The 55,568-nt window shown below is 68.3% G+C and carries 55 protein-coding genes and 1 tRNA gene (1 of these 56 only partly in view); 26 read left to right on the top strand and 30 right to left on the bottom strand.

Annotated features, from left to right (window positions below):
• A protein-coding gene (locus FFF93_RS08375) for a site-2 protease family protein (protein WP_222424672.1) crosses the window boundary here: on the bottom strand, positions 1-214 show its start. Its footprint begins 923 nt before the window's first position; only the first 214 of its 1,137 coding nucleotides appear in the window; its start codon is at positions 212-214; its stop codon lies beyond the left edge, outside the window.
• A gap of 79 nt (positions 215-293) precedes the next feature.
• On the bottom strand, positions 294-1,043 hold the full coding sequence (locus FFF93_RS08370) for an HAD family phosphatase (protein WP_138769323.1): 750 nt from the start codon (positions 1,041-1,043) through the stop codon (positions 294-296).
• Between the two features lie 120 nt (positions 1,044-1,163).
• On the opposite strand from FFF93_RS08370, the gene FFF93_RS08365 reads away from it, so the two are divergent.
• The gene (locus FFF93_RS08365) at positions 1,164-2,069 is read left to right on the top strand and encodes a PAC2 family protein (protein ID WP_138769324.1); all 906 of its coding nucleotides are present in this window, start codon (positions 1,164-1,166) and stop codon (positions 2,067-2,069) included.
• A gap of 11 nt (positions 2,070-2,080) precedes the next feature.
• Here FFF93_RS08365 and mshC read toward each other — a convergent pair whose 3' ends face one another.
• Positions 2,081-3,388: a cysteine--1-D-myo-inosityl 2-amino-2-deoxy-alpha-D-glucopyranoside ligase gene (gene mshC / locus FFF93_RS08360; RefSeq protein WP_138769325.1), complete on the bottom strand. Its 1,308-nt coding sequence runs from the start codon at positions 3,386-3,388 to the stop codon at positions 2,081-2,083.
• A gap of 15 nt (positions 3,389-3,403) precedes the next feature.
• Positions 3,404-4,237, bottom strand: coding sequence for an undecaprenyl-diphosphate phosphatase (locus FFF93_RS08355; protein WP_138769326.1), 834 nt, complete (start codon positions 4,235-4,237; stop codon positions 3,404-3,406).
• A 51-nt stretch (positions 4,238-4,288) separates the two neighbouring features.
• Between FFF93_RS08355 and FFF93_RS08350 the strand changes: the two genes are divergently transcribed.
• Positions 4,289-5,224 carry an aldo/keto reductase gene (locus tag FFF93_RS08350; RefSeq protein ID WP_138769327.1) on the top strand — a complete coding sequence of 312 codons (936 nt, stop codon included), beginning with the start codon at positions 4,289-4,291 and terminating at the stop codon, positions 5,222-5,224.
• Positions 5,225-5,298: 74 nt separating this feature from the next.
• Positions 5,299-5,826 (top strand): DUF427 domain-containing protein, encoded by a 528-nt coding sequence (locus tag FFF93_RS08345; protein WP_138769328.1) that lies wholly within the window; start codon positions 5,299-5,301, stop codon positions 5,824-5,826.
• A gap of 31 nt (positions 5,827-5,857) precedes the next feature.
• Here FFF93_RS08345 and FFF93_RS08340 read toward each other — a convergent pair whose 3' ends face one another.
• A complete protein-coding gene (locus tag FFF93_RS08340) occupies positions 5,858-7,432 on the bottom strand; it encodes an HNH endonuclease signature motif containing protein (RefSeq protein ID WP_138769329.1) in 1,575 nt (524 codons plus the stop codon).
• Positions 7,433-7,590: 158 nt separating this feature from the next.
• Here FFF93_RS08340 and FFF93_RS08335 point away from each other — a divergent pair, with 158 nt between their 5' ends.
• Entirely contained in the window at positions 7,591-8,490 is a 900-nt protein-coding gene (locus FFF93_RS08335) for an NAD(P)-dependent oxidoreductase (protein ID WP_261375383.1), read from the top strand.
• On the opposite strand, the gene FFF93_RS08330 is transcribed toward FFF93_RS08335, so the two are convergent.
• Positions 8,477-8,743, bottom strand: a complete 267-nt coding sequence (locus FFF93_RS08330; protein WP_138769331.1) for a hypothetical protein — start codon at positions 8,741-8,743, stop codon at positions 8,477-8,479. The two genes, FFF93_RS08335 and FFF93_RS08330, sit on opposite strands and share 14 nt — an antisense overlap.
• 39 nt (positions 8,744-8,782) lie before the next feature.
• Between FFF93_RS08330 and FFF93_RS08325 the strand changes: the two genes are divergently transcribed.
• The gene (locus FFF93_RS08325; protein WP_138769332.1) at positions 8,783-9,016 is read left to right on the top strand and encodes a DUF5703 family protein; all 234 of its coding nucleotides are present in this window, start codon (positions 8,783-8,785) and stop codon (positions 9,014-9,016) included.
• Between the two features lie 46 nt (positions 9,017-9,062).
• Here FFF93_RS08325 and FFF93_RS08320 read toward each other — a convergent pair whose 3' ends face one another.
• Positions 9,063-10,238 carry an acyl-CoA dehydrogenase family protein gene (locus tag FFF93_RS08320; RefSeq protein WP_138769333.1) on the bottom strand — a complete coding sequence of 392 codons (1,176 nt, stop codon included), beginning with the start codon at positions 10,236-10,238 and terminating at the stop codon, positions 9,063-9,065.
• A 16-nt stretch (positions 10,239-10,254) separates the two neighbouring features.
• Entirely contained in the window at positions 10,255-11,559 is a 1,305-nt protein-coding gene (locus tag FFF93_RS08315; protein ID WP_138769334.1) for a M20/M25/M40 family metallo-hydrolase, read from the bottom strand.
• 161 nt (positions 11,560-11,720) lie between these two features.
• Between FFF93_RS08315 and FFF93_RS08310 the strand changes: the two genes are divergently transcribed.
• Positions 11,721-11,803, top strand: a tRNA-Leu gene (locus FFF93_RS08310).
• Between the two features lie 111 nt (positions 11,804-11,914).
• Here FFF93_RS08310 and FFF93_RS08305 read toward each other — a convergent pair.
• The 5 genes from FFF93_RS08305 to FFF93_RS08285 form a co-directional block, all read right to left on the bottom strand.
• On the bottom strand, positions 11,915-12,775 hold the full coding sequence (locus FFF93_RS08305; RefSeq protein WP_138769335.1) for an aminoglycoside phosphotransferase family protein: 861 nt from the start codon (positions 12,773-12,775) through the stop codon (positions 11,915-11,917).
• A gap of 29 nt (positions 12,776-12,804) precedes the next feature.
• Positions 12,805-13,437, bottom strand: a complete 633-nt coding sequence (locus FFF93_RS08300; RefSeq protein WP_186372259.1) for a GNAT family N-acetyltransferase — start codon at positions 13,435-13,437, stop codon at positions 12,805-12,807.
• Between the two features lie 180 nt (positions 13,438-13,617).
• Positions 13,618-14,604: a hypothetical protein gene (locus FFF93_RS08295; RefSeq protein ID WP_222424658.1), complete on the bottom strand. Its 987-nt coding sequence runs from the start codon at positions 14,602-14,604 to the stop codon at positions 13,618-13,620.
• A 140-nt stretch (positions 14,605-14,744) separates the two neighbouring features.
• The gene (malQ, locus tag FFF93_RS08290) at positions 14,745-16,958 is read right to left on the bottom strand and encodes a 4-alpha-glucanotransferase (RefSeq protein WP_138769337.1); all 2,214 of its coding nucleotides are present in this window, start codon (positions 16,956-16,958) and stop codon (positions 14,745-14,747) included.
• Positions 16,959-16,965: 7 nt separating this feature from the next.
• Positions 16,966-17,508 carry a hemerythrin domain-containing protein gene (locus tag FFF93_RS08285; protein ID WP_138769338.1) on the bottom strand — a complete coding sequence of 181 codons (543 nt, stop codon included), beginning with the start codon at positions 17,506-17,508 and terminating at the stop codon, positions 16,966-16,968.
• Between the two features lie 169 nt (positions 17,509-17,677).
• Here FFF93_RS08285 and FFF93_RS08280 point away from each other — a divergent pair, with 169 nt between their 5' ends.
• From FFF93_RS08280 to FFF93_RS08260, 5 genes are all read left to right on the top strand, one after another.
• The gene (locus FFF93_RS08280; RefSeq protein WP_138769339.1) at positions 17,678-18,031 is read left to right on the top strand and encodes a TraR/DksA C4-type zinc finger protein; all 354 of its coding nucleotides are present in this window, start codon (positions 17,678-17,680) and stop codon (positions 18,029-18,031) included.
• Positions 18,032-18,054: 23 nt separating this feature from the next.
• Positions 18,055-18,849, top strand: coding sequence for a M50 family metallopeptidase (locus FFF93_RS08275; protein ID WP_261375381.1), 795 nt, complete (start codon positions 18,055-18,057; stop codon positions 18,847-18,849).
• 9 nt (positions 18,850-18,858) lie between these two features.
• Positions 18,859-19,923 carry a glutathione S-transferase family protein gene (locus FFF93_RS08270; protein ID WP_138769340.1) on the top strand — a complete coding sequence of 355 codons (1,065 nt, stop codon included), beginning with the start codon at positions 18,859-18,861 and terminating at the stop codon, positions 19,921-19,923.
• A gap of 76 nt (positions 19,924-19,999) precedes the next feature.
• The gene (locus FFF93_RS08265; protein ID WP_138769341.1) at positions 20,000-21,157 is read left to right on the top strand and encodes a serine hydrolase domain-containing protein; all 1,158 of its coding nucleotides are present in this window, start codon (positions 20,000-20,002) and stop codon (positions 21,155-21,157) included.
• A 72-nt stretch (positions 21,158-21,229) separates the two neighbouring features.
• Positions 21,230-22,390 (top strand): aromatic acid exporter family protein, encoded by a 1,161-nt coding sequence (locus FFF93_RS08260; RefSeq protein ID WP_138769342.1) that lies wholly within the window; start codon positions 21,230-21,232, stop codon positions 22,388-22,390.
• A gap of 99 nt (positions 22,391-22,489) precedes the next feature.
• On the opposite strand, the gene FFF93_RS08255 is transcribed toward FFF93_RS08260, so the two are convergent.
• Genes FFF93_RS08255 through FFF93_RS08245 form a run of 3 tightly spaced genes read right to left on the bottom strand, consistent with a single transcriptional unit; the run spans position 22,490 to position 26,096 of the window.
• Complete coding sequence (locus FFF93_RS08255) at positions 22,490-23,404, bottom strand: MaoC/PaaZ C-terminal domain-containing protein (RefSeq protein WP_138769343.1); 915 nt, start codon at positions 23,402-23,404, stop codon at positions 22,490-22,492.
• A complete protein-coding gene (locus tag FFF93_RS08250; protein ID WP_138769344.1) occupies positions 23,401-24,741 on the bottom strand; it encodes a 3-oxoacyl-ACP reductase in 1,341 nt (446 codons plus the stop codon). Before FFF93_RS08250 ends, FFF93_RS08255 begins: the two co-directional genes overlap by 4 nt.
• Positions 24,742-24,749: 8 nt before the next feature.
• Positions 24,750-26,096 (bottom strand): acetyl-CoA C-acetyltransferase, encoded by a 1,347-nt coding sequence (locus FFF93_RS08245; protein ID WP_138769345.1) that lies wholly within the window; start codon positions 26,094-26,096, stop codon positions 24,750-24,752.
• Between the two features lie 61 nt (positions 26,097-26,157).
• On the opposite strand from FFF93_RS08245, the gene FFF93_RS08240 reads away from it, so the two are divergent.
• Complete coding sequence (locus tag FFF93_RS08240) at positions 26,158-26,862, top strand: TetR/AcrR family transcriptional regulator (RefSeq protein WP_261375380.1); 705 nt, start codon at positions 26,158-26,160, stop codon at positions 26,860-26,862.
• A gap of 88 nt (positions 26,863-26,950) precedes the next feature.
• The gene (locus FFF93_RS08235) at positions 26,951-29,116 is read left to right on the top strand and encodes an acyl-CoA dehydrogenase (RefSeq protein WP_138769347.1); all 2,166 of its coding nucleotides are present in this window, start codon (positions 26,951-26,953) and stop codon (positions 29,114-29,116) included.
• 96 nt (positions 29,117-29,212) lie between these two features.
• On the opposite strand, the gene glgA is transcribed toward FFF93_RS08235, so the two are convergent.
• On the bottom strand, positions 29,213-30,412 hold the full coding sequence (gene glgA, locus FFF93_RS08230) for a glycogen synthase (protein WP_138769348.1): 1,200 nt from the start codon (positions 30,410-30,412) through the stop codon (positions 29,213-29,215).
• Positions 30,413-30,515: 103 nt separating this feature from the next.
• Here glgA and glgC point away from each other — a divergent pair, with 103 nt between their 5' ends.
• From glgC to FFF93_RS08215, 3 genes are all read left to right on the top strand, one after another.
• Positions 30,516-31,934 (top strand): glucose-1-phosphate adenylyltransferase, encoded by a 1,419-nt coding sequence (gene glgC / locus FFF93_RS08225; RefSeq protein WP_138769349.1) that lies wholly within the window; start codon positions 30,516-30,518, stop codon positions 31,932-31,934.
• Positions 31,935-32,023: 89 nt separating this feature from the next.
• Positions 32,024-33,475 (top strand): SDR family NAD(P)-dependent oxidoreductase, encoded by a 1,452-nt coding sequence (locus FFF93_RS08220; RefSeq protein ID WP_138770470.1) that lies wholly within the window; start codon positions 32,024-32,026, stop codon positions 33,473-33,475.
• Between the two features lie 98 nt (positions 33,476-33,573).
• Positions 33,574-34,041, top strand: coding sequence for a pyridoxamine 5'-phosphate oxidase family protein (locus tag FFF93_RS08215; protein ID WP_138769350.1), 468 nt, complete (start codon positions 33,574-33,576; stop codon positions 34,039-34,041).
• Between the two features lie 24 nt (positions 34,042-34,065).
• Here FFF93_RS08215 and FFF93_RS08210 read toward each other — a convergent pair whose 3' ends face one another.
• The gene (locus FFF93_RS08210) at positions 34,066-34,509 is read right to left on the bottom strand and encodes a universal stress protein (protein ID WP_138769351.1); all 444 of its coding nucleotides are present in this window, start codon (positions 34,507-34,509) and stop codon (positions 34,066-34,068) included.
• Positions 34,510-34,868: 359 nt separating this feature from the next.
• On the opposite strand from FFF93_RS08210, the gene FFF93_RS08205 reads away from it, so the two are divergent.
• Complete coding sequence (locus FFF93_RS08205) at positions 34,869-35,603, top strand: response regulator transcription factor (protein ID WP_138769352.1); 735 nt, start codon at positions 34,869-34,871, stop codon at positions 35,601-35,603.
• A 35-nt stretch (positions 35,604-35,638) separates the two neighbouring features.
• Here the strand turns inward: FFF93_RS08205 and FFF93_RS08200 are convergent, their stop codons facing one another.
• Positions 35,639-37,339, bottom strand: coding sequence for a GAF domain-containing sensor histidine kinase (locus FFF93_RS08200; RefSeq protein WP_138770471.1), 1,701 nt, complete (start codon positions 37,337-37,339; stop codon positions 35,639-35,641).
• 160 nt (positions 37,340-37,499) lie between these two features.
• On the opposite strand from FFF93_RS08200, the gene FFF93_RS08195 reads away from it, so the two are divergent.
• Positions 37,500-37,985 (top strand): pyridoxamine 5'-phosphate oxidase family protein, encoded by a 486-nt coding sequence (locus FFF93_RS08195; protein WP_138769353.1) that lies wholly within the window; start codon positions 37,500-37,502, stop codon positions 37,983-37,985.
• Between the two features lie 20 nt (positions 37,986-38,005).
• On the opposite strand, the gene FFF93_RS08190 is transcribed toward FFF93_RS08195, so the two are convergent.
• From FFF93_RS08190 to FFF93_RS08180, 3 genes are read right to left on the bottom strand one after another with little or no spacing between them, the layout of a single operon-like run.
• A complete protein-coding gene (locus FFF93_RS08190; protein ID WP_138769354.1) occupies positions 38,006-38,857 on the bottom strand; it encodes a transglutaminase family protein in 852 nt (283 codons plus the stop codon).
• A complete protein-coding gene (locus FFF93_RS08185) occupies positions 38,854-39,780 on the bottom strand; it encodes an alpha-E domain-containing protein (RefSeq protein WP_138769355.1) in 927 nt (308 codons plus the stop codon). Before FFF93_RS08185 ends, FFF93_RS08190 begins: the two co-directional genes overlap by 4 nt.
• The gene (locus FFF93_RS08180; protein ID WP_138769356.1) at positions 39,773-41,377 is read right to left on the bottom strand and encodes a circularly permuted type 2 ATP-grasp protein; all 1,605 of its coding nucleotides are present in this window, start codon (positions 41,375-41,377) and stop codon (positions 39,773-39,775) included. The genes FFF93_RS08185 and FFF93_RS08180 overlap by 8 nt, the downstream gene beginning before the upstream one ends.
• A 110-nt stretch (positions 41,378-41,487) precedes the next feature.
• Here FFF93_RS08180 and FFF93_RS08175 point away from each other — a divergent pair, with 110 nt between their 5' ends.
• Both FFF93_RS08175 and pepN read left to right on the top strand, forming a co-directional pair.
• Positions 41,488-42,534: a YeiH family protein gene (locus FFF93_RS08175; protein WP_395858430.1), complete on the top strand. Its 1,047-nt coding sequence runs from the start codon at positions 41,488-41,490 to the stop codon at positions 42,532-42,534.
• A gap of 31 nt (positions 42,535-42,565) precedes the next feature.
• The gene (gene pepN / locus FFF93_RS08170) at positions 42,566-45,178 is read left to right on the top strand and encodes an aminopeptidase N (protein ID WP_138769357.1); all 2,613 of its coding nucleotides are present in this window, start codon (positions 42,566-42,568) and stop codon (positions 45,176-45,178) included.
• Positions 45,179-45,271: 93 nt separating this feature from the next.
• Here the strand turns inward: pepN and FFF93_RS08165 are convergent, their stop codons facing one another.
• From FFF93_RS08165 to FFF93_RS08145, 5 genes are all read right to left on the bottom strand, one after another.
• Positions 45,272-46,378, bottom strand: a complete 1,107-nt coding sequence (locus tag FFF93_RS08165) for a biotin/lipoate A/B protein ligase family protein (protein ID WP_138769358.1) — start codon at positions 46,376-46,378, stop codon at positions 45,272-45,274.
• 111 nt (positions 46,379-46,489) lie between these two features.
• Entirely contained in the window at positions 46,490-46,747 is a 258-nt protein-coding gene (locus tag FFF93_RS08160) for a type B 50S ribosomal protein L31 (protein WP_056739465.1), read from the bottom strand.
• 163 nt (positions 46,748-46,910) lie between these two features.
• Entirely contained in the window at positions 46,911-47,720 is an 810-nt protein-coding gene (locus FFF93_RS08155) for an RNA methyltransferase (RefSeq protein WP_138769359.1), read from the bottom strand.
• 7 nt (positions 47,721-47,727) lie between these two features.
• Positions 47,728-48,513: a sulfite exporter TauE/SafE family protein gene (locus FFF93_RS08150; protein ID WP_138769360.1), complete on the bottom strand. Its 786-nt coding sequence runs from the start codon at positions 48,511-48,513 to the stop codon at positions 47,728-47,730.
• A gap of 18 nt (positions 48,514-48,531) precedes the next feature.
• Positions 48,532-49,317: an ABC transporter ATP-binding protein gene (locus tag FFF93_RS08145; RefSeq protein WP_138769361.1), complete on the bottom strand. Its 786-nt coding sequence runs from the start codon at positions 49,315-49,317 to the stop codon at positions 48,532-48,534.
• A 132-nt stretch (positions 49,318-49,449) separates the two neighbouring features.
• On the opposite strand from FFF93_RS08145, the gene serB reads away from it, so the two are divergent.
• Entirely contained in the window at positions 49,450-50,340 is an 891-nt protein-coding gene (gene serB / locus FFF93_RS08140; RefSeq protein WP_138769362.1) for a phosphoserine phosphatase SerB, read from the top strand.
• A 100-nt stretch (positions 50,341-50,440) separates the two neighbouring features.
• Here the strand turns inward: serB and FFF93_RS08135 are convergent, their stop codons facing one another.
• Positions 50,441-51,205, bottom strand: coding sequence for an SDR family oxidoreductase (locus tag FFF93_RS08135; protein ID WP_138769363.1), 765 nt, complete (start codon positions 51,203-51,205; stop codon positions 50,441-50,443).
• A 588-nt stretch (positions 51,206-51,793) separates the two neighbouring features.
• Here FFF93_RS08135 and FFF93_RS08130 point away from each other — a divergent pair.
• Complete coding sequence (locus FFF93_RS08130; protein WP_222424657.1) at positions 51,794-52,051, top strand: DUF5655 domain-containing protein; 258 nt, start codon at positions 51,794-51,796, stop codon at positions 52,049-52,051.
• 17 nt (positions 52,052-52,068) lie between these two features.
• On the opposite strand, the gene FFF93_RS08125 is transcribed toward FFF93_RS08130, so the two are convergent.
• Positions 52,069-52,488: an Hsp20/alpha crystallin family protein gene (locus FFF93_RS08125; RefSeq protein ID WP_138769364.1), complete on the bottom strand. Its 420-nt coding sequence runs from the start codon at positions 52,486-52,488 to the stop codon at positions 52,069-52,071.
• A 110-nt stretch (positions 52,489-52,598) separates the two neighbouring features.
• Entirely contained in the window at positions 52,599-53,324 is a 726-nt protein-coding gene (fabG, locus tag FFF93_RS08120; protein ID WP_138769365.1) for a 3-oxoacyl-ACP reductase FabG, read from the bottom strand.
• 154 nt (positions 53,325-53,478) lie between these two features.
• On the opposite strand from fabG, the gene FFF93_RS08115 reads away from it, so the two are divergent.
• Genes FFF93_RS08115 through FFF93_RS08100 form a run of 4 tightly spaced genes read left to right on the top strand, consistent with a single transcriptional unit; the run spans position 53,479 to position 55,543 of the window.
• The gene (locus tag FFF93_RS08115; RefSeq protein ID WP_138769366.1) at positions 53,479-53,934 is read left to right on the top strand and encodes a DUF3099 domain-containing protein; all 456 of its coding nucleotides are present in this window, start codon (positions 53,479-53,481) and stop codon (positions 53,932-53,934) included.
• Positions 53,931-54,182 carry a hypothetical protein gene (locus tag FFF93_RS08110; protein WP_138769367.1) on the top strand — a complete coding sequence of 84 codons (252 nt, stop codon included), beginning with the start codon at positions 53,931-53,933 and terminating at the stop codon, positions 54,180-54,182. The genes FFF93_RS08115 and FFF93_RS08110 overlap by 4 nt, the downstream gene beginning before the upstream one ends.
• Complete coding sequence (locus FFF93_RS08105; RefSeq protein ID WP_138769368.1) at positions 54,183-55,064, top strand: SURF1 family protein; 882 nt, start codon at positions 54,183-54,185, stop codon at positions 55,062-55,064.
• A gap of 11 nt (positions 55,065-55,075) precedes the next feature.
• The gene (locus FFF93_RS08100; RefSeq protein ID WP_138769369.1) at positions 55,076-55,543 is read left to right on the top strand and encodes a YbaK/EbsC family protein; all 468 of its coding nucleotides are present in this window, start codon (positions 55,076-55,078) and stop codon (positions 55,541-55,543) included.
• Positions 55,544-55,568 lie beyond the last annotated feature (25 nt).

Below are 55,568 nucleotides of genomic sequence, written 5' to 3'. Positions count from 1 at the left end.
TCCGCGTGGGCCAGCGGTACAGCCGGGCGGTAAGGGCGTGGGCCAGTTCGTGGACCAGGACCGAGATCAACAGCAGCACCGAGTATGCGAAGGCCACCAGGTACGCGGTGGCACCGAGCCGCGGGTCGTTGTGCGCGAGCACCGGCCCATAGGCGATCACGGTGAAGGCCGCGATAGCGAACCACGAATACGCCAGCACCACGGGAATTCCCATGATCCGGCCCAGCGGGATCCCCCCGCGCAAGGAGTACGGCCGCTCCTCGGCGTCCCCCTGCGGTTTCTGCGGCGACGGCTCAGTCAAGCCGGCCTCCGCTGCCCGAGCGTTCCAGTTCGAGGTTCCAAGACCCGGCGTCTGCGTGCCGCAGCGTGACGAGCTCCTCGAGGTCGGCGACGGTGCGCCCGGCGAGGGTGTCCCAGGTTGCGCGCCGCGGATCGTCAGGCAGCGGGACGATGTGCGGAATAGCCACCGTGACCACCCCGGAAGCCACGGCCGCGGCAACTCCGGGCGCCGAGTCTTCGAGCGCGACGCAGTGCCGGTGGTCCAGTTCGGGGTCGTGCTGCTGCAGGAGTTGAACGGCCTTCAGGTAGGCCTCGGGGTGCGGCTTGCCCTGCGTGACGGTGTCTCCGGTGACGAGGAATTCAAAATACGGTTTGGGTAGGCTGGCTACGATCTCGCGGGCCAGGGGCGCCTCGGACATGGTCACGAGGGCGCAGCGGACGCCGGCCGTGTGCAGTTCGTCGAGCAGCTCTCGCGCCCCGGGCCGCCACGGGACCGATTCCCGGACCAGGCTGACGACGTGCCCGGTGAGGGTGTCGATGATTTCGCGCACTTCCAGCTCCACGCCGGCTTCCTGCAGGATGCCGGCCGAGAACACCAGCGACTGTCCGACGAGCTGCATTGCCTTCTCGTGCGACCACTCTCCGCCGTGGGCGGCGACCAGGGCGTGTTCAGCCTCGATCCAGTACCGTTCGGTGTCCACGATCGTGCCGTCCATGTCCCATAACGCGGCTTTGAGCAGGGGCTGGGAAGCTGGGGATCGCATGCCCTCCAGTCTACGGTGCGGCCCCGGTGCGCCGCCCGGGCTACGCCGTCGGCGAATTTCAGGGGACTTGCAGTGCCCGCCTGCCTGCGCTCCCCCGCAAGTTGGACGTAGGGTGAACACATGAATAGCTTCGAGCCAGACACCACCGAAACGGGCGTCACGCCCGAGCCGGAGCGGCTGCTGCAGCCCGTACCCGAGGGCCAGCGCATCACGGTGATGCTCGCGGCGTTTGAGGGATGGAACGACGCCGGCGAAGCCGCGAGCGATGCCCTTCGCTACCTGAACAAGCTCTGGGGCGGCAAGAAAGTCGGCTCGATTGACGCCGACGAATACTACGATTTCCAGTTCACCCGGCCGACGATCCGGCGCACCGCTTCCGGCGAACGAAAGATCAAGTGGCCGTCCACCCGGATCTTCAAGGCCAGCGTCCCGAGCTCCAACGTGGACGTTATTTTCGTCCAGGGCACCGAGCCGTCGTACAAGTGGCGCGCCTACACGGCCGAGCTGCTGGTGCACGCCGAGGCGCTGAAGGTGGACTACGTCATCCTGGTCGGCGCCCTGCTGGCCGATGTGCCGCACAGCCGGCCCATCCCGGTCAGCGCCTCCACGGACGATGCCGCGCTGCGTGAGCGGATGGACCTGGAAGCTTCCCAGTACGAGGGACCAGTAGGGATCGTGGGGGTGCTCGCCGAGGTGGCCCTGCTGGCTGGGCTGCCCACGGTGTCCCTCTGGGCCGCCGTGCCGCACTACGTGGCCCAGGCGCCCTCGCCGAAGGCGCAGCTGGCCCTGCTGCACCGGATCGAGGAACTGCTGCAGGTCCCGCTGGACACGCAGGAGCTGGTCGAGGACGCCGACGCCTGGGAGCGCGGCGTCGACGAACTCGCCACCGAGGACCCGGAGATCGCGGCCTATGTTCGCCAGCTGGAAGAGGCCAAGGACACGGCGGACCTGCCCGAGGCCAGCGGCGAGTCGATCGCGCGGGAGTTTGAGCGCTACCTCAAGCGGCGTGGCAAGGACAAACCCTAGGGTCGGACGCTTTAGAGTTCGACGCCGAGCAGGGCGTTGACGGCGTCGGACACCAGCGCCGCGTCAGCGGCAGAACCGGCGTCCGATCCGGCGTCGGCCTCGGTAGCCGGACGGGTTGCCAGGGCCGTTGCGGCCCAGGCATCCACTGCGGCGACGGCGCGAGGGGCGTCCAGGTCGTCCGAGAGCGCGGCCCGCAGTTCTTCGATGAGCGGCCCGGCGGAACCTGCCGGAGCAAGGGCAACGGCGGCGCGCCAGTTGCGCAGCCGGTCCTTGGCCTCGGCGAAGCCGTTCTCGGTCCAGGACCAGTCGCTGCGGTAGTGGTGCGCCAGGATAGCGAGCCGGATGGCGCCCGGATCCTCGCCGGCGGCCCGCAGCTTGGACACGAGCACAAGGTTGCCCTTGGACTTGCTCATCTTCTCGCCATCCAGCCCCACCATGCCGGCGTGCGCAAAGTGCTTGGCCAGCGGGACCCCGCTCAGGGAGTAGGCGTGGCCCGCCCCCATTTCGTGGTGCGGGAAGATCAGGTCGGATCCGCCGCCCTGCACCGTGAAGGGCGCGGGCAGGTACTTCTGGGCGATGACGGTGCACTCAATGTGCCAGCCGGGGCGCCCCTCCCCCAGTTCGCCGCCGGGCCAGCTGGGTTCTCCCTCCCGGGCGACCCGCCACAGCAGCGGGTCCAGGGCCTGGCGTTTCCCGGCGCGGCCCGGATCGCCGCCGCGTTCGGCGAAGAGTTCCAGCATTTCGGCGTCTGCCAGGCCCGAGATGGAGCCCAGGGTCCAGGCGTCGCGGGCCTCGGCGGAGTGCTTCCCGGCCGCTTCGACGTCGTAGTAGACGTCGCCGTCGGGCTCGCCCGCGGCGCCGGCGACCCGGTAGGCCAGTCCGCGGCGGACGAGGGATTCGATGGCCGGAACGATCAGCGGAATGGCCTCGACGGCGCCCACATAGTTGTCCGGGGCCAGCACATTCAGGGCTTCCATGTCGGTCTGGAAGAGTTCGATCTGGCTGGCGGCGAGTTCACGCCAGTCCACGCCGGTCGCCGTCGCACGCTCCAACAGCGGATCGTCGACGTCGGTGACGTTCTGGACGTAGGCGACCTGCTGGCGGCCGTCCCTCCAGGCGCGGTTGAGCAGGTCGAAGGCGACGTAGCTGGCGGCGTGGCCCATGTGGGTGGCGTCGTACGGCGTGATGCCGCACACGTACATAGACTGCTCCCCCGTTGCTTCAAGGGTGACGAGGCCGCCCTTGGCGGTGTCGAAGAGTCGCAGCGCGGGCATGCTGCCCGGGAGCTGGGGAACGGGGCGGGAGGTCCAGGATTTCACAGACCAAGCCTAGTGCTAGGCGCTGATGACATTGAAACCGAGCAGCACGTACAGCGCGAGCCCGAGGCCGATCCGGTACCAGACGAAGAGACGGTAACTGCGGGTGGAAACGTATTTGAGGAACCACCCGATGATGACGTAGCCCACCACGAAGGCGATCACGGTGGCGAGGCCGGTTTCGGGCAGGCCGTACGGTCCGGTGATGCCTTCCTTCGTGACCACCTTGTACAGCTGGTAGAGGCCGCTGCCAAAGACCGCCGGGATGGCCAACAGGAAGGAGTAGCGGGCCGCAGCTTCGCGGGTGTAGCCCATCAGCAGTCCGGCGGTGATGGTTCCGCCGGAGCGCGAGACCCCGGGAATCAGGGCCATCGCCTGGGCGAGGCCGTAGTAGATGCCGTGCTTGTAGGTGAGTTTGGTCAGGTCACGTTCCTGGCGGCCGACGGCGTCCGCGACGGCCAGGATCATGCCGAAGACGATCAGCGTCGTGGCGACGATCCACAGGCTGCGGAGGACGGATTCGATCTGATCCTGGAAGAGCAGGCCCAGGACGATGATCGGGAGGCTGCCCAGGATCACGAGCCAGCCCATTCGTGCGTCCGGGTTCTGCCGGGACACCCTGCCGGTGAGCGAGCCGAACCAGGCCTTCACGATCCGCACGATGTCGCGCCAGAAATAGACGATCACCGCGGTCTCGGTGCCCAGCTGGGTGATGGCGGTGAAGGCCGCCCCGGGGTCGGCCGCGTCCGGCAGGAACGCCCCCACGATCCGTAGGTGCGCGCTCGAGGAAATCGGGAGGAATTCTGTCAGTCCCTGCACAAGGCCCAGAAAGGCTGCTTCTAACCAGTTCACGTTTATAGACCCTACGTTATGAACGTTCCGGAGCATCGTAAGCTTGCAGGCATGCAGCAGCGTTATGTCGGCAACAGTGGGTTGCGTGTCTCGTCCCTTTCCCTTGGCACCATGTCGTGGGCCGGTGAGACCGATGAGCAGGATGCCGCCGGCCTGCTCCGCACCTTCGTCGACGGGGGCGGAACGCTGATTGACACCGCCGCGTCCTACGCCGGCGGCCGCGCCGAGGCACTCCTCGGCAGCATGCTGGGCGACGTCGTCGCCCGCTCCGAAGTGGTGATCTCCACCAAAGCAGGGCTGACGACGTCGGGCGGCCGGCACAGCGTCGACACCTCCCGCAACGGAATGCTGTCCGGCCTTGACGCGAGCCTGGCGCGGCTCGGCACCGATTATGTGGACCTCTGGCTGGCCCAGGCCTGGGATCCTAACGTGCCGCTGGAGGAAACCCTCTCCGCCCTGGAATTCGCCGTCCGCTCCGGCCGGGCACGCTACGCGGGTGTCTCCAATTTCAACGGCTGGCAGACCGCGAAAGCCGCCGCCGTCGCGGGCTTCCCCCTGGTCGCCTGCCAGTCCGAGTACTCGCTCCTGCAGCGCAAGCCCGAAGGCGAGTTGATTCCCGCCATCGAGGACGCCGGGCTCGGCCTGATGGCCTGGGGCCCGCTGGGGCGCGGCGTGCTGACCGGCAAGTACCGCGGCCACATTCCGGCCGACTCCCGCGCCGCGCACCAGAAGCTGGCAGGCTACGTGGAGCCGTACCTTGAAGGGAGCGCCTCCAGCGTTGTCGAGGCGGTCGCGATGGCCGCCAAGGGGCTGGGCCGGACCGCCTTGGACGTGTCCCTCAGCTGGTTGCTGTCACAGCATGGGGTGGCGACAGCGGTGGTGGGACCCCGGACGGCTGTCCAGCTCAAGGAGATCCTGGACGCCTCGCTGGCGCCGTTGCCGCCGGAGATTGCCGTGGCCCTAGAGGACGTCTCCAGCGGAGCCTAGGCCGCGGGCGGGAGGCGGGCTGGCTCCGCCGGCATTCAGGGTCGTATCCCAGCCGAGCATGTCACCATGGGGACATGACTCCAGCGCACGGTATTTCGGGATTCTTCCGGCGTCCCCAGCCCATCAAACCCAAGGCGGGGCAAGAATCGGTGTGGGACTACCCGCGCCCGCCACGGGTTGAGCCGCGATCGGAACGCGTGGTCGTGCGGCTCGGCGGACAGGTAATTGTGGACACGACGGATGCCGTTCGCGTCCTGGAGACGAGTCATCCCCCTGTCTACTACCTGCCAATGGACGCATTCGCTGCCGGTGTACTCGTCCCGGTCGAAGGCACCAGCTTCTGCGAGTTCAAGGGAGAGGCGCACTACTTCGACGTCGTTGGCGGGGGCGTCGTCGTTCCCCGTGCCGGGTGGACCTACCCGGAACCCACCCGGGGCTTCGAGGCGCTCAGTAGCCGGGTGGCCCTCTACCCGGCTCAGATGGATTCCTGCACGGTCGACGGCGAGCAGGTGACCTCGCAGGAGGGTGACTTCTACGGAGGGTGGATAACCTCGCGGATCGTTGGCCCGTTCAAGGGCGGCCCCGGCACGACCGGGTGGTGACGGACTCCCAGCTGGCGACCAGACCGAGTGTTCAGCAGCGGAAGTAGTGGTTTCGTCTCGGTGTCTGGTGTGGGTCGAGGTGGGGTGGCGGGATGAACCAGGGGATGCCGTTGCGGGGCTGGATGGTCCATTGTTCTTTGTGGATCAGGTGGTGATGGTGGGAACACAGGAGTGTTCCGTTGTCTGTGCTGGTGGGCCCGCCGTGGGACCAGTAGGTGAGGTGGTGGGCTTCGCACCAGGGGGCGGGGATGGTGCAGTCGGGGAAAGCGCAGCCTTGGTCGCGGGCGGTGAGGGCTTTGCGGATGTGCGGCGGGAAGATGCGGGTGGTGCGGCCGATGTCCAGGACCCGGCCCCGGGATCCGAGGAGGACGGGGATGATGTCGGCGTGGCAGGCGATTTTGCGGATGGTCGCGGCGGTGACGGGCCCGGTGAACGCCATTGTCCCGGTGCCGGCGAACCCGAACGGGCCGGTTGCGTCGGCGCCAGGTCCGCGGGCGTCCCCGGCCCAGCCGAACTTGGCTGCGTCCACGGTCCCTTCCAACTTCCCAGCTTCCCCGGCGTCGGTCAGCTGGTGGAGCCGGTCGAGGAGGTCGCGGTAGTCGATGGTGACCATGACCTGGGGCCGGAGTCCGCCCGCGGCGGGCAGCCCGCCGGAGGCGAGGGCGGCTTTGCAGCCGCCGACGAGGCCGTCGAGGAGTTTCTGCGGCCGGGACCGCCGGTCCAGCAGGTTCGGCACGAACCCGTCCGCAGCACTCGCCGAATCCGCGTCGGCGGCGGTGTCACTGCCGCCCGATTCGCCCTCGGCTCCGCCGGCTCCGGCCGCCGCGGTGCGGGGGTTGGTGGCGGTGTTCATCACGGTGAGGAGGTGTTCGAACTGTTCGGTGGTGGCGAAGATTTCCAGGTGCTGCAGGCCGTGGCGGGGTTTGCGGATGAAGGCTCCCTGGAGCTGGCGGAGGAGCTCTTCGGAGGGTTCGGCGCCGTCCTGGTCGATCGCGTCCATCCAGCGCCTCGCGATCCGGGCCAGGAAGTCCGGGTCGTGCTCGGCCGCGGTGCGGGTCAGGGCGTGCTCCATCCGGGCGCCGGTCTCCGCGTCGCAGACGCCCCGGACCCGGCCCAGCGCCTGGGCGATGATCGTCGCGGAGCGGGACGGCACGGCCCCGGCGGCCACGGCCGCGGCGAGTTCCTCGCGCACGGGCGGGACGGGCTGGCCGGTGATCCCGGTGCGGGGCAGCACGTCCCCGGCCAGGGACAGGCGCCGGTGCGCCTCCGCGGCACTGATCTGCAACCGGTCCCGGAGGAACTCGGAGCTCTTGCGGTAGCCGTCATCGAGCACCCGGGCACTGCCGGCAGCGGCGGCTTCCTTGCGGGTGCGGTCCACGGCCCCGGCAGCCACCAGTTGCAGGTACTCCACGGCCCGGGAGATTTCCTCGACTTGGCCCGCGGACCCGGACGCCTCGCCAAAGTCCATCAGTGATGAGTCCGCGACCGCAGTCGCGCACAGGTCCTGAAGTCGGCCAAGGACCCCGGCAAGATTATGGCCTACGCCGTGCACATCACCGCCGGGCCTTCCGGCCGGACGAGCGATGAGAGCTGCACCGATTCCCATGAACCAATTCAACCGCGGGGGTCAGACATTATGAGTGGCAACCGGTGCGGACCGCATCGTCGCCCTCCGCGAACGTTAGAGTGCGGTGAGGATAGTCGCGACATAGGGGGAAGACGATGCGGGCGGTTCTTCTAGGAGGAACGGGAGCTATTGGCGGTATGACCGCAGTGCGGCTCGCCAAAGCAGGATGGACCGTGGACGTGACCGGCCGGAGCAGTGCCCGGATGCCTGCCGAGCTGGTTCAGGCAGGGGTGCGCTTCCACCAGATCGAGCGGAGCGACATTAGCCGAGTTCAGGAGCTAGTGGGCCCCGGCGCCGACCTCCTGGTCGACCTCGTTGCCTATTCGGCCGCGGAGGTCAGGGCCGTGCTTCCGCTGATGGCCTCGGTCGCCTGCCCGGTCCTGGTGTCAAGCCGTGCGGTCTACACCGACGCCGTGGGCAGGCACGTCAACGGCGACGAGCCGCCGGAATTCGACGCGCCGATTAGGGAAGACACTCGCACGCTTCCGCCGGCCGGTGACGACGTGAACCCTTTCAGCCGGGACGGGTACGGGCCCTGCAAGGTCGCCGCCGAACTAGCGGCACTCGACTCGGGCCTGCCGGTAACCGTGATCCGCCCGTCGAAAGTGCACGGCCCGTGGGCCCGGAACGCCCGCACAAAAGGCATCGTTGAGCGCATGCTGCGCGGGGAGCCCACCATCGAAGTGGCCGATCCAAACACCGTCGATCACCTCAGCGCAGCCGCCAATGCCGCCGCCCTCATCGAGATTCTGGTAGCGCAGCCGGCGCCCCGAGTCCTCAACGCCGCCGATCCAGACACCCCCTCGGCTCTCCGGATTGTGCAGGCCATTGCCACGCAACTGGGCTGGAATGGAGAGATAGAGCGGGTGCCAGCCACGGCCGACCGAGGGGACCATCCGTGGCGGACGCCCATGACCCTGGATACCAGCGCGGCCCACGAACTGGGCTACACCCCCGTCGGAAAGGGTCTCGACTTACTGGCCGACGAAGTGGCGTGGGTTCAGTCCCAAACCACCGGCGGCACTAATCCTGGATGAGTTCGAGGTCTTCCTCGTCGTCGACGTCTTCGTTTTCCTCGTCGTCATCTTCCTCGTCAATGACCTCAAGGGGTGTCACTTCGCCATACGCTTCGTAGAGGGAGTCGTCGTAGACTTCAAAGGCATCGGCAACGGCGAAGAAGGCCGCCTCGACCGCGGGGTCCCCGTCTCCCCGCCGCGCCGCCGCAGCGGCCAAGTGCTCCTCAAGGGCGGAGGTAAGGGCCTGAAGCGCGACACGCGGATCGATGCTCATGACTTCACGTTAGCCCGAAAAAGACGAAAATGGAGAGCAATGAAGGAACATTTTCTGAGCAGCTCGGTCCGTCGGGAGCGGGACTATGCGCGTCAGTACGAGTACCTCGTGCTGACGGTCAGCCCTGAGGATTCCCTGCCGGAGGCGCGACGCCTCCTTGCGGCCCACTCCGAATACGGTAAGTGGGAACTCGAGCGCAGCGTCCTGTACGTCGGCGGCGGGCGCCGCTTCTGGTTACGGCGCAAGGTCATCCAGGTCCAGCGGACCGTATAAAAAGTCCAACAGACCGTCCTGGACCCCGGCGCCAAAGCCCCGGCGGCTAACCCTCCAGTGGGCCCAGCCAGGCGTTGGCTACCGTGTTGTGTGCCGATTCGTCGTCGGACGGGTGGAACATTCCCGCCAGGACGTCCCGGTAGAGTCGCTCCAGCTCGGAACCGCGGAAGTAGCTCGAGCCGCCGGAAACCCTGATCGCAAGGTCGACGACGGTGCGTGCCGTTTCGGTGGCGCGCACTTTCACCCCAACGAGCTTCGGGAACCACTGCCCGCCGTGATCGGTGAGGGCATCGACGTCGGCCGCCCCGGTCGCAAGCTGCGGGTAGAGCGCATCCATCGCCATGGCCGCCTCCGCGACCTTCCAACGGATGTCCGGGTCTTGGGCGTAGCTGCGGCCGCCGTTTTTGAACGAGGTGCGGCGCTTGACGGCTTCGACGCCCAACTGCAGTGCGCGCTCCCCGATCCCCGTGTACACCGCGGCCAGTAGCGTCTCGAAGCAGGCGAAGATGGCGAAGATCAGCGGGTCCGCGTTGGGTCCAACGGGGAGCTTCCGGAAGATCCGCTCGGGCGGAACCACGGCGCCTTCCAGGACTGTGGTGTTGGACTGGCTGGCCCGCATGCCCAGCGTGTCCCAGTCGGACAGGATCTGGTAGCCGGGGGTCTCCCGGTCAATGAAGCCATGCACCAGTTCGCCCTCGCCGTCCCTCCCCGCGGCGTCCTTGCCGAAGATGCCCAGCCTGGTCCACGCCGGTGAAAGGCTCGTGAAGATCTTCCGCCCGGTGAATCCGTAGCTTCCGTCCGGCAGCGGGGTGGCCTCGGTCCGGGAGTCGAAAAGTACGGAGTCGTTCCCCGCCTCGGAGTTGCCGAAGGCAAAGATCTCGCCCTCCGCGGCCTCCTTCAGGACGAAGTCAAGCGAGGAATCACCCCGGGCCGCCAGGACATGGGCGACGCCGGTCCACACCAGGTGCATGTTGATCGCCAGCGCTGTGGCCGGCGCCGCGGTGGCCAGCCGCCGCTGCAGCTGCGCCGCCCCGGCGAGCCCCAGGCCCAGGCCGCCTTGGGACGCCGGGACGAAGATCTTCAGGTAGCCGGCGTCCGCAAGCTCGCGGAGGTCCTCCGTGAAGAAAGCATTGTCCCGGTCGTACCCGGCCGCGCGGGCACGGATCCGTTCCAGGAGAGCCTCTGGCAGGATGTCTTCGGGCGTCGTGCCTGTGGGTGCCATTTTCGGTGCGATCCGCTCAGTAGTTGCTCAGCAGGGTATTCAGCACCCGGGCGCCGAACTTGAGCGAGTCGGCCGGAACCCGTTCGTCGACGCCGTGGAACATGCCGGTGAAGTCGAGGTCGTCCGGGAGCATGAGCGGCGCAAATCCGTAGCCGGTGATGCCGAGCCGGCTCAGGGCCTTGTTGTCCGTGCCGCCCGAGAGCGTGTACGGGAGTACCTTCGCGCCGGGGTCCTCGGAGTGCAGCGCGTCGATCATCGAGTCCACGAGGTTCCCGGCGAACGGAACTTCGAGCGAGACGTCCTGGTGCACGTAGCTGACATCCACCCCGGTGCCCGCCAGTTCGCGGACGATCTCGAGGACCTGGTCCTGCTGGCCGGGCAGTGTCCGGCAGTCCACGAGGGCCTCGGCGGATTCCGGGATGACGTTGTGCTTGTACCCGCCCTTGAGCAGGGTGGGGTTGGTGGTGTTCTGCAGGGTGGCGCCGACAAACCGGGCCACGGTGCCGAGTTCCTTGAGGATCTTGTCCGGATCGTCCGGATCGAACTCGACGCCGGTGAGTTCCGTCACGCCGTCCAGGAACTGCCGGGTGGTGGGGGTCAGCTCCACCGGCCAGCGGTATTCCCCGATCCGTGAGACGGCGCTGGCGAGCCGGGTAACGGCATTGTCCGTGTTGATCTGGGAGCCGTGGCCGGCACGGCCGTGAGCCACCAGCCGCAGCCAGGACAAACCCTTCTCCGCGGTCTGCAGTAGATAGGTGCGCTGTCCGCCGATGGTGGCCGAGAAGCCGCCCACTTCGGAGATCGCCTCGGTTGCGCCCTCAAAGAGTTCGGGCCGGTGTTCGACGGCGTAGCCGGCACCGTACTTGCCGCCCGCCTCCTCATCCGCGAAGAACGCGAAGATCAGGTCGCGCTTGGGCTTCCGGCCGGTCCGGGCGAAATCCCGCAACACGGAAAGGATCATGGCGTCCATGTCCTTCATGTCCACGGCGCCGCGGCCCCAGATCAGGCCGTCCTTGAGCTCCGCACCAAAGGGGTCCACGGACCACTGCTCCCGCAGCGCGGGGACGACGTCGAGGTGGCCGTGGACCACGAGCGCGCTGGCAGAAGGATCCTCGCCGGCCAGCCGGGTCACCACGCTGGCGCGGCCGGGTGCGGATTCGAAGATCTCGGCGTCCAGCCCGACCTCCGTGATCAGTCCCGCGGTGTATTCGGCGGCTGCGCGCTCTCCCGGTCCGGAACCGTCACCGTAGTTGGAGGTGTCGATCCGGATCAGTTCCTGGCAGATCCGGACAACCTCGTCTTCGGGCCGAATGTCAGTCATATCGCTCCTCGTGGCAGTGGCTCAGTGCTGGCTTCAGCCTACCCACACCGCCCCGGCAGACCCCGATTATTTGTTTCCGGAATCTTCGTGTAGAGTCTTTCTCGCTGCTTCCGAGAAAAGCAAAACGCTGAAAGGCGAAATTCTTCCCGGAAATACCACCTGCGCGGGTGGCGGAATGGCAGACGCGCTAGCTTGAGGTGCTAGTCCTCGAAAGGGGGTGGGGGTTCAAGTCCCCCTCCGCGCACAACAGGAAATGCCCTGGAATCCTTCATGGATTCCGGGGCTTTTTTGTGTTCTGCGCCCACCCGATCCAGCTTCCGGTCTGCCGCCACTTAGGGGCCCGCCGGCTGGGCCGTCACCCCTGGCTGGGATCCTCAAGGGTGCCTGTGAGGAACCGTGCCTGGAAATTCCCCAGCGCGAAGTCCCTGAGCTTCGAGTCGTTTACCAGTTCGGCGGCGGCGGCCACTTGCAGCGGCAGAGAGGCCCGATGGGCTCGTGCCCTGGCGATCATCTCCTTGTCCGCCAGGTCGGCGACCCTGCTCGAGCCGAAGGCTCCGATGAGCGGCGCCAGGTCGATTGCCGGGTCACCGATGCAGGCGTTGTCGAGGTCCACGACGCCGGACAGCTGGGTGCCTGTCCACATGATGTTGTGCAGGCCGAAGTCACCGTGCACCAGCGTCGTTCCGGCCGTGGATTCTGCGTCCAACACGTTCGCGACAACTCGTCCGGCGGCGTTCCGTGCGGCCCTGTCCAGAGGCTGGAGAATCCGGTCCACGACGCCCGGCCAGTCTCCGCCTCCGCACGCCTGCCTGACCGGACGAAGCGCACCCGGAGGTCGCCCAGCTTCCCGGAGTCCGGCGAGAACCATCTCCAGAGCCTCCCTGACTTCCGCCCAGGAGAGGCCGGTTCGATGGTCGCCCGGGACGACGCTGGTGAGTTGGGCAGACCACGTCGGTCCCGAACGCGGTTCGGAGAGCGCAACAGGACTACGAAAAGGAAGATCCATGGCCGCCAGGGTCCTCAGGTTCTGATGCTCGCCCTGCGTCCGGTGGGTGTGTTCGGAACCGCTCGCGACGCGCACGACGGCAGAAGAGCCGAGGACCGCTACGTGATGGAACGCGCCGTGCCTGAAGGCGGCCACCTCCCACGGGAGCTCCGGCCACGCCCTTTCAACCTCCATCCACAGCGTCGAGGTATCGGCATCGAGAGTGTTCACGAGGGTCAGTCTCTCAGAAGCAAGGCCCCCTAGACCGCGAGCAGCCCGGCGGGCATCTGTCCCGCCAGGGAGGCCAGCGCACGGGGACGCAGTTCCGGCCACTCCTCGGTCAGCAGCGACAGGATGACGAAGTCACGCCAGAGTCCGTCAATGTTGCGGGAGGACCGGCGGCGGGTGCCCTCGGGCGTGAAGCCGAACCGGACCAGCGAGGCCAGCGACCGCTGGTTGCGGGCGTCCACGTCGCATTCGATCCGTCCGGCCCCGCAAGAGAACAGCCAGTCGAGCAGCGTGATCTTGACCTCGTGGTTGACCTTGGCGCCCCAAAGGTCCGGGTCCAGCACCGTCCGGCCGATCTTCACGCGTTCGGTTGCGTCCTCATGCTCCGTGATGCCGGTGGTTCCGACGAACCGGGACTGTCCCAGCGGCAGTGTCTGGTACACGGAAAAAACCTGCAGTCCGGCGAAACGGCGGTCCACAAACGCCGTCAGTTCAGCGTCACCGACGGGCCTGGCCTCGCTGTCGCTAAAGCCCTGGGACCAGATTTCATCGCGGGCCAGAAGGCGCGCCAGCGGCTCGACGTCGAGAGCTGTAAAGGGTGCCAGGACGAACCTACCGGTGACCGTCTGAAGGGTCGGCAGGGTGTCGGGAAGGAGCAGCGCCATTGCGGCCTTTCTGGTGCGCGGTAATGCGTCCGGGAGGGGGAAAACGAGGGGCATGTTTGTCCGCGAATTTCAGGCGGCAAGTGAAATTATCACCCCGGCGCCCCACCCCGCAACGACACGCTGGCCGGAGGCATCTCCGGGATGCTCGCCGAGCACGGAAGGCCGGTTCACGACCTTCCGCTAGGTGTAGGCGACACGCTGAATCTGGAGCACCTCCGGGCCGGAAACGACGTTGACGCGTACCCATTCGTCGACGCTGGAAGCACCCTCGATGGTCACCCGACTCAGGTTCGCTACGCTGCCCGTGAGGCCGTAGAACGTCTTCCATTTCGTGGTGGTCAGCGGCTTGTCCTTGACGTAGCCGTGGCTGTCCCCGTTGAAGAGGAAGACCGGGCGCTGGAAGAGCGCGGCCTCGCTGGCGAGAGCGCGGACAATGCTGTGGAATGCCCTGCGGTAGCCGGAGCCCTGCGTGCCGGGTGCAAACATGTCCGCCTGGGTCAGCAGCACCACGGCCCTGCTGTTGGCGGACTTTGCCGCGACGAAGGTGCTCCTGATCTGGGCGATGGTGGCCTCGACCCGGTCAGCCTCCTCGGTGAGTTGGGGTTGTGTCGGGGAGGTGTAGCCCAGTCCGGTCCATGGCTTACGGTCGTTCTCGGAGCCGACAATGTGCAGCGTGGTCAGGGTCAGGCCGCCTGCGGCGAAAGAGACGTTTTCTTTGTAGCCCGCTTGCGCGGACACCGGGATCGCGTTTTGGCCCAGGGTGCGGCCGGGGGCCGGAAAGAAGACCGATCGGACAGTGGCGAGCCGCTCCAACGGGTTCCCCCTGCCGACGCTGGCCCGGTGGCAGTCCGCCCACTCGTTGTCCCCCGGGGTGTAGACGAGCGGATCCACAAACTTGTCGAAATTGGACTTGATCTTCTGGTAGTAGCTGCTGGAGCAGTTGCCGGAGCCGATGTCGCCCAGGTGGCTGACCATTTTCACGTTCGGGTCAGCGTTGATTTGCGCGATGCGTTTGGGAAACAGGCCCAGCTGGGTTGAGCCGTAGGGTACGTCGCCGATCACCGCGAAGCTGTAGCTCGTCGCCGCGCCGGCCGTCCCGGTGACGGCGCCGGATAGTCCCAGCGCCAGCGCCAGTGCCGCCCCGGCCATCCTCGCGGCTCGCCTCATTTGCTTCCTCCCCGGACGCACGGGCAGCAGGGCTGTCCCCGTTGCCGTTGGGGCCGAGGGTAGCGAAGTGCAACAGCACTGAAACCAGTAGCGGCTACTGGTGCGGGCCGGCGTCTGCCACTCGGCGTGCTACTGGCCTGCTACGCGTCCGTCGCCCCTGGCCCCGTGCGGGCGCCGGGCCGCGCGCCCGGCCGGAGGGCTTGTTGTACCCGGCTCAGAAGGGAATGGAACCTGGCATTCTCCGGTAGCTCTTCGATGAGGACGACGCCGTCCGGTCCCGCGAGTGGAATGCACCAGTTGGGATACTCCGTGCTGGTGCCCGGCTGGTTCTGCGTACGGGTCTCCCCGACGGCATCGACCAGCGCCACGCCCAGTAACGACGACGGCGTGAGGGCGGTGAATTCGTATAGCGCCTCAACGGTGGCCTGCACCCCAGCACCAGGCTCAGCCTCCGGTAGCAGCCCGCGCTCCCGCACGAGGGCCAGCACCTCTTCCTGCTCTGCTGCGTCGGCGGCCCGTTCCTCCACGACCGGACGCCGCAGCAGCCCGAGCGACTCCCGCAGCGTGACATGAGCGCCGGCCAGGTAGCCGGCGGTGGGTGGCAGGTCGTGGGTGTTGACGCTCGTGAGGCACTCCTGCCGGTAGCGTTCAGGCGCCAGCGGTCCGGCGTCGTCGCGTTCGAACCACAGGATGGAGGTGCCAAAGATTCCCCGTTCGGCGAGGTAGTCCCGCACCCACGGTTCGAAGACACCCAGGTCCTCGCCGATCACGACGGCCCCCGCACGCTGGGCCTCCAGGGCGAGAATCCCGATCAGGGCTTCATGGTCGTAGTACACATAGGTGCCCTCGCCTGGCCCGGCTCCCTCGGGGATCCACCAGAGCCGGAACAGGCCCAGCACGTGGTCCACCCGGATCCCGCCGGCGTGGCGCAGCACGGTCCGCAGCATGTCTCGGTAGGCGGCGTAACCGGATTCCGCCAGCCTCGCCGGGTGCCACGGCGGCTGGGTCCAGTTTTGGCCCTGCTGGTTGAACATGTCCGGCGGCGCGCCCACCGTCACACCCTGTGCGAGGACGCCGGAGAGTGCCCACGCGTCGGCGCCGCCGAGCTTCACACCGACCGCCAGATCGTGCACGATCCCGATGTCCATGCCGGACCGCCTGGCCGCGTCCTGCGCCGACTCCAGTTGCTGGTCGCAGATCCACTGCAGCCAGCGGTGGAACTCGATTCGGTCCGCGAGCGCCGTCCGTTGGGCCGTGGCGTACCCGGTGTCCGGGGAGGAGGCGGCGTCGTCCCAGTCGCGGGCCGACGGGCCAAGGGACTCCGCGAGGGCCGACCACAGGGCGAAGTCGTCGAGCCCCTGCCCCTGGTCACGGCAGAAATCGCTGAACTGCCGCGAGCGGGCCGGGCCCCGGCGGACGCCGAACACCAACTCGAGCGCGGCGAGCTTGGCTTCATAACTGGCGTTGCGGTCCAGCAGCCCCAACTCCCGGTTGGCGAGGCGCAGGCGCGAGGCCAGCCGCTCCGTCTCCGCCAGGGACCGGGGGTCCAGGTAGGCGTGCTCCGGAATCTCCTCCACCCGGATGTACAGCGGGTTGAAGAAGCGCCGGGTGGTGGGCAGGTACGGCGAGTCCTCCACCGGCGGGCGGGGCTCCGCGGCGTGCAGTGGGTTGACCAGGACGAAGCCCGCTCCCTCGCCGCCGGCCACGGCGGCAAGGTCGGCCAGATCGGCGAAGTCGCCAATCCCCCAGGAACGCGAGGAGCGCACCGAGTAGAGCTGGGCCGTGAGTCCCCAGCTGCGGCGCCCTGCGAGCGCCTCGGTGGTACGCAGCCGCCGCGGGGTCACCACCAGGGGACACTCCGAACGGGTGCCGGCCGCATCGGCCCAGACGGCGTGCCACCCCAGCGGCAAGCCGTCCGGAATGCTAAAGCTCGCCCGCCCGGTGAGCACACCATCGACCTCGCGAGGCGCCTCCCAGTTCTCCAGTTGCGCCGCCTCGTGCCGCGTGCCGTCCTCCGTGACCACCCATACGCTGACGTGGCTGCCGTGCGGCACATGGACATCGAAAGCCGCCGCAGCACCCTCACGTGCCACCACGATGGGCGGCAGGAGCCGGCGCCAGGGAGCCACGTCCGCTTCGGCCAGTGCAGCCCGCAGCTGCGCCGGGCTGTCTGCGGCGATGCCCAGGGCGGTAAGGACACGGCGCAGGGTGCTGCCGGCGACGGAGCGTTCCACACCGTCCCAGCCCCAATAGGAGGTGCCCACCCCATGCGCCGCCGACAGTTCACGCAAGAGTGCCTCGGCGTCGGGCGCCGGTTCCGGGAGCTCGCCGCGTGGCTCTGTGCTGTCCCTCATGGGCGCGTCAGCCGTCGACCGGGTGTGCCCGCGGCGTGGCGCTGTGCTGGGCGGCGTGGACGTGGGCCTCTCCCACCAGTTCGTGCAGCCCGGCGACGGATTCGGCCAGGTTGAGCCCGGACGACTCCGCGATGTAGGGCATCAAGAGCCGGTTCTCCTTGTCCAGATGCAGGGCGAACACCTCGCCAATGGCGCCCGCGGCGACGGCGGCGTCGACCCCCTGCGCGGCCCGGAGCCGTTCGACCAGCCCGACGATTACCTGGTGTTCGGCGAGCATGCCCGCCACCAGCAGCCGTCCCTCCGGGGTGTCCCCGGCTCCGCTGTACAGCGGCCCCTCCTCGGCGAGCGCGTGCGGGACAAGTTCGGTCTCGCACCATTCGACCAGCACCTCGTGGGCGTCGTGCTCCGCTACCGTGTCGTGCGCTTTCACCGCCTGGGTGAGGGCGGAGGTCAGGGCGTGCACCCGTCTGAGCATCCCGGCATGGTGCGTCTCCACGGCCGCGAGCGCCCGGGCTTCGTCCCCGGAGTTCTTCGGAACCGGCGTGTCCATGGCTTCTCCCTTGCTGGGCGGAATGATGTTCCGGCTGGATCTGGTCCAACTGTACGGCCGGTCCGGTTCCCGGGAACAGGCCTTTCGCCCCGGGAACGTCTCCGGCCCCAGCCTCCGGGTACGCCCCCGTTTCGTCGCTGGGCAGCCCGCCGCGCTAGCCTTGCATCCTATGGTTGACGTCGAACGGTTCCGGGTCCTCCTCACCGAGGAGCGCGACCGGAAACTAGCCCTGCTGCCCGCCCTCCGCAGGGACATCACCTCGGTGAACGCCGCCCGGCAGGACTCCAACGTCGACGACGAACACGATCCGGAGGGCGCGACGATCGCCTTCGAACTCTCCCAGGCCTCCGCGCTGCTCGAACAGAGCAGGGCGGGGCTCGCCCAGATCGAGGCAGCCCTGGCCCGCATCGACGCCGGCAGTTACGGGATCTGCGAAGTCTGCGGCGGCCCCATCGCCGAGGGCCGGCTGGAAGCCAGGCCGTGGACGCCCTACTGCATCCGGCACAGCGCCGGGCGCGCCTAACAGGGAAGGCGTAAGACTCCCCCATGAGCATGGACGCAACAACCCTCGCCGCCAACGACCTCGCCGGGACGTGGTGGCAGCGGATCCTCGGCGGCTTCAGCCACTCCCCGGCGCCGGTGGTGACCGGCACCGAGCTGCTGCTGATCATCGCAGTCGCCGTCGCCCTGTCCCTGCCGCGTGTGAGTTGGCGGTACTTCGGCCTGCTCGCCACCGTGACCCACGAGCTGGGTCATGCCTTCGCCGCCCTGATGACCGGGCAGCGGCTTGGCGGTATCAGGCTGAGCCTGGACCACTCCGGCACCACCACGAGCTACAGCCGGCGTCCGCTGGCTGCGGTCTGGTCGACGTTCTGGGGCTACCCGGTGCCCGCCGTCGTTGGCGCCGCCATGGTGTGGTCCGGCTTCAACGGCTGGGGGCCCGCGGCCATGTCGGTGGGCACCCTTCTGCTGCTGGTTTCCTTCCTCTTCCTGCGCAACGGCATCGGGGTGCTAATCACGGCCGCCGCTGTCCTCGCCGCGGCGCTCCTGGTCCTGTTCGTCCCGGCCGAATTCATCGGGCACGTGATGATCGGCCTGGGCATCGCGCTGCTTGTGGCCGCGGTCCGTGACCTGGGCAAACTGGCTGCGGTGCATTCCAGGCACCGGAACCGGCTCTCGACGTCGGACGCTTACCTGCTGTCCCGCGCAACGCGCGTCCCCGCAGCGGTCTGGATCGTCCTCTTCGCCGCCGTGGTGGCCGCCTCCTGGTGGTTCGCCTGGCAGCCGATGGTGCAGGTGTTCGCCACACTCCGGCCGGGTCCGGGTCCCTTCCCGGCTTAGGCTGGGACCATGAACACGACACACACCGACGACCCGGCCTTCAGCACCCGGGGCGCCTACGTCACCGGCGGTGCGGAATTCAACCGTGATACCAACTACATCGAGGACCGGATCACCCGCGACGGCGCCCCCGGGGCGAACGGGGAACCCGGATGGCCCGTCGAAGCCGGCCGCTACCGGCTGGTCGCCGCGCGCGCCTGCCCGTGGGCCAACCGGACCGTGATTGTCCGGCGGCTCCTCGGCCTCGAGGACGTGATCTCGCTGGGCCAGCCCGGACCCACCCACGACGCCCGTTCCTGGACCTTCGACCTCGATCCCGGCGGCAAGGACCCCGTCCTGGGCATTGAACGCATCCAGGAGGCGTACTTCCGCCGGTTCCCGGACTACCCCCGGGGCATCACGGTGCCGGCCATCGTTGACGTGCCCAGCGGCGCCGTCGTGACCAACAACTTCCCCCAGATCACCCTCGACTTCTCCACCGAGTGGACCGAGTTCCACCGCGAGGGTGCCCCGGACCTGTATCCGGAGGCGCTTCGGGAGGAGATCGACGCCGTCAACAAACGCGTCTTCACGGAGGTCAACAACGGCGTCTACCGTTGCGGCTTTGCCGGGTCCCAGGAGGCGTACGACGCAGCCTACGACCGGCTCTGGACGGCACTCGACTGGCTTGAGGAGCGCCTCACCGGACAGCGGTACCTGGTGGGCGACACGATCACCGAGGCCGACGTGCGGCTGTTCACCACCTTGGCCCGTTTCGACGCCGTCTACCACGGGCACTTCAAGTGCAACCGCCAGAAGCTCAGCGAAATGCCGGCACTGTGGGCTTACGCACGGGACCTCTTCCAGACGCCCGGTTTCGGCGACACGACCGACTTCGTGCAGATCAAACAGCACTATTACATCGTCCACGAGGACATCAACCCCACCGGGATCGTCCCCAAGGGGCCGGAGCTTGGCAACTGGCTCTCGGAGCACGGCCGTGAGGCCCTCGGCGGACGCCCCTTCGGAGACGGCACGCCCCCCGGTCCGGTCCGCGCCGGCGAAGAGGTTGCCGCCGGTCACGGCGCCGGCTAAGCCCCCGGCCGGTCTTCCGGCGGGATGTCCGGCAGGGTGTCCGGCGCGGCAGTCCAGGCGGCGCTAGGGTGGGGCCATGGATCTCTCCACCGGGCCCCGTCCCACGTCGTCGGCCGCAGCACCAGCCCCGACCCTCTCCGTCGGAACGGCCGCCCCGGAGTTCCGGGCCGTACGCGAACTCTTCGACTCGTTCCTCGCGCAGGACCCGGAATACAGTGCGCAGCTGGCGGTGTACCGGGCCGGCGCGAAGGTCCTGGACCTCGCCGGCGGCCCAGGACTTGGCCCGGACGACATCACCGGCACCTACTCGTGTTCCAAGGGCGCCGCGGGGCTTGCCATGGCTCTGCTGGTCCAGGACGGCCTGCTCGACTTGGACGCCACCGTGGCGTCCTATTGGCCGGGGTTCGGCGAGCACGGCAAGGACCGGCTCACCGTCCGGCAGGCCCTCTCCCACCAGGCGGGCCTGCCGGGCATCGCAGGCGGCTTTGCCCTCGAGGACTTCCCCACGCCGAAAGCGGCGCGGGCCCTGGCCGCCGCAGTCCCCTTGTGGCGCCCGGGAGGTACCTTCGGGTACCACGCGCTGACCATCGGCATCCTGATGGAGGAGCTCTGTCGCCGGGTCGCCGGGATTTCCCTCCAGGACCTCTACGCCGAACGCGTCCGCCGCCCCTTCGGGATCGACTTCTTCCTCGGCCTGCCTGCGGAGGAGGAACCGCGTTACCGAGAGGTGCTCTACACCGAGGACCCGGCCGCCGCCTGGCTGGACCCGCTCGGCTACGCGGGACTGAACAGCAACGCGCCGGTCAGCACCATCATGGAGCTGCCCAACCACCGCGTGATCCGCGCCGGCGGCATGAGCAGTGCCGGCGGGGTGGGCTCCGCCGAGGGACTGGCGCGGCTCTACGCCGCGGCCACCACCGGAGTCGAGGGCCGTCCCGGGTTCCTGGCACCCCGGACCGTCGGCCTGATGGCCGAGGAACAGGTGTGGGGCCTTGACCGCTCCTCAGGACAGGACAACGCCTTCGCCGTGGTCTTCATGAAGCCCCAGCCCGGCCGCGATTTCGGCAGCCACCTCGCCTTCGGCCATGAGGGTGCCAGTGCCGCCCTGGGTTTCGCCGATCCTAGCTACGGAATCGGTTTCGGCTACGTGCCCCGGCGCAGTGAGGAAGGCCGCACCAACGGGAGGGCTCAACGCCTCTCCGCCGCGGTACGGCAGGCCTGCGCAGCCTCCTGAGGCCATCCCTGAGGCCGCGCCGGGGGTTCGTCCAGTTGTCGCAGCAGCGCCGCGCGCCTAGGGTGAGCCGGGATGGCAACTACAAACGAACACGACGCCGGCGGCCACCCCTCGCGCGTCCGCAGGCTGGGCCGAGCCGTGGCCGGGAGCATCACCGCCGCCTTGCTGTGGCCGCGCCTGAAGCTGGCCACCAAAGCGGCCATCGCGGCGGGCCTCGCGTTCTTCATCGCCCCGTTTATGCCCGGCTCCGCGGCGGACTATCCCTATTACGCACCGCTGGGCGCCCTCGTCGCCATGTACGAAAACGTCTCAGGTTCCATGCGCCAGGGCGTCCAGACGCTCGTCGGCCTGGCCATCGGCGTCGGGCTCGCCTTTATGCTGTTCAGCCTCGGGAGCCCGTCGCCGCTGACCGTCGCCATCGTGATGGGGCTCGGCGTGATCCTGGCCGGCCTGCCGCGGATCGGCTCGGGCAGCGACTGGATCCCAACGGCGGCCCTGCTGGTGCTGCTGGTCGGCGGCCACAACCCCGACAAGTTCTCCTTCGGCTACCTGGTCCAGATGGGCGTCGGCGTCAGCGTCGGCATCCTGGTGAATTTATTGGTCTTCCCGCCGCTGCATTTCAAGGCGGCGGCGCTCAGCCTGGCCGAACTGCGGCTGGCGCTGGCCCAACAGCTCTGGGACATGGGCAAGGCGCTCCAGGAGAACTGGCCGCCGGAGCACGAGGACTGGTCGCGCCGCTCGGAGGCGCTGGCTACCCACGCCCGTTCGGTGCGCGCCGCCGTGCAGAAGGCCGACGCGAGCCGGCAAGCCAATCCGCGGCGCCGGCTCCATCCGCGGGACGTGGACGAGGATTACCGGAGCCTGCGTGATCTGGAACGGCTGACCTTTCACATCCAGGACGTGACCCAGGTGCTCTCGGACGTCATCTGGGCGACGGACCATCCCTTCGTGATACCCGACGGACAGGCCGCCCCTCTCGCGGAGGCCATGACCCTTGTGGGCGATGTGCTGCGCGCCACCGAAGAGGAGGATGCGCAACGGCAGGCCCAGCTCATCGAGGAGGCCGACGCCTCCGTCAAGGAGCTCACCGCGCGCATCGCCAGCGAAGACAACTCGCCCGGGGCGCCAAACGCCGTCGAGTCCATCCTGTTGAGCCTGCACCGGATGCTGCGCGTCGTGAAATCCGGCGGCGGCAAGCAGGAAGCGGATGCCTCCCCCGCAGGCTCCAGCTAGTCGACCGTCTGTTCCCCGGCACCAACACCCCGCAAACGACGACGGCGGCCGCCACCGGAATTCCCGGGGCGGCCGCCGTTTGAGTACGCCGTTGCGGTGTTACTTCAGCGAGGCAACCGATCCGCTGAAGTGTTTCCGGCCCGAGCGCGGGTTCCAGGCCACGTAGTCGGAACGCTGCCACGCGCCATCCTCGGGCTGCACGGTGCTGATGTCCAGCGCGACCAGGGCCGGCAGGAACACGGGCGCCTCGAACGCCACCTCCCAGCTAAAGGCGTCACCCTTCGCGGCGCCGACGTCGGCCAGGGCCCGGGAGGCGAGGTACATGCCGTGGGCGATGGAGCGGCGCATGCCGAGGGCCTTGGCGCTGAGGACGCTGAGGTGGATGGGGTTGAAGTCGCCGGAAACGGAGGCGTACGCCCGGCCGGTGTCCACTCCGAGCTGCCACAGTGCCGTGGGGTTCGGCACCCGGAATTCCTCCGGGACGGCGGGCGCGCTGGGCTTGTCGATGCCCGGAAGGAAGACGCCCTTTGCCAGGTAGGTGGACACGCCGCGCCAGCGGACGAAGTCCTCTCCGGCCCCGCGCACCTCGGCCACCAGGTCCAGCTGGGTCCCGGCCCGGTGCCCGCGCAGGTTTTCCGCCCAGGCCCGGATGTCCAGCGCCTCGGTGAACAGCACCGGAGCGCTCTGGACCACGTTGTTCGTGAGGTGGATCATCCCGAGCAGCGGCAGCGGAAAGTCATCCCGGTTCATCACGGACATGGATAACGGAAACGCCAAGGCGTGGATGAATCCCGCGGGCAGCACGTCGCTGGCCGTTTCGCCGATCAGGTGCTGGTAGGCGGTGAGGTTCTCGACGCCCGCCTTGACGCCGTGGACCTCGTGGTTGCTCGCGGGCAACTGTGCGACCGAGTGCGTGCCCAGCACCCTTCGCCGTGCCGCGGTGGCAGCGGCGTTGACGTAGAGCTTGGAGAGGGATGGCATCTCGCCCAGGATGACCGGCTGCGAACGGGTCATGCCCCCACCAGGTTCTGTCCGCAAACGCGCAGCACCTCACCGGAGATCCCGCCGGCGGCGTCGCTGGCGAGGAAGGCGATGGCCTCCGCCACGTCCCCGGGCCGGCCGCCCTGCTGCAGTGAGTTGAGCCGGCGGGCCACCTCGCGGGTGGCGAACGGGATTTTGGCGGTCATCTCGGTTTCGATGAAGCCGGGGGCGACGGCGTTGATCGAGCCGCCGTGCGGAGCGAGCAGCGGCGCCGTGGCACGGACCATGCCCATCACGCCGCCCTTGGACGCGGCGTAGTTGGTCTGCCCGCGGTTGCCGGCAATGCCGCTGGTGGAGGCGACCGAGACGATCCGCGGCGAGTTTCGGAAGTGCTCCGAGGCCAGCAGTGCCTCGTTGATCCGCAGCTGCGCCGCAATGTTTACGGCGATCACCGAATTCCAGCGGCCCTGGTCCATGTTGGCGAGCAGCTTGTCCCGGGTGATGCCGGCGTTGTGGATGACGATGTCCAGCCGGCCGTGCCGCTCCGTCGCGTGGTCGATGATCCGCTGCCCGGCGTCCTCGCGGCTGATGTCGAGCTGCAGGGCGGTTCCGTGGACCTCGTTGGCAACCTTCGCCAGGTGGTCCCCGGCGGCCGGAATGTCCACCGCAATAATCGTGGCGCCGTCGCGGTGAAGCGTGCGGGCGATGGCCGCACCGATCCCCCGGGCGGCCCCGGTCACTACCGCGACCTTTCCCGCCAGCGGCTTCTCGGCGTCGGCCGGCAGCTGCCCCGCGCCCGAGGTGACGGTGAGGAACTGGCCGTCCACGAACGCGGAGCGGCCGGAGAGGAAGAACCGGAGGGCGCCGAGGGCACTGGGGCTGGTGGTCCGGGCGCCGTCGGCCAGCACGATGCCGTTGCCGGTGGCGCCGGCGCGCAGTTCCTTGGCCAGGGAGCGCAGCAGACCGTCGATGCCCTGCCGGGCCGCCGCGGCGGCCGGGTCAGCGGCCTCGGCGGCGTCACGGGAGACGGTGACGACGCGTGCATTACTGGCAAGATCCCGGAGGGAGGCGGCAGCGGCGAGCACCGGCTTCTCCAGGTCCTCGGGATGGGCGGCCTCATCCAGGACCAGGATGATCGCGCCGAGTTTTTCGCGCGGCACGGCGTGGCGGCGGACGTCGAGGTCCCAGGACAACAAGGTGGCGGCGAGCTCGTCGGCGCCGCTGCCGGATCCCTGGACCAGGACGGGGCCCTTGACCAGCGGATCGCCGGGTTGGTGGCGCCGAAGCACCACGGGCTGCGGCAGTCCGAGCTTCTTGGCAAGGTCCTTGCCGAAGCCCCTGCTGACGAATTGGGTGTACTTGTCGGTCATTGGTCCCCCTAGTGTGCTTCGAGAATTGCGACGACGCCCTGGCCGCCGGCGGCGCAGATGGAGATGAGCCCGCGCGCCGGACGGCCGTCGACCTGGCCCTTGGCGTGCAGCATCTTCGCAAGCGAGGCGACGATCCGGCCGCCGGTCGCGGCGAACGGGTGGCCCGCGGCGAGGGAGGAGCCGTTGACGTTCAGCTTGGCGCGGTCGACGCTGCCGAGTGGACCGTCCAGGCCCAGCCGGGTGCGGCAGAAGTCCTCGTCCTCCCACGCGGCCAGGGTGCTCAGCACGGTGCCGGCGAAAGCCTCGTGGATCTCGAAGAAATCGATGTCCGCGAAGGTGAGGTCGTTGCGGGCCAGCAAGCGCGGCACGGCGAAGGCCGGGGCCATCAGCAGGCCGTCCTTGCCGTGGACAAAGTCGACGGCGGCGGCCTCGCCGTCGAGCACGGTGGCCAGCTTGGGCAAATCGTGGGCGTCGGCCCATTCCTCGGAGGCAAGCAGCACGGTGGAGGCGCCGTCGGTGAGCGGGGTGGAGTTCCCGGCCGTCATGGTCGCCTCGGCCCCGAGGTTCTTGCCGAAGACCGGCTTGAGGCTTGCGAGCTTCTCCAGCGTCGTGTCGGGGCGCAGGTTGGAGTCCTTGCTGAGCCCGCGGTACGGGGTCAGCAACTCATCGAAGAAACCGGCATCGTAAGCGGCGGCAAGGTTGCGGTGGCTGTTGTAGGCCAGCTCGTCCTGGGCCTCGCGGGTGATCTTCCACTGCGCCGTGGTGAGCGCCTGGTGTTCACCCATGGAGAGCCCGGTCCGCGGTTCGCCGGTGTTGGGGGCGTCCGGGGCGAGGTCCTTGGGCCGGAGGCGGCTCAGCACCTGGAGCCGCTGCGGCAGCGTCTTGGCGCGGCTGAGGTCCAGCAGGACTTCGCGCAGGCCTTCGCTGACCGCAATCGGGGCGTCGGAGGCGGAGTCGACGCCGCCGGCAATGGCGGAGTCGATCTGGCCCAGCTTGATTTTGTTCGCCAGGCCCAGCACAGTCTCCAGGCCGGTGGCGCAGGCCTGCTGCAGGTCATAGGCGGGGGTTTCGGCGGAGAGAGCAGAGCCGAGGACGGCCTCGCGGGTGAGGTTGAAGTCGCGGGAGTGCTTGAGCACGGCGCCGGCGGCCACCTCGCCGATCCGCTCATCCTGCAGGCCGAACCGGGCGATCAGCCCGTCCAGGGCCGCCGTCAGCATGTCCTGGTTGGAGGACTTCGTGTACGCGCCGCCGGTCCGTGCGAACGGGATGCGGTTGCCGCCGACCACTACGGCCTTGCGGAGCTGCGGCGCGGCGGTGTCCTTCGGCCCGGTTGCGGGCGTTCCGTTGTCAGGCATGTGCTGTCTCCTTTGATCAAAGCGGTTACTGATACCCAGCGTACCTGATACGCTGGGTATCGTGAACATCCTCCAGTCAGATCCCGCCGGGTCGGGTCCTGCCGCCAGCGCAGCCGTCGACGGGCGCGCCTCCCGCTGGCAGTCCCACCGCGAGGAGCGCCGCCGCGAGCTGATCAAGTCCGCGCGGAAGGCCGTGCACGCGCTAGGTAGCGAGGCGTCGATGGAGGACATCGCCGCTGCGGCCGGGACTTCCAAATCCGTGTTTTACCGCTACTTCGGCGACAAGGCGGGGCTGCAGCACGCCGTCGGCGAAGTGGTCCTGAACCAGATGCAGCGGCGGATCCAGGAAGCCGCGCAGAGCGCGCAGACCCCGCGCGAGGGGCTCTTCGCCATGGTCTCCGCCTACCTGCAGATGGCTGAAACCAGCCCGAACGTGTACACGTTTGTGACCCGCTACGCGCCCGGCGACGCAGAGAGCCACACCGGCTCGATCAGCACGGCCGGCGCCCTAGGCCACTTCTTCGCCGCGATCAGCGAGATGATCGCGCTGCCCATGCGGAACCAACTGCGCGCCGTCCCCGGCAAGGAGGCCGTGATCGGCTACTGGCCCAACGCCGCGATCGGACTGGTCCGCAACGCCGGCGAGCAGTGGCTCGCCAGCCCCGACTCCCCCGCCAAGCCGGGCCAGGAAGCCATGGCCCGCCAGATCACCGACTGGCTCTGCTTCGGCATCGCACCCGAACTCCAAGACCCGCCGGCCCCGTAACGGGACGCCGGCCCCCCTGAATCACATCGCCCAACACCAGACCACCAACTGCCAGAACCGCAATGTCAGTGCCAACGAAGGAATCGACATGACTGAACTAGCCGACCGCTCCGCGGGCCACACCACCGCCGCCACCCCGGCGCCCAGAACCCCCGCGGCCCCTCCGGCCGCGCCCGCGGCGGTGGCCCCCGCCGTCGACGTCGCCGCCCTCGGCGAACAGCTGCTGGGCAAATGGGCCGCCGTCCGCCGGCAGGCCCGGGAACTGGCCGGCCGGCCGGAGCTATACAAGACCGAGGGACTCACCCACACCGAGCACCGGCAGCGCGTGTTCGGCCAGCTGAAGATCCTCGTGGACAACGGCGCCGTTCACCGTGCCTTCCCGACCGCGCTCGGCGGCGAGGACGAACACGGCGGCAATATCGCCGGTTTCCAGGAACTGGTCATTGCCGACCCTTCCCTGCAGATTAAGGCCGGCGTGCAGTGGGGCCTCTTCGGCTCTGCGGTGATGCACCTCGGCACGGAGGAACACCACAAGAAGTGGCTGCCCGGCATCATGAGCCTGGACATTCCCGGCTGCTTCGCCATGACCGAGACCGGCCACGGCTCGGACGTCGCCAGCATCGCGACCACCGCCACCTACGACCCGGCCGCCGAGGAGTTTGTGGTGCACACGCCCTTCCGCGCCGCCTGGAAGGACTACATCGGCAACGCCGCCATCGATGGCCTCGCCGCCGTCGTCTTCGCCCAGCTGATCACCAACGGCGTCAACCACGGCGTGCACGCCTTCTACGTGGAGCTCCGTGACCCGAAGTCCAAGGAGTTCCTGCCGGGCATCGGCGGCGAGGACGACGGCGTCAAGGGCGGCCTGAACGGCATCGACAACGGCCGGCTGCACTTCACGCAGGTCCGGATCCCGCGGACGAACCTGCTCAACCGCTACGGCAACGTCGACTCCGACGGAACCTACAGCTCCCCGATCGCCAGCCCGGGCCGGCGCTTCTTCACAATGCTGGGCACCCTGGTCCAGGGCCGGGTCTCCCTCGACGGCGCCGCCGTGACCGCTTCCAAGCTGGCGCTCAAGACCGCCATCCAGTACGCCTCCGAACGCCGCCAGTTCAACGCGTCCTCCGCCACGGACGAAGAGGTGCTGCTGGACTACCAGCGGCACCAGCGCCGGCTGTTCACCCGGCTCGCCACCACCTACGCCGCGAGCTTTGCCAGCGAGCAGTTGCTGCAGAAGTTCGACGACGTCTTCTCCGGCCGGAACGACACCGACGAGGACCGCCAGGACCTCGAAACCCTGGCCGCCGCCCTCAAGCCGTTGAGCACCTGGCACGCCCTCGACACCCTGCAGGAGTGCCGCGAGGCCTGCGGCGGCGCCGGCTTCCTGATCGAGAACCGCTTCGCCTCGCTGCGGGCCGACCTTGACGTCTACGCCACCTTCGAAGGCGACAACACCGTGCTGCTGCAGCTCGTCGCGAAGCGGCTGCTGGCCGACTACGCCAAGGAGTTCCGCAACGTGGACTTCGGCGTGCTGGCCCGCTACGTCGTCGGACAGGCCACCGGCGCGGCCATCCACCGCACCGGCCTGCGCGGCGTCGCCCAGTTCGTGGCGGACTCCGGCTCGGTGCAGAAGGCGGCCACCGCCATCAAAGATGAGGCCGGCCAGCGTGCGCTGCTGACCGAGCGCGTCCAGGCCATGGTGGCCGAGGTCGGCGCCGCCCTCAAGGGCGCGAACAAGCTGCCGCAGCAGCAGGCCGCCGCGCTGTTCAACAGCCACCAGAACGAACTCATCGAGGCGGCACAGGCACACGCCGAGCTGCTGCAGTGGGAGGCCTTCACCGAGGCCCTGGCCAACGTCGCCGACCCCGGAACCAGGGCGGTCCTGACCTGGCTGCGGGACCTGTTCGGGCTGTCGCTGATCGAGAAGAACCTGTCCTGGTACCTGATGAACGGCCGGCTCTCGATGCAGCGTGCCCGCACCGTGGGCGAGTACATCAACCGGCTGCTCGTGAAGATCCGTCCGCATGCGCTGGACCTGGTGGACGCCTTCGGCTACGGCCCGGAGCACCTCCGCGCCGCGATCGCCACCGGGGCCGAAAAAACCCGCCAGGACGAGGCACGGGAGTTCTTCCGTGTCCAGCGCGCCAGCGGCCAGGCGCCGCTGGACGAGAAAATCCTGCTGGCCCGGTCCGCCCGTGAGGGCCGACCGCAGTCCAGCACGGCCCAGGCCGGCAAGTCCCGGCGGGGCTGACCTTCCGGAGCAAACGACGACGGCGCCGTCCCTGACCCGGGGCGGCGCCGTCGTCGTTGCTGCGTCCGCTCGCGTTCGGACGAGCGGAAGCGCCCGCTACTGCGGAAGCACCGAGCGGTAGACCTCGAGCGTGGTTTCCGTGATGGATTCCCAGGAGAAGTGCGCCTCTGCCCGCCGCCGGCCGGCCTCGCCCATCGCGCGGGCGCGGGCCGGGTCGGAGACAACCTCGGTGAGGGCCGCGGCGAACTCGGTGACGAACTTCTCCGGATCCAGCGGCGTGCCGGTGCCGTCGGTGACCTGCTCGAGCTGCACGAGCAGGCCGGTCTCGCCGTGCTGGACCACCTCAGGGATCCCGCCGGTGGCGCTGGCCACCACCGCCGCTCCGCAGGCCATGGCCTCGAGGTTCACGATCCCGAGCGGCTCGTAGATGGAAGGGCAGGCAAACGCCGTGGCATGGCTGAGGACCTGGATCAGCTCGTGGCGGGGAAGCATCCGCTCCACGAGGACCACGCCGCCTCGCTGGGCCTGCAGTTCCTCGATCAGCCGCGCGGTCTCCGCGGCGAGTTCCGGGGTGTCCGCCGCGCCCAGGCACAGCACCAGCTGCACGTCCGCGGGCAGCTTGGCGGCGGCCCGCAGCAGGTACGGGACGCCCTTCTGCCGGGTGTTGCGGCCGACGAAGACGACGCTCGGCCGCGACGGGTCAATCCCGAGGGCACGGACTGCGTCCTCGCCCTCGTCGCGGTTCCAGAGGCTGACGTCGATGCCGTTATGCACCACGCGGACCTTCGCCGGATCGACCTCGGGGTAGCTGCGCAGGATGTCCTGCCGCATCCCCTCGGACACCGCGATGATGGCAGCGGCGGCTTCATAGGCGGTCTTCTCCACCCAGGAGGAGACGGCATAGCCACCGCCGAGCTGCTCGGCCTTCCAGGGCCGCAGCGGCTCCAGGCTGTGCGCACTGAGTACGTGCGGGATGCCGTGCAGCAACGAGGCGATGTGCCCGGCCATGTTGGCGTACCAGGTGTGCGAGTGCACAAGGTCCGCTCCGGCGATGTCCGGAACGATCCGCAGGTCCACGCCGAGGGTCTGCACCGCGGCGTTGGCCCCGGCCAGATCCTCCGGCACGGGATACGACGTGACAGTGGCTCCGTGGTAGTCGGGGTCGCGGGGGGCACCGAAGGCCCGCACCTGCAGTTCCACCCGCTGGGCCAGCACCCGGCTGAGTTCGGCCACGTGGACGCCGGCGCCCCCATAGATTTCGGGCGGAAATTCCTTGGTCACAATGTCTATTCGCACAAACCCCAAGGTAGTCGTTCCGGCTGATCTGTTCTAGTGTGAAGAGGTCCGGGCACACCGGACAGTTATTGGGGAGCAACGAAGGCGTTCAGGAGCGACCACTATGCCGCAGCAGAAGAAAGTCTTGGCCATCGTCCTCGCAGGTGGCGAGGGAAATCGGCTGATGCCGTTGACGGCCGACCGGGCCAAGCCGGCCGTTCCGTTCGCCGGGAGTTACCGGCTCATTGATTTTGCCCTTTCCAACCTGGTCAATTCCCGGTATTTGCAGATTGTGGTCCTGACGCAGTACAAATCCCACAGCCTTGACCGGCACATTTCCGAAACGTGGCGGATGTCCACCCAGCTCGGCAATTACATCGCCTCCGTGCCCGCCCAGCAGCGCGTCGGCAAGAGCTGGTTCCTGGGCAGCGCCAACGCCATCTACCAGTCCCTGAACCTGATCCACGACGCCAACCCGGACATCGTCGTCGTCGTCGGCGCGGACCACGTGTACCGGATGGACTTCGCGCAAATGGTCGCCCAGCACGTGGAGAGCGGCGCCAAGGCGACGGTCGCCGCCGTGCGCCAGCCGCTGCACATGGCAGACCAGTTCGGCGTGATCGAGGTGGACCAGGAGAACCCGCAAAAGATCGCGGCTTTCGTGGAGAAGCCGTCTTCGACGCCGGGCCTTGCCGCTGATCCCAGCCAGTTCCTGGCGTCCATGGGCAACTACGTCTTCAACGCCGATGCCCTGGTCGAGGCACTGCACGTCGACGCCGAGCGGCTCGACACCAAACACGACATGGGCGGCGACATCATCCCCTACTTCGTCGACCAGGGCGAGGCCGGGGTGTACGACTTCACCCTCAACGACATTCCTGGATCGACCGAGCGCGACCGCACCTACTGGCGCGACGTCGGCACCATCGATTCGTTCTACGACGCCCACATGGACCTGATCTCCCCCGTGCCGGTCTTCAACCTGTACAACTCGGAGTGGCCCATCTACACCCGCCAGAGCATCTCCCCGCCGGCGAAGTTCGTCCGCGGCGAGGGCGGCACCGTGGGCACGGCGCTGGATTCGATCGTGGCCAGCGGTGTGGTGATCTCCGGCGGCATCGTCGAGGGCTCCGTGCTCTCCAACGACGTCTACGTCGGTACGGCCAGCCGGGTCCTCGATTCGGTGCTGATGGACAAGGTGCAGGTCGGGGCTGGGGCAGTGGTCAAGCGTGCCATCGTCGACAAGAACGTCCGGATTCCGGCGGGTGCCGCGATCGGCCTGGACCCGGAACTCGATCGGTCCCGCGGCTTCAAGGTCACCGACTCGGGCATCACGGTCCTGGCCAAGGGCCAGGAGGTCCCTGAGCCCGGCGACGACGAAAGGGCGCTCTCCGCTGCCAACCTCTACCTGGTGCCGGACGCCGTGAAGACGGCCACCGAGAACTGGCCGGCCGGACGCGAGACCGTGGAAAAGGTCGGCGAGGTCCACGCGGCCGCCGTCGGCGTCGAGACTCCCGGGAAGTCCTCCACCAAGGCCTACTGATTCCGTCTGGTCGGGCCGCGGCCCGGCCAGGCTGTAAAATTGGCCCAATGAGCTCCCCCGATCTGCCCCCCGCCCCGGCCAGCGATGAGCTGACCGCGGTTGACCTGACCCCGGCGGAAATCGCCGCCTGCCTCAAAGTCCTGAACAGCATCCACGTCTACGACGAGGAACACCCGGACTTCGTGTCGATCCGGCGCGCGACCGGGAAGATGTTCAAGGCGGTCAAGCGCCACCGCCGGGTCACCAAGCGGGACCTTATCGCTGAGGCGGACCGGGCCGTCATCGCCCAGACCGCGACGGCGGCCCCGGACCGGATCGACGACGAGACGCGCGGCAACAAGCTTGCGCCCTCGGCCACCGGCGAGGTGGCCGGGCACCTGATCCGGTCGCGGCCCTGCTACATCTGCAAGCAGCACTACACGCAGGTCGATGCCTTCTACCACCAGCTCTGCCCCGAGTGTGCGCTGTTCAGCCACAGCAAGCGCGACGCCCGGACCGACCTGAACGGCCGGCGCGCCCTGCTGACCGGCGGCCGGGCCAAGATCGGCATGTACATCGCCCTGCGGCTGCTCCGCGACGGCGCGCACACCACCATCACCACGCGTTTCCCCAAGGACGCCGCCCGCCGCTTCGCCGCGATGGAGGACAGCGCCGACTGGCTGCACCGGCTGCGGATCGTGGGCATCGACCTGCGCGACCCCTCCCAGGTGATGGCCCTGACGGACTCCCTCGACGCGGCCGGGCCCCTGGACATCATCATCAACAACGCGGCGCAGACGGTCCGGCGCTCGGGCAACGCGTACAAGCCGCTGGTCGACGCCGAGGACGAGCCGCTGCCCGCGGAACTGCAGGCCGCCAACGGCGGACCCGAGCTGGTGACGTTCGGCCACGCCCACGACAAGCATCCGCTGGCCTTGGCCAGCACGGTCCTGGAGCACCCGGTGCTGGCCGGGGATGCCATTACCTCGCTGGCGCTGTCGACCGGCTCCGCCTCACTCGAGCGGATTGCCTCGGGCACCGCGATCGACGCCGGCGGCCTGGTTCCGGACCTGGCCACGATCAACAGCTGGACCCAGGTGGTGGACGAGGTGGACCCGCTGGAGATGCTTGAGGTGCAGCTCTGCAACGTGACCGCGCCGTTCCTGCTGGTCAGCCGGCTCCGTAGTGCGATGAAACGCTCCACGGCGCGGCGCAAGTACATCGTCAACGTCAGCGCCATGGAGGGGCAGTTCTCCCGCGCCTACAAGGGCCCGGGGCACCCGCACACCAACATGGCCAAGGCCGCGTTGAACATGATGACGCGGACGTCGGCCAAGGAGATGCTCGAGTCAGACGGCATTCTGATGACCGCAGTCGACACCGGCTGGATCACCGACGAGCGGCCGCACTATACGAAGGTCCGGTTGATGGAAGAAGGCTTCCACGCCCCGCTTGACCTGGTCGACGGCGCCGCCCGGGTCTACGATCCCATCGTGATGGGCGAGGCCGGCGAAGACCAATACGGCGTCTTCCTGAAGGACTACAAGCCGAGCCCCTGGTAAGCCCGGCCCGCCCGCCGCAGGCCTAGCAGGGCGCCCGCGCAACTGCCACGGGCCTAATGGCCCTAATGGGGGCTGGAGGCTGTCCGTAACGTGGAGCTGTGAACACGACGACGCCACCCCCGAACTTCCAGCTGTCCATCGACCAGTGCTGGGTACTGCTCGACAGCGAGGTGGTGGGACGGATTGCGCTGATCGTGGACGGCCACCCGGAGGTCTTCCCGGTGAACTTTGTCCTGCAGCGCCGCTCGATCGTGTTCCGCACGGCCGGCGGGACGAAGCTTTGGGGCGCCATCACAGCCAAGCCGGTGGCTTTCGAAATCGACGGCTACGACGCGCACGAGCAGACGGCGTGGAGCGTTGTTGCCCGCGGCGAAGCCGAGCTGATCGAAGACCAGGCCGACAAGGACGCGGTGGATGACCTGCTCCTGGAGCCGTGGCAACCCGGTGAAAAGAACTACTACGTAAGGCTGGCCCCGAAGGCCCTGACCGGGCGCCGTTTCAAGGTCAACAACCCGGACGTCTGGCGCACCAGGCTCGCCGACCCGCGGCGGGCCTCCTTCGAATAGCAGCGGCAGGCCGGGGAATCCCGGCTAGCGCTTCTCGGGTGTGTGCACCACCAGGACCGGGCAGTGCGCGTGGGCCACCAGTGCTGAACTCACCGAGCCGAGCAGCAGGCCACCGAAACCGCCGTGACCACGCCGGCCCACCACCAGCAGGTCGGCGCTGCGGCTCTCCTCGAGGAGCGTCCGGCGCGGGTGCCCCTGCACCAGCCGGGTCTCCACATTGTCCGGGGTGTCCGCCCCGAAAGCCTTCACGACAGTTTCGGCCAGGATCTCCCCCGCGCGGACGTCGAAATCGTCGATGCCCATGGCAATGTAGCCGTCGTAGACCGGCGGGACATCCCAGCAGGCCACGGCGAGGATCTTGGCCGAGAGCGGAAGTGCCAGCCTCTGGGCCTGCCGGAGCGCCTCCACGGAGGCGTCCGATCCGTCGACTCCGACCAGGATGGTCCGGATGTCCGTAGCCTCGCTCATGACTGATCCCTTCGTCGTGCCCCAGCAGCGCGTAGCTCAACCCAACCTCCCCCGCCCCCGGCAGGCTAGGGCCGAAAGTCACGGCAACCCGCCTCACGACGACGCCGTAGGCCAAACGACCCTTGTTGCGGGTCGCCGGGCGGCCTGAGAATTACGGTGCGCGGCAAAGAAATATTCGAGCTTCGCAGCCGTTGCGGTCGATTTGTTGCCACAATGGAATGCACGACTCCACTGCAATTCAGGGACCAGCAAGCGGGGTCCCGCACAAGAGGTACGGACGCGGGCTGCCACAGACCTGCAACGCGGGCTGGGGAGCTCCGTGGGTAATGTGGCAACGTCGGCGCCCGGACGGGAGAAACATGATTGCCTGGGCAGATGCCGGTCTCACTGCAGCTGAAGGCCATCCGGCCGTTATCCGCGTGTTCATCCTCGATGACCACGAACTTGTCCGCCGCGGCCTACAGGAACTGCTGGAGGGTGAGGGCTTCCTGGTGGTCGGCAGTTCCGGATCCGCAGTGGAGGCAACGCGGCGTATTCCGGCGCTCCACCCCGACGTCTGCGTCCTTGACGCGCGGTTGCCGGACGGCACCGGAATCGAGGTGTGCCGGGACGTACGTTCGGTTGATCCCTCGCTGAACTGCATCATCCTGACCAGCTTCGACGACGACCAGGCCCTCCGCGGCGCGGTCCTCGCCGGGGCCCTCGGCTACGTGCTGAAGGAGATCGGCGGCACCGACCTGATCGGTGCCCTGCGGCGGGCCGCGGCGGGTGAATCCCTCTTCGACGACGGGGTCGCCGCCGGGATCGTTGACAGCATGGTGGAAACCGACGAGGTGGATCCGCGTACCGCGGCCCTCACCCCGCAGGAGCGCAGAGTCCTGGAACTGGTCGGCGGCGGGCTCACCAACCGCCAGATCGCGGCCGAGATGTTCCTGGCTGAAAAGACCGTGAAGAACTACGTTTCCTCGCTGTTGGCCAAGCTCGGCTTCGAACGCCGCACGCAGGCGGCCGTCTTCATTGCCAGTCCGGCCGCCGCGGGGACTTCCGCCGTCGGCGCGGTGCCCGAGACCAGCCGGCAACACAGCGTCCGCTGACGCTTCCGCTTACCCGGCCGGGTAGCTAGCGCCCGTCAGAGCGGCACAGACCACTCAACGCTGGTGCCTTCGTCCGGCGCCGTCGTGATGGTGCACTGGCCGTCCAACATCCGTGCGCGGTCCTCCAGGTTGGACAGGCCGTTGCGCTCCAGAGAGTCGTTGAAGCCCGAACCGTTGTCTGTGATGACCACCGTGACGCGGCCCTTGATGACCGCGACGGAGACTGCGATGGAGTCCGCACCGGAGTGCCGGATGGCGTTGCTCAGTCCCTCCGAGACGACGGCCACCACGTTGTCCGCCTTGTCCGGGGTGACCGCGTCCACCGGACCGGTCAGCGTGAGCCGCGGCGTGAACGGCATGGACTTCGCGGAGCTCCGGGTCACGCGGCGGATCCTGCCGCTGAGCAGTTCGGTTTCCCCGCTGCTGCTCTTGAGCGAGTAGATCGTGTCCCGCAGGCTGCGGATCGCTTCGTCGAGTTCGCCGGTGATATTGCGGATCCGTTCGGTCGCGAGCTCATCCTTGGTGAACCTGGTGAGGCTCTGGACGCTCAGGCCGGCGGCGAAGAGCCGCTGGATGACCAGGTCGTGCAGGTCCCGGGCAATCCGGTCGCGGTCCGTGAACACGAGAAGTTCCTCGCGCAGCCGGTGGACACGTGCGAGTTCAAGCGCCAGGGCCACGTGCGAGCCGAAGACGGCGCCCATCTCGATGTCGGTCCGGGCATAGCGAAGCCCCTCCGGGTTGCGGGCCAGCAGCAGCAGGCCGTGGTGGGCGCCCTGCGTGCTCAAAGCGACCGCGAGCTGCGGTCCCATGCAGCCGCCGTCGACGACGTCGTCGAATACCCCGGCGGCGCTGTCCAGCATGACCGGCTCACCGCCGGCCAGCACGTCCTGCAATTCAGGTGAATCGAGGGCCAGCGTCCTGCCGGAAAAGGCCTTGGCACGCTCTCCCGCCGCACCGGCCACGATGTAGCCGGGTCCGGACGCCGCCGGGGCCACAATCAGCGCCAGCTCGGACTCGGATTCCTGCAGCGCCCGGGCGGCGATCGGATCGAGGCCCCCGGCGGTATAGTCCCGGTCGCTGCCGAGCATCAGCCCGGACACATCCATGCAGGCTTCCAGCCAGCGGGCCCGGCGCCGGGAGTCGTCGTAGAGTTTGGCGTTTTCGATCGCGACGCCGGCGGCGGCGGCCAGCGCAATCGCCAGGCCCTCATCTTCTTCAGTGAAGTCCCCGCCGCCTTCCTTCTCGGTCAGGTAAAGGTTGCCGAACACGGTGTCGCGGACCCGGACCGGCACACCGAGGAACGACTGCATGGGCGGGTGGTGCGCCGGGAACCCGTAGGCCTCCGGATGCTTGCGCAGATCGTGCAGCCGAAGCGGCCGGGGATCGCTGATCAGCAGCCCGAGCACGCCGTGGCCGGTGGGCAGGGGGCCAATCTGCCGGGCGAGTTCCCCGTCGATGCCGACGGTGATGAAGTGGCTCAGTGCGTGGTCGTCGCCGATCACGCCCAACGCGCCATAGCGGGCATGCAGGAGGCGGCAGGCTGACTGCACCACGCGCTCCAGGACGGCGTCGAGGCTCAGGTCCTCGGCGACGGCGACGACGGCTTCCAGCAGGCCCGCCATCCGCTCCTGGGACTGGAGCAGTTCTCCGGCGCGGGAGACGAAGTCCTTGAGCAGGTCCTCGATCCGGGGGTTGCCGGAACTGACCGTCTCCGGGCTGCTGCCTGATGAATGCATGTTCATTCGCCCCAATTCTCACGACGTACATCCGCGCCGATGACGTGTTGCCAGAATACCCCGATACGTTCCGATCGGACCCAACAAAGCCGAGGATTATTACGCCCACGGGCCGTTGTCCCCTAGCCCGGCCGGGGCAGCCTGACGTAGGCTCGGCGCCATGAGCACTGATCCGAAACCAGCCGCCAACCAGCCCCATGACGTCGAAAACCTGGACAGCCACGAGTGCTGGAGGCTGCTGCGCAGCGTCTCCGTGGGCCGGATGGCTGTCTGGGTCGACGACCACCCGGACATCTTCCCGATCAACTACAAAGTGGACCACGGAACTCTCGTGTTCCGCACGGCCGAGGGCACGAAGCTGCACGCCGCCACCAGCGACACTCCCGTGGCCCTGGAAGCCGACGGCGTCGACTCGGACAGCGGCGTCGCCTGGAGTGTCGTGGTCAAGGGCCAAGCCGCCGCGGTGAAGAACCAGGCGGAGGTCCTCGACACGGTGGGACTGCTGCTATTTCCGTGGCAGGCGGGAAAGAAGGAACACTTCGTCCGGATTACGCCCGACAGCATCACGGGGCGGCGTTTCAAGATCGTCCCGCCGCTGACGTGGTGGACGCCGCTGGACGACGCCACCCGCTCCGGCCTCGAATAGACGGATCGACGCCGGTCGGCTCAGGCCAGCCGGGTGATCTCCACCGTCACTGCCAGCGCCGACCCGCCGCCGCCGGACAGGATGCCCTTCAGCGGGGGCACGTCGCGATAGTCGCGCCCGCGTGCCACGGTCACGTGGAAGTCCCCGGCCGGCTTGTGGTTCGTTGGGTCCCAGCTGCGCCATTCGCCGTCCCACCATTCCAGCCACGCGTGGGACTGCCCGGCGACCGTCTCGCCGAGATCCGCCGTCGAGCGCGGGTGCAGGTAGCCGGAGACGTACCGGGCCGGAATCCCGCAGCTGCGCAGCGCCCCGATCGCAAGGTGTGCGAGGTCCTGGCAGACACCCTGACGCTGGTTCCACGCCTCCTCGGCGTTGGTGGTGACGCCGGTGGAACCCTTCATGTAGCTCATCTCGCCGCGCATCCATTCGAAGACTGCCATGGCAGCATCATGCGGGTTGCGGCCGGCGACGACGCCGGGGACGATCCCCAGCACCTCGGCGCCGGGGCCGGTGAGCTGTGACTGCGGGATCCAGTCGCTGAACTGGTTGAGCGTCTCCGGGGCGGAGAGCACGTCCCAGCCGACAATGTCCGCCTCCGCTGGGATCCGCTCCACCCGGTGCACCTCCACAGTTGTGGTGGCGAGGACCTCGAGGTGGTCGTGCGGCATCTGCATGTCGAAGGCGGTTACTCGGGTGCCCCAGTAGTCGCGGTAGCTGCTGATCGTCGCCTGCGACGGCGAGACCTTCATGGAGGACTCCAGCACCACCTGCTGCGGATCCGTCAGGGGCGTCATCCGGGCCTCGTTGTAGGACAGGGTGACGCGCTTGTTGTACTTGTACGCCGTCTTGTGCGTGATGCTGAGCCGGGTCATGAAACTTCTCCCACCCAGGCCAGTTCGTCTGCCTGATTGAAGTACTTACGGGAAATGGCATCGGAGGCCTGCGATACGGCCTTCTGCACCCGTTCCATGTGCTCGGGCAGTTCGGACATCAGGTCGTCGGTGCGGTGGAACTCCAGGAAAGTCCGGGCCTGGCCCACGATCCGTCGGGCGTCGTTGATGAAGCCGACGCGCTGGGCCGAGGGGTCGAGTTTGGCCAGGCACTCGTCGGCGTCGCGCAGGGCGTAGACGATGGAACGCGGGAAGAGCCGGTCCAGCAGCAGGAACTCGGCCGCGTGCTGGTCGCCGAAGGCGGCACGGCGGGTCCGCAGGAACGACTCGTAGGCGCCGGCGCAGCGGAGCATGTTCACCCAGGACATGCCGGCTGAGAGCACGTCGCGGGTGGAGAGCATCCGCGCGGTCATGTCCGCGCGTTCCAGCGAGCGGCCCAGGACCAGGAACAGCCAGCTTTCGTCGTGGCTGACCGTGGTGTCCGCGAGGCCGCTGACCATTGCGGTGCGCTCCAGGACCCAGTTGCAGAAGCGGTAGGTCCCCACCACGTCCTTGCGGTGCTGGTTCAGCCCGTAGTAGGTGGTGTTCAAGCTCTCCCAGAGGCCCGAGGACACAGTCTCCCGGGCGCGCCGGGCGTTTTCCCGCGCAGCACCGAGTGAACCGGCGATCGAGGTGGCGCTGTGCTTGTCGTAGGCCAGGGCGTGCAGCAGCTCGTCCAGGCCGAAGTCATCGGACTGCGGCCGGGCGCCCATGACCGCGAGGAGTTCCTGCGCCACGCTGCGCTGTTCCTCCATCGGCAGGTGGTTCAGGCGTTCGAGGTGGACGTCCAGGATCCGGGCGGTACCGTCCGCCCGCTCCACATAGCGGCCGATCCAAAACAGGGACTCGGCAATACGGCTAAGCATTCGCGGCTACCTCCTGGGCGTCGGAACTCTGCTGCTGTTGCTGCTGTTGCTGCTCTTTCTGGCTGTCGCGCCAGTTGCTTTCCACCGGCCAGACCGAGACCCGTTCGCGGACGGCGACGGCGGGCCGCGGGATTGCCTCGACCGGGACCTGCGGCGAATCCGCGAGCACCCAGGTGTCCTTGGAGCCGCCGCCCTGGCTCGAGTTCACGATCAGGGAACCTTCCTTCAGCGCCACCCGGGTGAGGCCGCCGGGCAGGACCCAGACGTCGTCGCCGTCGTTGACCGCGAAGGGGCGAAGGTCGACGTGCCGCGGGCCGAACTTGTCACCGCTGAGCGTGGGCACGGTGGAGAGCTGCAGCACCGGCTGCGCGATCCAGCCGCGAGGGTCGGCAACGATGCGCTTGCGCAGGGCCTCGAGCTCGTCTTTGGACGCGTCCGGGCCGATCACCAGGCCCTTGCCGCCGGAACCGTCGACGGGCTTGACCACAAGCTCGTGGAGCCGGTCCAGCACCTCTTCCCGGGCTTCCTTCTCCTCGAGACGGTAGGTGTCCACATTGGCGATCACCGGCTCTTCGGCCAGGTAGTAGCGGATCAGGTCAGGCACGTAGCTGTAGACCAGCTTGTCGTCCGCGACGCCGTTGCCGACGGCATTGGCAATCGTGACGCCGCCGGCGCGCGCGGCGTTGACCAGCCCGGGGCAGCCGAGCATGGAGTCGGAGCGGAACTGCAGGGGGTCCAGGAACTCGTCGTCGATCCGCTTGTAGATCACGTCCACGCGCTGTTCGCCGGCGGTGGTGCGCATGTAGACGCGGTTGCCGCGGCAGATCAGGTCGCGGCCCTCCACCAGTTCGACGCCCATCAGGCCGGCAAGCAGGGTGTGCTCGAAGTAGGCGCTGTTGAAGACGCCGGGGGTCAGGACCACGACAGTGGGATCGTCGACGCCGGACGGCGCCGTCTTGCGCAGCGCGGACAGCAGCCGGCGGGGGTATTCCTCCACCGGGCGGATCAGCTGCTGGCCGAAGGCCTCGGGCAGGCCCTTGGCCATGGCCCGGCGGTTCTCCAGCACGTAGCTGACGCCGGAGGGCACCCGCACGTTGTCTTCCAGGACCCGGAAGGTGCCCGCCGCGTCGCGGACGACGTCGATGCCGGAGATGTGGACGCGCACGCCGCCGGCCGGCTCGAAGCCGTGGACCTGGCGGTGGAAGTGCGCGCTCGTGGTGACAAGCTGCCGAGGGATCACGCCGTCGGAGACCACGGTCATCTTGTCGTAGACGTCGTTCAGGAAGGCTTCCAGGGCCCGCACCCGCTGCGCCACACCGCGTTCGAGCACGGCCCACTCATCGGCCGGAATGACCCGGGGGACGATGTCCAACGGGAACGGCCGTTCCTCGCCCGCGAAGTCGAAGGTGACGCCGCGGTCCAGGAACGTCCGGGCCATTGAGTCCGCGCGCGCCGTGACATCGGCCAGCGAGAGCTCCCTCAGCGCCCCGGCAACCTGGCCGTAGGAGCGCCGGGCCTCCTGGCCCGGGGCAAACATCTCGTCGTAGGCGCCGCTGCGGCCGGCGGCCTCTGAGTAATCCTCAAAAAGGTCAGACATGGCCATAAGCCAACCATCTTTTCGTTACGAAATCATTTCGGTGCCTCCCGCGGGGCGTGTTGCGGCTCACGCTGCGGTGTTTGAGCTGTCGGTAGGGCAAGGTGGACGACGTGCCTGTTTTCCGACCCTTTTTCCTGTTGCACGCGGTCAGCCAGCGCCTGGGCCGGCTGCGCGCGCTGTTGCCGGGCTTGCTTGCCTGCGCTGCCGCCGTCGGGACCGCCTTGGCGGTCCACACAATGCTGCCGGCGCTGCCCGCCATGACGGTCGCGGTCCTGCTGGGACTCCTGGCCGCGAACCTGCCGGGAGTGTCGGGCTGGAGCGCGGGGTCCGGCCGGGCCGGGCTGGACTTCGCCGGCAAGCACCTGATGCGCGCCGGCATCGTCGTGCTGGGGCTCAAAGTCAGTGTGGCGGACGTGCTGGGCCTGGGCTGGCCCGCCCTGTTGCTGATCACCGGGGTGGTGCTTGCAGCGTTCGCGGGCACCTACGGGATCGCCCGGCTGTTCCGCCTGCCGCCGCCGGTTTCGATGCTGATTGCGACCGGCTTCGCGATCTGCGGGGCCTCCGCGATCGGCGCGATGGCAGCCGTCCGGCGGATCCGGCAGCAGGACACGGTGCTGCCGATCGCGCTCGTCACTCTCTGCGGCACACTCGCCATCGGCGTCTTGCCCCTCCTCATCGGCCCGCTGGGGCTCAGCCCGGAGGCTTTCGGGGCGTGGGCAGGCGCCTCGGTGCACGACGTCGGGCAGGTGGTCGCCACCGCGCAGACCGCGGGGGCCTCGGCGCTCGCGGTCGCCGTCATCGTCAAACTGACCCGCGTGCTGCTGCTCGCCCCCATGGTCGCCGCTGCCGGCGTCCACCACCGGATCGGGTCCGACGACGGCGGCAGGCTCCCGCCGATCGTTCCGCTGTTCGTGGTGGGGTTCGTCGCCATGGCCGCCCTGCGGACCACCGGCTGGCTCTCCCCCGACGTGCTCGGGGCCGCCTCAGTGCTGCAGGACCTACTGCTGGGCATGGCCTTGTTCGGACTCGGCTCGGCCGTCCGGGTACGGCAACTGTTGCGGACGGGAACTCCGGCGCTGCTTGCCGCCCTGGCCTCGTGGCTGCTGATCGCGGCCCTGGGGTTGGCCGCCGCCGTCGTCCTTATCCCCGCCCGCTGAGCTTCGGGTCTCCCCGTGATTAGATAGCGGAGTGTCGAACCAGAACCTGAGCCGTGACGAAGCGGCAACCCGCTCAGCCCTGATCACCACCCACAGCTACGACGTCTCCCTGGACGTCTGGCAGGCGGCTGATCCCGACGTCGCGGGTTACACCAGCCGCAGCGTGATCAATTTTTCCGCCAGCGAACCCGGCGCCTCCACGTTCCTGGACTTCATCAGCAGTTCGGTACACAGCGTCTTCCTCAACGGCAAGGGCCTGCCGGTTTCAGACGTGGTGGACGGCTCCCGGATCCGGCTGGACAACCTGCAGGCCGAGAATCAGGTCACGGTCACCGGCACGGCCCTGTACAGCACCTCCGGCGAGGGCATGCACCGCTTCTATGACCCCGCCGACGGCCAGTGCTACCTGTACACGCAGTACGAGCCCGCCGACGCGCGCCGCGTCTTCGCGAACTTCGAACAGCCGGACCTCAAGGCAGAATTCACTTTCCACGTGATGGCCCCGTCCGAGTGGCAGGTCTCCTCGAACGGCGTCGAAGCCCTCCGCACCCAGCTGACCAGCGACCCGGCCACGAGCAGGTGGGATTTCGCCCCCACCAAGCCGATGTCCACCTACATCACCACCGTGCTCGCCGGCCCCTACTTCAAGGCCGAGGACACCTGGCACGGGAGCCTCGCGGACGGAACCGTGCTGGACGTGCCGCTGGCGCTCTACTGCCGGGCCTCCATGGCGCCGTCCTTCGACCCGGAGGAACTGTTCCGGCTGACCAGGAACGGCCTGGACTTCTTCAACGACCTCTTCGACTACCCGTACCCGTGGGGAAAGTACGAGCAGGCTTTCGTGCCCGAGTACAACCTCGGCGCCATGGAAAACCCGGGCCTGGTGACGTTCACGGAAAGCTACGTCTTCACGTCCCGCGCCGCCGACTCGCAGTACCAGGGCCGCGCCAACACCCTGCTGCACGAGATGGCGCACATGTGGTTCGGCGACCTCGTCACCATGCAGTGGTGGGATGACCTGTGGCTCAAGGAATCCTTCGCGGACTACATGGGCACCCTGGGCGTGGACCGGACGACGGACTGGGAAACGGCGTGGGTGAACTTCGCCAACAACCGCAAGGCGTGGGCCTACGTCCAGGACCAGCTGCCCACCACACACCCGATTGTCGCCGACATCCCGGACCTTGAGGCCGCGAAGCAGAACTTCGACGGGATCACCTACGCCAAGGGCGCTTCGGTGCTCAAGCAACTGGTTGCCTACGTGGGCTTCGACGCCTTCATCGCCGGCTCTCGCCGGTATTTCCGCGACCACGCCTACGGCAACACCACGTTGGCTGATCTGTTGGCGGCGTTGGGCGCCGCCTCCGGCCGCGACCTCGCAGTCTGGGCGCGGCAGTGGCTGCAGACCTCCGGCATCTCGACCCTCACCTCCGAGATTGACGAGCAAGACGGCGTGCTGGGCTCGGTGTCGCTGGTCCAGCACGCCGAGGACCCGATCACAGGCCGGCAGGAGCCGAGGCCGCACCGGCTGCGGATTGGACTTTACGACTTCGACGCCGCAGGCGCCCTGGTGCGCACCGACAGCGTGGAAACCGACGTCGACGGCGAACGTACCGTGGTCGGCCAGCTCGCCGGCAAGGGCCGCCCGGCGTTGTTGCTGGTCAATGACGAGGACCTCAGCTACGCCAAGGTCCGGCTCGACCCGCACTCCGAAGCCACGGTGCGCAGCTCCCTCGGCGCCATCACTGACCCGATGGCGCGGGCCCTGTGCTGGACCGCGCTGTGGGATTCGGCACGCGACGCCGCTACTCCCGCTGCCCGTTACGTCGAGGCGGTGCAGCGCTTCGGGCCGGCCGAGTCAGGCATCGGGGTGCTGCTGAACATTCTGGGCAACGCAGGAACGGCGATCGAACGTTACGTACCGGCGGCCCGGCGCGAGGAGGTCCGCGGCAGCTTCCTGGCCACCGCCGCCGCCGAACTCCGTCAGGCGGCACCAGGCTCCGACCAGCAGCTGGCCTGGGCCCGGACCCTCGCCGCCACGAGCCGCTTCGACGCCGGCCAGCTCGGCCTGCTCAGGGGCCTCCTGGATGGCAGCACCGTGATCGAGGGGCTCTCCGTTGACGCGGATCTCCGCTGGAACCTCTGGCATGCCCTCGCGGCCCACGGACAGGACAACCCCGAGGAGCTGGACGCGGAGCTGGCGCGCGACAACACGGCGTCGGGCAAGTCCGGGCACGCCACGGCCCTCGCGGCGCGGCCGGACCCCAGGGTCAAGGCCGAAGCGTGGGGCGCCGCCGTCCACGGCACGGCGCTGTCCAACCAGTTGCTCAGCGCGACCATCGCGGGCTTCAACACGGCCCCGGCTGAACTGCTCGCGGGTTACGTGGAGCCCTACTTCGAGTGCCTTGAGCAGGTCTGGACGGAGCGCAGCATCGAGATCGCCAGCCGGATCGTCCGCGGGCTCTACCCCGCCGGGCAGGACCTCGACGGGCCGGGCGCGGCGCCGGAATCGCACCCCGTCATCGCCCGGACGGACCAATGGCTGGCCGAGCACGCGGATGCGCCGCGGGCGCTGCGCCGGATCATCATCGAACAGCGCAGCCAGTTGCTGCGGGCGCTCAAGGCACAAGCCGTGTCCGCCTGAGACGCTGCAGTCCGGGGCGCCGATCTGACGCGAATGGCCGCTAAACGGGTGGGTGTAGCGGCCACTTGTGGCGAATCGACGAAGGATGCCGCGCTACGGGACCCGGTGCAGCCATTCGGTGGTGCCGAACTTGGTCTCCACCCGCTGAAGGGCGGCGTCGAGTTCGGCCTCGGTGAGTTCCGCCGGCGTCGCCCCGTACCGCTCCGTGAAGACCTCCATCATCGCCGCGACGATCTCGGACCGGGCCAGGCCGGTCTGTCGGCGGAGCGGGTCGACGCGCTTCTTGGCGCTGGTGGTGCCCTTGTCCGAGAGCTTTTCCTTGCCGATCCGCAGCACCTCAACCATCTTGTCCGCGTCGATGTCGTAGCTCATGGTGACGTGGTGCAGCATCCCGCCGTTGGCGAGCCGCTTCTGCGCGGCCCCGCCGATCTTGCCCTGCTCGGTCGCGATGTCGTTCAGCGGCACATAGAACGCGCTGATGCCCACCTTCTCCAGCGCCGCCATGACCCACGCGTCGAGGAAGCCGTAGGAGTCGGCGAAGCTGATGCCGTCCACGAGGGTCTGCGGCAGGTACAGCGAATAGGTGATGCAGTTGCCGGCCTCCATGAACATCGCCCCGCCGCCGCTGATCCGGCGGACCACGCTGATCCCGTGCCGGCTGACGCCGTCGGGATGGACCTCGTTGCGGACGGACTGGAAACTGCCGATCACCACGGACGGCTCCTCCCAGTCCCAGAACCGCAGTGTCGGGTTGCGGCGGCCGGCGCCGACCTCTTCGGTGAGGACCTCATCCAGCGCGACGTTGACGTGCGTGGGCAGCACCGAGGGTCCGATGATGTTCCAGTGGTGGTCGCCCCAGCCGGTGGCTTTCGCCAGGGCGCGGCGCACCGCGATCGCCACCGCGCCGGCGGAGAAGCCGAACAGCACCGCATCCTCGGGCAGCGCCGCGGTGACCGCCGCGGCAAGGTCCGCTGCGCCCGCGTCCTCGGGCAGTCCGGTGAGGCTGCGGTTGATGTCCAGGAGCGCCTCGTCGGGTTCCAGGAAGAAGTCCCCGCTGATCGAGACGTGCGCCAGGACGCCGTCGACGACGTCGAGGTCGGCGACCACGAGTTTGCCGCCGGGAACCTTGTATTCGCCGTGGCGTCGGCGGCCGTCCTCGTCGGCGCTGCTGGGACCGGGGACCGGGGGAAGGGTTGTCATGTCCTTAATCCTGCCACGCGGCCAGGGTGCCGGTACGCAAGGCGGCCGGAACGCAAAAAGCCCGCACCGTCGCCGGTGCGGGCTTTTCCAAAAGACCTTGGGAGCAGAAGGTTACTTCTTGCCGCCGAAGCCCTTGAAGCGAGCGTTGAAGCGCTCGACGCGGCCTGCAGAGTCCATGATGCGCTGCTTGCCCGTGTAGAACGGGTGGGACTCGGAGGAGATTTCGACGTCGATGACCGGGTAGGTGTTTCCGTCTTCCCACTCGATGGTCTTCGAGGAAGACACGGTGGACTTGGTCAGGAACTTGACGCCGGAAGCCAGGTCGTTGAAAACAACAGCTTCGTACTTCGGGTGGATATCAGACTGCATAATTGGACCTTTGTTCGCGCAACTGGATTTTGCCAGCTGCCAGGTATGAGTGGGATGGCTGCCCGGCGCCGGAAGGCGCAGCACGGCCAGCTACCCATAATAGCCCAGATCCTCGGGCCGGACGAACCGGGGCGCGCGCGGCCCGCTGCCGATCCGGGGAGCATCAGACGCGGTGCCGCAGCTCCCAGAAAGCGACGGCGGACGCGGCCGCCACGTTGAGCGAATCGACGCCGGGGCGCATCGGGATTTTCACGGCAAGGTCGACGGCCGCGAGGGTCTCCTCGCTCATTCCGGCGCCCTCGGTGCCGAGCACCAGGGCCAGCCGCTCGGGGTTCCGGGCCGCGAGGACGTCGACGTCGACGGCTTCCTCGGTGAGTTCCATGGCGGCCACCAGGAAGCCGTGTTCTTTGAGCACCGCCAGCTCCCCCGGCCATTCCTCGAGCCGGGCCCACGGGACCTGGAAGACGGTTCCCATGCTCACGCGCACGCTGCGCCGGTAAAGGGGGTCGCCGCAGCGCGGGGAGACCAGCACGGCGTCGAGCCCCAGGGCTGCCGCGGAGCGGAAGATCGCGCCGACATTCGTGTGGTCCACGATGTCTTCCAGGACGGCGATCCGGCGCGCCCCGGCCAGCAGCTCGGGCAGCGGAACGGGTGCAGGGCGCTGCATGGCGGCCATCGCACCGCGGTGCAGGTGGAAGCCGGTGATCTGCTCCAGGAGCGGGGCCGAGCCGATGTAGGCCGGCACGTCCGGGTAGGCCTCAAAGACGTCGGCGAGGTCCTTGAGCCATTTCTCCGCGAGGAAGAAGGAGCGCGGCCGGTGCCCGGCGGCAAGGGCTCGGCGCAGCACCCGGGAAGACTCCGCGATGTACATACCCTCGGCAGGCTCGCGGAGCTTGCGCAGGTGCACGTCGGTCAGCTGGGTGTAGTCGGCGACGCGGGGGTCGTCCGCGGATTCAAGGTAGTGGAAGCTCAAGGCCGGGTCAATTCAGCAGCTTGGCGATCATGAAGCCCAGCGCCACGGTGCCGAGGACGAATATCACGCCGCGCAGCACCGGCGGCGAGAGGCGTCGGCCCACCTTGGAGCCGGCCAGTCCGCCGATCAGCGAACTGACGGCGATCAGGCCGACCGCGGTCCAGCTGATCCGGTCGAACGCGAAGAGCAGGTACGACGCGGCGGCGACGACGTTCACCCCAAGCACCAGGATGTTCTTCATGGCGTTGGCGTTCTGCATGGTTCCGGCCATAAAGACACCGAGAATGCCGACCAGCAGGATGCCCTGCGCCGCTACGAAGTAACCGCCGTAGACGCCCGCGAGGTAGACCAGCACCACGAGCAGGATCCCGTGCTGCTTGTCCCGGAGGGCGTGCTCCGGGTTTTCTTCCCGCGCCTGAACCCAGCGCTGAAGCCGGGGCTGGAAGACGACCATCAGCAGTGCAACCACGATCAGGGCCGGAGCCGCGTATTGGAAGACCAGCTCCGGCAGGTGCAGGAGCAGGTAGGCACCGGTGATGCCACCCAGCAGCGAGGCCGGCAGCAACTTCAGGAGCTGGTTGCGGCGCCCGGCGAGCTCCTTGCGGTAGCCCCAGGCGCCGGCAGCGCTGCCAGCCACGAGGCCCATGGCGTTGCTGATCGAAGCGGTCACCGGCGCGAAGCCGAGCGCGATCAGCACCGGGAAGGTGACCAGCGTGCCGGAACCCACCACGCTGTTGATGGTGCCGGCCCAGAGTCCGGCGAAGAAAATGAAGACGCTACTGAGGAACTCCACGCGTTGTCAGTGGTCCCTTCAGCGGCGGGCGGTGGCGGTGTAGCGTCCGCCGGACACGTTCACGTCCAGGTCGACGCCGAACGTCTGGCTGAGGTTTTCGGCGGTCAGCACCTCGTCCAGCGGGCCGGAGGCGACCACGCCGCCGTCGCGCATCAAAAGCGCGTGGGTGAAGCCCGGCGGGACCTCTTCGAGGTGGTGGGTGACCAGCACGATCGCGGGGGCGGCCTCGTCGCGGGCGAGCCCGCTGAGCCGGTGCACAAGGTCCTCACGGCCGCCCAGGTCGAGGCCGGCGGCGGGCTCGTCGAGCAACAGCAGTTCCGGATCCGTCATGAGTGCCCGTGCAATCTGCACGCGTTTGCGTTCGCCCTCGGACAGCGAGGCGAAGGGGCGGTTGAGCAGCGGGCCCATGCCCCATTCGTTGAGCAGGGCGAAGGCGCGGCGTTCGTCGTCTTTTTCGTAGCCTTCGCGCCAGCGGCCGGTAACCCCGTAGGCGGCGGTCACGACGACGTTGAGGACCTTCTCGTGCTCGGGAATCTGGTTGGCCAGGGCCGCCGAGGAGAGGCCGATGCGAGGCCGGAGTTCGAAGACATCAACGGCGCCGAGGATCTCTTCGAGGATCCCTGCCATGCCGGACGTGGGGTGGAGGCGGGCGGCAGCCACCTGCAACAGAGTGGTCTTGCCGGCCCCGTTGGGTCCCAGGATCACCCAGCGCTCGCCCTCCTTGACCTGCCAGTCGACCTTGTCCAGGAGCGTTTTCGCCCCACGTACAACGCTGACGGCGGCCATTTCAAGAACATCACTCATAGGAGTAGACACTAGGACAAAATAGCGGACGACTGATAACCGGGCCGGCACCCCGGCCGCAGGGCCCTTGCCCGCGTCACCGGGGCGAAACCAATTCAGGGCCGGCCCGGCCCGCTCGCTAGGATTGAAGCCATGAGTTCGAACGTGACTGCGGTCAGCTACGGCGTCAATCTGTCCCTTCCCGAGGTGGAGCAACTGCGCCGTTCGCTGACCGGAGCGGGGCTGGCCGTCGGCGCGGAAAACACCACCGGCGACGGCCGCTTCTCGGTCTACACCGCCGACTGCACCCTGCCGGACGCCGTCACCGCCGCCGACCTGGCCGAGCTTCGCCGGAGCATCGCTGCAATCGAGGGGGTCGACACGGCGGTTGTTCCCGCCGCGCTGCGGCGGGCCCCGCGGAAGTTCCTGATCATGGACGTGGACTCCACCTTGATCCAGCAGGAAGTCATTGAACTGCTGGCGGCCTATGCGGGAAAACGCGAGGAGGTCACGGCCGTCACCGAAGCGGCCATGCGCGGCGAACTGGACTTTGCGCAGAGCCTGCACGCCCGGGTGGCGGTGCTCGCCGGGCTGCCGGCCGACGTCGTCGACTCCGTGCGCGCCGAGGTGACTCTCAGCAACGGCGCCGCCGAACTGGTGGCGGCCTTCAAGGCGGCCGGGCACGCCGTGGCAGTCGTCTCGGGCGGCTTCAACCAGATCCTGCGCCCGATTGCGGAGGACCTGGGGCTGGACCACTGGATTGCCAACGAGCTGGAAATTTCCGACGGCGCACTCACCGGCAAAGTGGTGGGCGACGTGGTCGACCGCGCCGCCAAGGAGAAGTACCTGCGCGAATGGGCCGCGGCGGAGGGCATCCCGATGGAACACACCATAGCGGTGGGAGACGGCGCCAACGACCTGGACATGCTCGGCGCCGCGGGGATTGGCGTCGCGTTCAACGCCAAACCAGCCGTCCGCGCGGTGGCCGACGCCGCCATCAACATGCCCTACCTGGATGCCGTCCGGCACATCGCCGGGGTCTGAGACCCGGCAGGCGCGAAGCCCGCGGGCGTCTTAACGCCGGATGGCACCTGGCGGCAGGGTCCGTGAAGAACGCTGCCGCCAGGTGCCACCCGGGCTGGGCCTAGTTGCTGCCGGGGCCGCTTGCCTTGTCGAAGTAGTCGGCACCGCCGACGTATTCGGTGTGACCGGTCTCGACGTCGGCGGTGGCCATCTTGGCGACCTCCGCGGCGAACTCCTTAACCGAGTACAGCTTGCCGGCTTCCGCGCGGCGGGCCTCGATGGCGCCGGGGTTGGAACGGTCCAGCAGCGTGGCGGTGATGGTGCCCTCGATCATGTCACCGGAGACGACCACCAGCTTGATGCCCTTCTCGGCGAGGCTCGGAACGTGTTCGCGGAGTGCGTCCTCGCCGGCGCGCTTGCTGCGGGCGACGGGCTCATACTCGGGCATCGTGGGGACGGTCTCGATGAAGTGCGCCTGGTGGCTGGTCACGAACACCACGCGCGAACCCTCGGGCATCAGCGGCACCGCGGCGTTGAGCATGTTCACCTGGGCGTCGCGGTTGAGCTTGAGGGCGTATCCCTCTTCCATGCCGGACTCCATGCCGCCGGAGGCGTTAAGGACCAGCAGATCCAGCGAGCCGAAGTTTTCCATCGCGGCGCTGGCGAGGGCCTGGACACCTTCCTGCGTGGTCAGGTCCGCGCCGACCGCTGCGGCGCGGCCACCGGCGGCCTCAATCTCGGCGACAACCTTGTTGGCGCGCGGTGCCTTCTGACGGTAGTTAACGACGACGGCGGCACCCTCCGCGGCGAGGAATTTGGCCACCTCGGCGCCGATCCCGCGCGATGAACCGGTAACGATGGCGGTCTTGTTGTCCAGCAATCCCATTCGAGCTCCTTTGTTCCAAACGTCCAAATACTGTTGGGTCTGCTGTCCATCATGCCAGCGACCCGCAGCAATTCAGTTGTGCAGGATCCACAAAGAAGCCGGACGGGCCTAGTTTTGGCGGCGCGTGGTCGTGCCGGCTGTCTCGGACCAGCGGCGTAGGCTCCGGTGCGCGGGACATGCCCATCGGTGGCGAGCCCGCCCGAGGGACATGCCCTCCGGGCGGCACCAAGATTGGGCATAAGGCCCAAATGTCCACTGGCCGGCGCCAGGACTGGGCATGTTCCCCCGCCGGTACGCCGAAGAATGGGCATGCTCCGTAGCCAGGGCCAGGAATGGGCATGCTCGTCGCCCCTGCCACGAGGAATGGGCATGCTCCCCCGCGACGGCCTGGGGACCCGAGCATGCGGATGAGCACCTGCCCCGGCAGACTGCCCCGGCGTAGGCTCGCAGCTATGGCGAACCGGGGTACGGAATCGACGCCCGAGGCAGTCTTCAGCGGGTCACCCCGCGGCTTGGTCTTGTGCCGTGCCGTCGAACGGCTGATCGCCGGACCCCTTTCCGGCCCGGCCAGGTGCGGTCGAGACCCGCGTGACCAAGAGCCAGGTGGCATTCCACGGGCGGCGCCGCGGCTTCGCCTACGTCTGGTGGCCGGGACGCTATGTCCGCTCGGACGTCCCGGCCGTACTGTCGATCGCCCTCCGCAGCCGAATCGATTCGCCCAGGTTCAAGTCGGTCGTCAGCCCGTACCCCGGCCTCTGGATGCACCATCTGGAGCTGCATTCCGAAGACCAGCTCGACCCAGAGGTCGCGGGCTGGCTGCGGCAAGCGCGGGACGAGGCCGGCTGAGCCGCCGGGCGTGTGGCCTAGCCCCGGTCAACCCTGATCTTCTTGGTGGCTTCCCCCGGTGCCGCCATCGGGGCGGGCGCGCGCACTTCAAGGACACCGTCCTTGTAGCTGGCGGTGATGTCTTCTTCCTTGGCACCGGCCGGCAGGGCGACGCTCCGCAGGAAGGAGCCGTAGCGGAATTCCGAGCGGTAGCCGGTCTTGCTCTTGTGCTCCGTCTTTTCCTCGCGTTCGGCCCTGATGTGCAGCATGCCTTCGCTGACCGACACGTCGACGTCCTTGTCGGGATCGATGCCGGGAACTTCCGCACGAACCACAAGGGTGTTGCCATCCTGGAACTGCTCGACCTTGATGGTCGACGCCATCGTGAGGTCGCCGTCGAGGAAGCGGCGGACAGGTTCCAACATGTCCGACGGCGCCCACTTGCTGAGATCAGCCATGATCAAATCCTCCTGGGTCCATGCCCCTGCCGTGGCGCGGTCGGGGGCTGTGACACCATTACACGCCCCCGCCTGCAGCCCCGCCTAGGGCCAAAGGCCCGGTACCGCGGCTAGTGGCCCATGCCCAGTCCGCCGTCGACCGGGATTACCGCGCCGGAGATGTAGGCGGCCTCATCGCTGGCGATCCAGCGGACGACGTCGGCGACCTCCGACGCTTCAGCGAAGCGGCCCGCGGGAACTTTGGACAGGTAGTCCTTCTGCGTGGCCTCCGGGAGTTCGGCGGTCATGTCCGTATTGATGAAGCCCGGCGCCACCACGTTGGCGGTAATGCCGCGGCCTCCGAGTTCGCGGGTAAGCGAGCGGGCAATGCCGACCAGGCCGGCCTTGGAGGCGGAGTAGTTGATCTGGCCCGGGGCGCCGTACAGGCCGGAGACGGAGGAAATGAGGACCACACGTCCCTTTCGTGCCCGGATCATCCCCTTGGAGGCGCGCTTGATGACGCGGAAGGCGCCGGTGAGGTTGGTGTCGATCACGGAGGTGAAGTCGTCCTCGCTCATCCGCATCAGGAGAGTGTCCTTGGTAATGCCAGCGTTGGCCACCAGCACCTCTACCGGGCCGTGCGCCGCTTCGACTTCGGCGAAGGCCGCGTCCACGGATGCTTCGTCCGTGACGTCGGCCTTGACGCCCAGGATGCCCTCCGGCAGGGAGGCTGCGCTGCGGTAGGTGACGGCGACCTTGTCTCCATTGGCGAGGAAGGATTCGGCAATGGCCAGGCCGATTCCCCGGTTGCCGCCGGTGATGAGGACACTGCGGCCGGTGGAGGTTGCTTCAGTCATGGTGGTCTCCGGGTTTCTGCGGCTGTGGCACCGCGGTGGCGTGGGCTGGATTTTCCTGCCTCCGATCTTAGCCTCCGGTGCCCGCCTGCCCCGCCCCGGTGGCCGCGGCTGTTTGGGCGCCTCCCCCCGAGGGTGAGAGAATCGAAGCAAGCCTATGGAGCGTGATCTGACAGCTGTGACAAACAAGAACCGACCCGGTGAGCGGAAGTCCGGGGAGTACTCCGGCGACACCGAGGTCCACAGCATTACCGACGCAGCCGCCGCGCACTCGGAAGAGATGCGCCAGCGGATGATCAAGTACGCCGTGGCCATGGGCATCCGTATGGTCTGCCTGATCCTGGTGTTCGTGGTGGACGGCTGGTTCAAGATACTGCCTGTTATCGGGGCCGTCTTCCTGCCCTGGTTCGCGGTGGTGATCGCCAACGGCAGCGACCGCGCCGAAGTGCACAGCGACTCGCTGATCGACTACGTGCCGATGGCCGAACTGGGCGCGTCCAACTCCGCGGAAACGGCCGGCCCGGGACCGCAGGCGGCGGACGATGCCCCCATCACCCTGCTGCAGGGCGAGCTGATTGACGACGACGAAGACCACGGACGGGCCGCTTCATGAACATTTTTGACCTGGCCGGCGCCCCGGCCGAGCCTTCCCGCGCGCTGTGCTCCCGCAAGGCCTGCCGTGCCGACGCCGCGTGGCAGCTGCTGTGGAACAACCCCAAGATCCACACCCCGGAGCGACGCAAGATCTGGCTCGCCTGCCCCGAACACCGCGCCTGGCTGGAGGACTACCTCCAGACCCGGGGGCTGTGGAAAGAAACCGTTCCCCTCTCGAACGCCGGCGTGGCAGGCAGGGCCGGCTGAATGTACCGTTTCCTCTTCTCCAGCAAGTGGCTGGGTTATTTGTTGCTGGCCGCCGTTTTCGCAACCGCCTGCGTGCTCCTGGGCCGCTGGCAGATGGACCGCCGGGCGGAAACGCTCGCCGAGATCAACCGCGTGGTCTCCAACTATTCCGCCACCCCGATTCCGTTCGCGGCGGCGCGGGACCAGTTCGTCCACCTCGACGCCGAGCGCGAGTGGACGCAGGTGGAACTGCGCGGCAGCTACGACACCGCCGGCCAGCGCATTGTCCGCAACCGCCCGCTCAACGGCCAGCCCGGTTACGAGGTGGTGGTCCCCTTCAAGCTGGACTCCGGCGAGACGGTCGTGATCGACCGCGGCTGGCTGCCGATCGGCAACAAGACCCCGGGCAGCCCGGACTCGGTTCCGGCCCCGCCGCCGGGGAACATCACGGTAGTGGCCCGGCTCAAGCATTCCGAGCCGGAACTGCAACGCGGCGCGCCGGACGGGCAGCTCGCCTCGATCGACCTGACGGCGTACTCGGCTCAGCTCGGGTATCCCGTCCTCACGGGCGCCTACGGCCAGCTGGCCTCCGAGACCCCGCCGGCAGCGGAGATGCCCATCGGATTTCCCAAACCCTCCACCGATGAGGGCACGCACCTGTCCTACTCACTGCAGTGGTTCGCCTTTGGCGTGCTGATGTTCGTCGGTTTCGGTTACGCGGCGAGGCAGCAAGCCCGCAACGCGGAGATTGATGCCGAAGACGCCGCAGACCAGGCCGTGGCCGCCGACGGCTACCTGCACGCCAGCAACCCCGCGCCCCGCCGTCGTCCCGTCCCCCGGAAGCGGAAGACTGCCACCGCGGAGGAAGAGGAAGACGCCATCCTCGACGCCCAGGGATTCTGAAGGAGCACGCCATGGACCCCGACGCCGTAGCGAACGTTCGGCGCGCGCTGCTCGCGGCAGGCGCTGCCGACACCGTAGCCGTCTTCGAGACCCAAGTGCCGACCGCCGCCGCGGCGGCCGCCGCCTTAGGCTGCGACGTCGCGGCGATCACCAACAGCCTCGTGTTCGACGTCGACGGCGCTCCCCTGCTGATCCTGGCCAGCGGCGCGGCCAAGGTAGATCTCCGCCACGTCGCCGCGCGCCTGGGGTCCGGGAAGATCCGCCGCGCGGAGCCCGACTTCGTCCTGCACCACACCGGCCAGCGCGTAGGCGGCGTAGCCCCGGTGGGCCACCCACAGAAGATCAGGACCCTGCTCGACGAATCCCTGAAGGACCACGAACTCCTCTGGGCCGGAGCCGGCGACCACCACTCGATGTTCTCGATCACCTACCAAGAACTCCACCGCATCACCAACGCCGAAGCAATGCCCGTCCGCTAGCCCGCCGAGGCGCGAATCCAACCAC

This window comes from Arthrobacter sp. KBS0702, from assembly GCF_005937985.2.
In the GTDB taxonomy this organism is placed as follows: domain Bacteria; phylum Actinomycetota; class Actinomycetes; order Actinomycetales; family Micrococcaceae; genus Arthrobacter.
Note: the sequence above shows the minus strand (reverse complement) of the source record. Positions and strands in the feature narration are given on the sequence as shown.

Coding starts and splice junctions, on each gene's coding strand:
- FFF93_RS08330 (WP_138769331.1), bottom strand. CDS start 8,743: ATGAGCATCGATCCGCGTGTCGCGCTTCAGGCCCTTACCTCCGCCCTT.
- FFF93_RS08345 (WP_138769328.1), top strand. CDS start 5,299: ATGACTCCAGCGCACGGTATTTCGGGATTCTTCCGGCGTCCCCAGCCC.
- FFF93_RS08110 (WP_138769367.1), top strand. CDS start 53,931: ATGAACATTTTTGACCTGGCCGGCGCCCCGGCCGAGCCTTCCCGCGCG.
- FFF93_RS08250 (WP_138769344.1), bottom strand. CDS start 24,741: ATGACCGACAAGTACACCCAATTCGTCAGCAGGGGCTTCGGCAAGGAC.
- FFF93_RS08165 (WP_138769358.1), bottom strand. CDS start 46,378: ATGACAACCCTTCCCCCGGTCCCCGGTCCCAGCAGCGCCGACGAGGAC.
- FFF93_RS08295 (WP_222424658.1), bottom strand. CDS start 14,604: ATGAGGCGAGCCGCGAGGATGGCCGGGGCGGCACTGGCGCTGGCGCTG.
- FFF93_RS08205 (WP_138769352.1), top strand. CDS start 34,869: ATGATTGCCTGGGCAGATGCCGGTCTCACTGCAGCTGAAGGCCATCCG.
- FFF93_RS08115 (WP_138769366.1), top strand. CDS start 53,479: ATGGAGCGTGATCTGACAGCTGTGACAAACAAGAACCGACCCGGTGAG.
- FFF93_RS08180 (WP_138769356.1), bottom strand. CDS start 41,377: ATGTCTGACCTTTTTGAGGATTACTCAGAGGCCGCCGGCCGCAGCGGC.
- FFF93_RS08105 (WP_138769368.1), top strand. CDS start 54,183: ATGTACCGTTTCCTCTTCTCCAGCAAGTGGCTGGGTTATTTGTTGCTG.
- FFF93_RS08285 (WP_138769338.1), bottom strand. CDS start 17,508: ATGGACACGCCGGTTCCGAAGAACTCCGGGGACGAAGCCCGGGCGCTC.
- FFF93_RS08275 (WP_261375381.1), top strand. CDS start 18,055: ATGAGCATGGACGCAACAACCCTCGCCGCCAACGACCTCGCCGGGACG.
- FFF93_RS08265 (WP_138769341.1), top strand. CDS start 20,000: ATGGATCTCTCCACCGGGCCCCGTCCCACGTCGTCGGCCGCAGCACCA.
- FFF93_RS08235 (WP_138769347.1), top strand. CDS start 26,951: ATGACTGAACTAGCCGACCGCTCCGCGGGCCACACCACCGCCGCCACC.
- FFF93_RS08125 (WP_138769364.1), bottom strand. CDS start 52,488: ATGGCTGATCTCAGCAAGTGGGCGCCGTCGGACATGTTGGAACCTGTC.
- FFF93_RS08190 (WP_138769354.1), bottom strand. CDS start 38,857: ATGACCCGGCTCAGCATCACGCACAAGACGGCGTACAAGTACAACAAG.
- FFF93_RS08365 (WP_138769324.1), top strand. CDS start 1,164: ATGAATAGCTTCGAGCCAGACACCACCGAAACGGGCGTCACGCCCGAG.
- serB (WP_138769362.1), top strand. CDS start 49,450: ATGAGTTCGAACGTGACTGCGGTCAGCTACGGCGTCAATCTGTCCCTT.
- FFF93_RS08185 (WP_138769355.1), bottom strand. CDS start 39,780: ATGCTTAGCCGTATTGCCGAGTCCCTGTTTTGGATCGGCCGCTATGTG.
- FFF93_RS08325 (WP_138769332.1), top strand. CDS start 8,783: ATGAAGGAACATTTTCTGAGCAGCTCGGTCCGTCGGGAGCGGGACTAT.
- FFF93_RS08145 (WP_138769361.1), bottom strand. CDS start 49,317: ATGAGTGATGTTCTTGAAATGGCCGCCGTCAGCGTTGTACGTGGGGCG.
- FFF93_RS08370 (WP_138769323.1), bottom strand. CDS start 1,043: ATGCGATCCCCAGCTTCCCAGCCCCTGCTCAAAGCCGCGTTATGGGAC.
- FFF93_RS08135 (WP_138769363.1), bottom strand. CDS start 51,205: ATGGGATTGCTGGACAACAAGACCGCCATCGTTACCGGTTCATCGCGC.
- FFF93_RS08255 (WP_138769343.1), bottom strand. CDS start 23,404: ATGACCCGTTCGCAGCCGGTCATCCTGGGCGAGATGCCATCCCTCTCC.
- FFF93_RS08195 (WP_138769353.1), top strand. CDS start 37,500: ATGAGCACTGATCCGAAACCAGCCGCCAACCAGCCCCATGACGTCGAA.
- FFF93_RS08315 (WP_138769334.1), bottom strand. CDS start 11,559: ATGACTGACATTCGGCCCGAAGACGAGGTTGTCCGGATCTGCCAGGAA.
- FFF93_RS08340 (WP_138769329.1), bottom strand. CDS start 7,432: ATGGGAATCGGTGCAGCTCTCATCGCTCGTCCGGCCGGAAGGCCCGGC.
- fabG (WP_138769365.1), bottom strand. CDS start 53,324: ATGACTGAAGCAACCTCCACCGGCCGCAGTGTCCTCATCACCGGCGGC.
- FFF93_RS08200 (WP_138770471.1), bottom strand. CDS start 37,339: ATGCATTCATCAGGCAGCAGCCCGGAGACGGTCAGTTCCGGCAACCCC.
- FFF93_RS08270 (WP_138769340.1), top strand. CDS start 18,859: ATGAACACGACACACACCGACGACCCGGCCTTCAGCACCCGGGGCGCC.
- FFF93_RS08245 (WP_138769345.1), bottom strand. CDS start 26,096: ATGCCTGACAACGGAACGCCCGCAACCGGGCCGAAGGACACCGCCGCG.
- FFF93_RS08350 (WP_138769327.1), top strand. CDS start 4,289: ATGCAGCAGCGTTATGTCGGCAACAGTGGGTTGCGTGTCTCGTCCCTT.
- FFF93_RS08335 (WP_261375383.1), top strand. CDS start 7,591: ATGACCGCAGTGCGGCTCGCCAAAGCAGGATGGACCGTGGACGTGACC.
- FFF93_RS08300 (WP_186372259.1), bottom strand. CDS start 13,437: ATGGCGCTGCTCCTTCCCGACACCCTGCCGACCCTTCAGACGGTCACC.
- FFF93_RS08160 (WP_056739465.1), bottom strand. CDS start 46,747: ATGCAGTCTGATATCCACCCGAAGTACGAAGCTGTTGTTTTCAACGAC.
- FFF93_RS08280 (WP_138769339.1), top strand. CDS start 17,678: ATGGTTGACGTCGAACGGTTCCGGGTCCTCCTCACCGAGGAGCGCGAC.
- malQ (WP_138769337.1), bottom strand. CDS start 16,958: ATGAGGGACAGCACAGAGCCACGCGGCGAGCTCCCGGAACCGGCGCCC.
- glgC (WP_138769349.1), top strand. CDS start 30,516: ATGCCGCAGCAGAAGAAAGTCTTGGCCATCGTCCTCGCAGGTGGCGAG.
- FFF93_RS08320 (WP_138769333.1), bottom strand. CDS start 10,238: ATGGCACCCACAGGCACGACGCCCGAAGACATCCTGCCAGAGGCTCTC.
- FFF93_RS08100 (WP_138769369.1), top strand. CDS start 55,076: ATGGACCCCGACGCCGTAGCGAACGTTCGGCGCGCGCTGCTCGCGGCA.
- FFF93_RS08210 (WP_138769351.1), bottom strand. CDS start 34,509: ATGAGCGAGGCTACGGACATCCGGACCATCCTGGTCGGAGTCGACGGA.
- FFF93_RS08260 (WP_138769342.1), top strand. CDS start 21,230: ATGGCAACTACAAACGAACACGACGCCGGCGGCCACCCCTCGCGCGTC.